The sequence below is a fragment of the Polynucleobacter sp. MG-6-Vaara-E2 genome, assembly GCF_018687695.1.
GTDB lineage: Bacteria > Pseudomonadota > Gammaproteobacteria > Burkholderiales > Burkholderiaceae > Polynucleobacter.
In genome coordinates this window covers 1-57671 of record NZ_CP061303.1, presented here as the reverse complement: position 1 = coordinate 57671, position 57671 = coordinate 1, and the positions used below count along the sequence as shown (strand labels likewise).

General features: G+C 46.3%; 46 protein-coding genes, 7 tRNA genes, 3 rRNA genes and 4 pseudogenes. 6 read left to right on the top strand and 54 right to left on the bottom strand.

Going from position 1 to position 57671, the window contains the following annotated elements:
• Positions 1 to 70 precede the first annotated feature (70 nt).
• The 23 genes and pseudogenes from rpsJ to ICV38_RS00190 form a co-directional block, all read right to left on the bottom strand.
• On the bottom strand, positions 71 to 382 hold the full coding sequence (rpsJ, locus tag ICV38_RS00300; RefSeq protein ID WP_011901899.1) for a 30S ribosomal protein S10: 312 nt from the start codon (positions 380 to 382) through the stop codon (positions 71 to 73).
• 123 nt (positions 383 to 505) lie between these two features.
• Positions 506 to 1696 (bottom strand): elongation factor Tu, encoded by a 1191-nt coding sequence (tuf, locus tag ICV38_RS00295; RefSeq protein ID WP_215381665.1) that lies wholly within the window; start codon positions 1694 to 1696, stop codon positions 506 to 508.
• 50 nt (positions 1697 to 1746) lie between these two features.
• Complete coding sequence (fusA, locus tag ICV38_RS00290; RefSeq protein WP_215381674.1) at positions 1747 to 3849, bottom strand: elongation factor G; 2103 nt, start codon at positions 3847 to 3849, stop codon at positions 1747 to 1749.
• A 27-nt stretch (positions 3850 to 3876) separates the two neighbouring features.
• A complete protein-coding gene (gene rpsG, locus ICV38_RS00285) occupies positions 3877 to 4347 on the bottom strand; it encodes a 30S ribosomal protein S7 (protein ID WP_068320103.1) in 471 nt (156 codons plus the stop codon).
• Between the two features lie 170 nt (positions 4348 to 4517).
• Complete coding sequence (rpsL, locus tag ICV38_RS00280) at positions 4518 to 4898, bottom strand: 30S ribosomal protein S12 (RefSeq protein WP_068947691.1); 381 nt, start codon at positions 4896 to 4898, stop codon at positions 4518 to 4520.
• 177 nt (positions 4899 to 5075) lie between these two features.
• Complete coding sequence (rpoC, locus tag ICV38_RS00275; RefSeq protein ID WP_215381672.1) at positions 5076 to 9338, bottom strand: DNA-directed RNA polymerase subunit beta'; 4263 nt, start codon at positions 9336 to 9338, stop codon at positions 5076 to 5078.
• 1 nt (position 9339) lies between these two features.
• Positions 9340 to 13440, bottom strand: a complete 4101-nt coding sequence (rpoB, locus tag ICV38_RS00270) for a DNA-directed RNA polymerase subunit beta (protein ID WP_215381671.1) — start codon at positions 13438 to 13440, stop codon at positions 9340 to 9342.
• A 227-nt stretch (positions 13441 to 13667) separates the two neighbouring features.
• Positions 13668 to 14045, bottom strand: a complete 378-nt coding sequence (gene rplL / locus ICV38_RS00265; RefSeq protein ID WP_173954847.1) for a 50S ribosomal protein L7/L12 — start codon at positions 14043 to 14045, stop codon at positions 13668 to 13670.
• A 159-nt stretch (positions 14046 to 14204) separates the two neighbouring features.
• Positions 14205 to 14729 (bottom strand): annotated as a pseudogene (rplJ, locus tag ICV38_RS00260) (50S ribosomal protein L10); the annotation flags it as partial.
• A 239-nt stretch (positions 14730 to 14968) separates the two neighbouring features.
• Entirely contained in the window at positions 14969 to 15670 is a 702-nt protein-coding gene (gene rplA / locus ICV38_RS00255; RefSeq protein WP_215381667.1) for a 50S ribosomal protein L1, read from the bottom strand.
• Positions 15671 to 15672: 2 nt separating this feature from the next.
• Positions 15673 to 16104, bottom strand: a complete 432-nt coding sequence (gene rplK, locus ICV38_RS00250) for a 50S ribosomal protein L11 (protein WP_011901890.1) — start codon at positions 16102 to 16104, stop codon at positions 15673 to 15675.
• A gap of 154 nt (positions 16105 to 16258) precedes the next feature.
• Positions 16259 to 16831 (bottom strand): transcription termination/antitermination protein NusG, encoded by a 573-nt coding sequence (gene nusG, locus ICV38_RS00245; protein ID WP_068947685.1) that lies wholly within the window; start codon positions 16829 to 16831, stop codon positions 16259 to 16261.
• 7 nt (positions 16832 to 16838) lie between these two features.
• Positions 16839 to 17216 (bottom strand): preprotein translocase subunit SecE, encoded by a 378-nt coding sequence (secE, locus tag ICV38_RS00240; protein WP_068947684.1) that lies wholly within the window; start codon positions 17214 to 17216, stop codon positions 16839 to 16841.
• 20 nt (positions 17217 to 17236) lie between these two features.
• Positions 17237 to 17312: transfer RNA gene (locus tag ICV38_RS00235), tRNA-Trp, on the bottom strand.
• A gap of 13 nt (positions 17313 to 17325) precedes the next feature.
• Complete coding sequence (gene tuf, locus ICV38_RS00230) at positions 17326 to 18516, bottom strand: elongation factor Tu (RefSeq protein ID WP_215381665.1); 1191 nt, start codon at positions 18514 to 18516, stop codon at positions 17326 to 17328.
• A gap of 64 nt (positions 18517 to 18580) precedes the next feature.
• A tRNA-Thr gene (locus ICV38_RS00225) sits at positions 18581 to 18655 on the bottom strand.
• Positions 18656 to 18675: 20 nt separating this feature from the next.
• Positions 18676 to 18749 (bottom strand) — tRNA-Gly (locus tag ICV38_RS00220).
• A 5-nt stretch (positions 18750 to 18754) separates the two neighbouring features.
• A tRNA-Tyr gene (locus tag ICV38_RS00215) sits at positions 18755 to 18839 on the bottom strand.
• Positions 18840 to 18943: 104 nt separating this feature from the next.
• A 5S ribosomal RNA gene (rrf, locus tag ICV38_RS00210) occupies positions 18944 to 19057 on the bottom strand.
• Positions 19058 to 19163: 106 nt separating this feature from the next.
• Positions 19164 to 22037: ribosomal RNA gene (locus ICV38_RS00205) — 23S ribosomal RNA — on the bottom strand.
• Between the two features lie 269 nt (positions 22038 to 22306).
• Positions 22307 to 22382, bottom strand: a tRNA-Ala gene (locus tag ICV38_RS00200).
• A gap of 32 nt (positions 22383 to 22414) precedes the next feature.
• Positions 22415 to 22491: transfer RNA gene (locus ICV38_RS00195), tRNA-Ile, on the bottom strand.
• A gap of 59 nt (positions 22492 to 22550) precedes the next feature.
• Positions 22551 to 24083 (bottom strand): 16S ribosomal RNA (locus tag ICV38_RS00190).
• The 16S, 23S and 5S rRNA genes sit together here with 5 tRNA genes alongside, the layout of an rRNA operon.
• A gap of 473 nt (positions 24084 to 24556) precedes the next feature.
• Between ICV38_RS00190 and ICV38_RS00185 the strand changes: the two genes are divergently transcribed.
• Positions 24557 to 25213 carry a GNAT family N-acetyltransferase gene (locus ICV38_RS00185; RefSeq protein WP_215381663.1) on the top strand — a complete coding sequence of 219 codons (657 nt, stop codon included), beginning with the start codon at positions 24557 to 24559 and terminating at the stop codon, positions 25211 to 25213.
• A 19-nt stretch (positions 25214 to 25232) separates the two neighbouring features.
• Here ICV38_RS00185 and ICV38_RS00180 read toward each other — a convergent pair whose 3' ends face one another.
• From ICV38_RS00180 to ICV38_RS00170, 3 genes are read right to left on the bottom strand one after another with little or no spacing between them, the layout of a single operon-like run.
• Positions 25233 to 25580 (bottom strand): c-type cytochrome, encoded by a 348-nt coding sequence (locus ICV38_RS00180; RefSeq protein ID WP_251368158.1) that lies wholly within the window; start codon positions 25578 to 25580, stop codon positions 25233 to 25235.
• Positions 25581 to 25604: 24 nt separating this feature from the next.
• Positions 25605 to 26255, bottom strand: a complete 651-nt coding sequence (locus tag ICV38_RS00175; protein WP_215381659.1) for a BON domain-containing protein — start codon at positions 26253 to 26255, stop codon at positions 25605 to 25607.
• A 27-nt stretch (positions 26256 to 26282) separates the two neighbouring features.
• Positions 26283 to 26885 carry a phosphoheptose isomerase gene (locus tag ICV38_RS00170; protein ID WP_215381656.1) on the bottom strand — a complete coding sequence of 201 codons (603 nt, stop codon included), beginning with the start codon at positions 26883 to 26885 and terminating at the stop codon, positions 26283 to 26285.
• Between the two features lie 106 nt (positions 26886 to 26991).
• Here ICV38_RS00170 and rsmI point away from each other — a divergent pair, with 106 nt between their 5' ends.
• Positions 26992 to 27897 (top strand): 16S rRNA (cytidine(1402)-2'-O)-methyltransferase, encoded by a 906-nt coding sequence (gene rsmI, locus ICV38_RS00165; RefSeq protein WP_215381654.1) that lies wholly within the window; start codon positions 26992 to 26994, stop codon positions 27895 to 27897.
• A gap of 56 nt (positions 27898 to 27953) precedes the next feature.
• On the opposite strand, the gene ICV38_RS00160 is transcribed toward rsmI, so the two are convergent.
• Positions 27954 to 28178, bottom strand: coding sequence for a hypothetical protein (locus tag ICV38_RS00160; protein ID WP_251368157.1), 225 nt, complete (start codon positions 28176 to 28178; stop codon positions 27954 to 27956).
• A gap of 101 nt (positions 28179 to 28279) precedes the next feature.
• On the opposite strand from ICV38_RS00160, the gene ICV38_RS00155 reads away from it, so the two are divergent.
• From ICV38_RS00155 to ICV38_RS00145, 3 genes and pseudogenes are all read left to right on the top strand, one after another.
• Positions 28280 to 28355, top strand: a tRNA-Arg gene (locus ICV38_RS00155).
• 73 nt (positions 28356 to 28428) lie between these two features.
• Positions 28429 to 29580 (top strand): annotated as a pseudogene (locus ICV38_RS00150) (fatty acid desaturase).
• A gap of 41 nt (positions 29581 to 29621) precedes the next feature.
• Entirely contained in the window at positions 29622 to 29807 is a 186-nt protein-coding gene (locus ICV38_RS00145) for a hypothetical protein (protein ID WP_143070006.1), read from the top strand.
• An 18-nt stretch (positions 29808 to 29825) separates the two neighbouring features.
• On the opposite strand, the pseudogene ICV38_RS00140 reads toward ICV38_RS00145, so the two are convergent.
• Positions 29826 to 30464, bottom strand: a pseudogene (locus ICV38_RS00140) (MBL fold metallo-hydrolase).
• 71 nt (positions 30465 to 30535) lie between these two features.
• Between ICV38_RS00140 and gcvH the strand changes: the two are divergent.
• Positions 30536 to 30928 (top strand): annotated as a pseudogene (gene gcvH / locus ICV38_RS00135) (glycine cleavage system protein GcvH).
• Between the two features lie 4 nt (positions 30929 to 30932).
• Here gcvH and priA read toward each other — a convergent pair.
• The 26 genes from priA to dnaA all read right to left on the bottom strand — a co-directional run bounded on the left by priA (position 30933) and on the right by dnaA (position 57671).
• A complete protein-coding gene (priA, locus tag ICV38_RS00130; RefSeq protein WP_215381651.1) occupies positions 30933 to 33071 on the bottom strand; it encodes a primosomal protein N' in 2139 nt (712 codons plus the stop codon).
• Positions 33072 to 33338: 267 nt separating this feature from the next.
• Complete coding sequence (gene hemE, locus ICV38_RS00125) at positions 33339 to 34457, bottom strand: uroporphyrinogen decarboxylase (RefSeq protein WP_215382655.1); 1119 nt, start codon at positions 34455 to 34457, stop codon at positions 33339 to 33341.
• A gap of 9 nt (positions 34458 to 34466) precedes the next feature.
• The gene (locus ICV38_RS00120) at positions 34467 to 34883 is read right to left on the bottom strand and encodes a F0F1 ATP synthase subunit epsilon (protein WP_215381642.1); all 417 of its coding nucleotides are present in this window, start codon (positions 34881 to 34883) and stop codon (positions 34467 to 34469) included.
• Between the two features lie 21 nt (positions 34884 to 34904).
• Positions 34905 to 36305 (bottom strand): F0F1 ATP synthase subunit beta, encoded by a 1401-nt coding sequence (gene atpD / locus ICV38_RS00115; RefSeq protein ID WP_215381639.1) that lies wholly within the window; start codon positions 36303 to 36305, stop codon positions 34905 to 34907.
• Positions 36306 to 36360: 55 nt separating this feature from the next.
• Positions 36361 to 37230, bottom strand: coding sequence for a F0F1 ATP synthase subunit gamma (gene atpG / locus ICV38_RS00110; RefSeq protein ID WP_215381637.1), 870 nt, complete (start codon positions 37228 to 37230; stop codon positions 36361 to 36363).
• Between the two features lie 15 nt (positions 37231 to 37245).
• Positions 37246 to 38787 carry a F0F1 ATP synthase subunit alpha gene (atpA, locus tag ICV38_RS00105; RefSeq protein ID WP_215381634.1) on the bottom strand — a complete coding sequence of 514 codons (1542 nt, stop codon included), beginning with the start codon at positions 38785 to 38787 and terminating at the stop codon, positions 37246 to 37248.
• Between the two features lie 45 nt (positions 38788 to 38832).
• Positions 38833 to 39369, bottom strand: coding sequence for a F0F1 ATP synthase subunit delta (locus ICV38_RS00100; RefSeq protein WP_215381631.1), 537 nt, complete (start codon positions 39367 to 39369; stop codon positions 38833 to 38835).
• A 1-nt stretch (position 39370) separates the two neighbouring features.
• Positions 39371 to 39841 carry a F0F1 ATP synthase subunit B gene (locus ICV38_RS00095; protein ID WP_215381630.1) on the bottom strand — a complete coding sequence of 157 codons (471 nt, stop codon included), beginning with the start codon at positions 39839 to 39841 and terminating at the stop codon, positions 39371 to 39373.
• Positions 39842 to 39904: 63 nt separating this feature from the next.
• Entirely contained in the window at positions 39905 to 40171 is a 267-nt protein-coding gene (gene atpE / locus ICV38_RS00090; protein WP_011901869.1) for a F0F1 ATP synthase subunit C, read from the bottom strand.
• A 45-nt stretch (positions 40172 to 40216) separates the two neighbouring features.
• Positions 40217 to 41092, bottom strand: coding sequence for a F0F1 ATP synthase subunit A (gene atpB / locus ICV38_RS00085; protein WP_215381628.1), 876 nt, complete (start codon positions 41090 to 41092; stop codon positions 40217 to 40219).
• A gap of 40 nt (positions 41093 to 41132) precedes the next feature.
• Positions 41133 to 41633, bottom strand: a complete 501-nt coding sequence (locus ICV38_RS00080) for an ATP synthase subunit I (RefSeq protein WP_251368156.1) — start codon at positions 41631 to 41633, stop codon at positions 41133 to 41135.
• A gap of 60 nt (positions 41634 to 41693) precedes the next feature.
• Positions 41694 to 42584, bottom strand: a complete 891-nt coding sequence (locus ICV38_RS00075) for a ParB/RepB/Spo0J family partition protein (protein ID WP_215381626.1) — start codon at positions 42582 to 42584, stop codon at positions 41694 to 41696.
• Between the two features lie 25 nt (positions 42585 to 42609).
• Positions 42610 to 43380 carry a ParA family protein gene (locus tag ICV38_RS00070; RefSeq protein ID WP_215381623.1) on the bottom strand — a complete coding sequence of 257 codons (771 nt, stop codon included), beginning with the start codon at positions 43378 to 43380 and terminating at the stop codon, positions 42610 to 42612.
• Between the two features lie 18 nt (positions 43381 to 43398).
• Complete coding sequence (gene rsmG / locus ICV38_RS00065; RefSeq protein ID WP_215381620.1) at positions 43399 to 44067, bottom strand: 16S rRNA (guanine(527)-N(7))-methyltransferase RsmG; 669 nt, start codon at positions 44065 to 44067, stop codon at positions 43399 to 43401.
• On the bottom strand, positions 44060 to 45982 hold the full coding sequence (mnmG, locus tag ICV38_RS00060; RefSeq protein WP_215381615.1) for a tRNA uridine-5-carboxymethylaminomethyl(34) synthesis enzyme MnmG: 1923 nt from the start codon (positions 45980 to 45982) through the stop codon (positions 44060 to 44062). Before mnmG ends, rsmG begins: the two co-directional genes overlap by 8 nt.
• A 106-nt stretch (positions 45983 to 46088) precedes the next feature.
• A complete protein-coding gene (locus tag ICV38_RS00055; RefSeq protein WP_215381613.1) occupies positions 46089 to 46826 on the bottom strand; it encodes a TSUP family transporter in 738 nt (245 codons plus the stop codon).
• A gap of 115 nt (positions 46827 to 46941) precedes the next feature.
• Positions 46942 to 47871, bottom strand: a complete 930-nt coding sequence (locus ICV38_RS00050) for a branched-chain amino acid ABC transporter permease (RefSeq protein WP_215381600.1) — start codon at positions 47869 to 47871, stop codon at positions 46942 to 46944.
• 2 nt (positions 47872 to 47873) lie between these two features.
• On the bottom strand, positions 47874 to 48794 hold the full coding sequence (locus ICV38_RS00045) for a branched-chain amino acid ABC transporter permease (protein ID WP_215381596.1): 921 nt from the start codon (positions 48792 to 48794) through the stop codon (positions 47874 to 47876).
• A gap of 17 nt (positions 48795 to 48811) precedes the next feature.
• Positions 48812 to 50035: an ABC transporter substrate-binding protein gene (locus tag ICV38_RS00040; protein ID WP_215381593.1), complete on the bottom strand. Its 1224-nt coding sequence runs from the start codon at positions 50033 to 50035 to the stop codon at positions 48812 to 48814.
• 22 nt (positions 50036 to 50057) lie between these two features.
• Entirely contained in the window at positions 50058 to 50762 is a 705-nt protein-coding gene (locus tag ICV38_RS00035; protein WP_215382653.1) for an ABC transporter ATP-binding protein, read from the bottom strand.
• The gene (locus tag ICV38_RS00030; protein WP_215382652.1) at positions 50756 to 51523 is read right to left on the bottom strand and encodes an ABC transporter ATP-binding protein; all 768 of its coding nucleotides are present in this window, start codon (positions 51521 to 51523) and stop codon (positions 50756 to 50758) included. Before ICV38_RS00030 ends, ICV38_RS00035 begins: the two co-directional genes overlap by 7 nt.
• A gap of 93 nt (positions 51524 to 51616) precedes the next feature.
• Positions 51617 to 51841, bottom strand: coding sequence for a DUF3717 domain-containing protein (locus tag ICV38_RS00025; RefSeq protein WP_215381585.1), 225 nt, complete (start codon positions 51839 to 51841; stop codon positions 51617 to 51619).
• A gap of 17 nt (positions 51842 to 51858) precedes the next feature.
• A complete protein-coding gene (locus ICV38_RS00020) occupies positions 51859 to 52350 on the bottom strand; it encodes an SET domain-containing protein (protein WP_215381583.1) in 492 nt (163 codons plus the stop codon).
• Between the two features lies 1 nt (position 52351).
• Complete coding sequence (gene gyrB / locus ICV38_RS00015) at positions 52352 to 54850, bottom strand: DNA topoisomerase (ATP-hydrolyzing) subunit B (RefSeq protein WP_215381581.1); 2499 nt, start codon at positions 54848 to 54850, stop codon at positions 52352 to 52354.
• Between the two features lie 11 nt (positions 54851 to 54861).
• Positions 54862 to 55977: a DNA polymerase III subunit beta gene (dnaN, locus tag ICV38_RS00010; protein ID WP_215381578.1), complete on the bottom strand. Its 1116-nt coding sequence runs from the start codon at positions 55975 to 55977 to the stop codon at positions 54862 to 54864.
• Between the two features lie 263 nt (positions 55978 to 56240).
• The gene (dnaA, locus tag ICV38_RS00005; protein ID WP_215381570.1) at positions 56241 to 57671 is read right to left on the bottom strand and encodes a chromosomal replication initiator protein DnaA; all 1431 of its coding nucleotides are present in this window, start codon (positions 57669 to 57671) and stop codon (positions 56241 to 56243) included.

Sequence of the window (57671 nt, the reverse complement as noted above, 5' to 3'; positions counted from 1 at the left end):
AATTGAGCGAAGCCTTTGATTCTATCCCGAAATACCGATCTTGACAAGCAAAAAGACCGGAAACAACAAATTACTGCAACTTAATTTCGACGTCCACACCTGCTGGGAGGTCTAATTTCATCAAAGCATCTACAGTTTTCTCTGTAGGATCAACGATATCCATCAAACGGAGATGGGTACGGATCTCTAACTGATCACGGGATGTCTTGTTCACGTGTGGTGAACGCAAGATATCAAAACGCTCGATACGAGTTGGTAAAGGTACTGGACCCTTCACAACTGCACCAGTACGCTTAGCTGTATCAACGATTTCAGCCGCAGACTGGTCGATCAAACGGTAATCAAATGCTTTAAGGCGAATACGAATTTTTTGGTTTTGCATATTAATTCCAAAGAGCGGTGTGGTGCTGCCACGTTATACATCTAAAGAGCACGGTGACATCAGCAGCACTGATGTCACCGGTTAGCAAACCGCTAAATATTTGTTACTAGTAAAACCTAAAACTTAAGCCAAAATCTTTGCAACCACACCGGCGCCAACAGTACGGCCACCTTCACGGATCGCAAAACGTAAACCTTCTTCCATCGCGATTGGCGCGATGAGTTTTACGGTAATCGTGACGTTATCACCAGGCATGACCATTTCTTTGTCTTTTGGCAACTCGATTGAACCAGTCACGTCCGTTGTACGGAAGTAGAACTGTGGACGATAGTTGTTAAAGAATGGAGTGTGACGACCACCTTCATCTTTACCCAAGATGTAAACCTCGGCTGTAAAGTGGGTATGTGGGGTGATTGAACCTGGCTTAGCCAATACTTGGCCGCGCTCAACTTCTTCACGTTTTGTACCGCGTAACAAGATACCAACGTTATCGCCTGCTTGACCTTGGTCGAGCAATTTACGGAACATTTCAACACCAGTACAAGTGGTTTTGAGAGTTGGTTTGATACCAACGATTTCAATCTCTTCACCAACCTTGATGATGCCGCGCTCGATACGACCAGTTACTACAGTACCGCGACCGGAGATAGAGAACACGTCTTCTACTGGCATCAAGAACGCGCCATCAATTGCACGCTCTGGAGTTGGGATGTAAGTATCTAATGCTTCAGCCAACTTCATGATGGCTTCTTTACCCAATGGGCCTTCATCGCCTTCAAGCGCTAACTTAGCAGAACCTTGAACGATTGGAGTGTCATCGCCTGGGAAGTCGTATTTAGAGAGAAGTTCACGAACTTCCATTTCAACGAGCTCTAACAATTCAGCGTCATCAACCATGTCGCACTTGTTCAGGAACACAACGATGTAAGGAACACCAACTTGGCGTGCCAAGAGGATGTGCTCACGAGTTTGTGGCATTGGGCCGTCAGCTGCAGAGCAAACCAAGATTGCGCCGTCCATCTGAGCAGCACCAGTAATCATGTTCTTAACGTAGTCAGCATGTCCTGGGCAGTCAACGTGAGCGTAGTGACGATTGGCTGTCTCATACTCAACGTGTGCAGTATTAATCGTAATACCACGGGCTTTTTCTTCTGGAGCAGCATCGATCTGATCGTATGCTTTCGCTTCGCCACCGAATGCCTTTGAGAGCACGGTTGCGATTGCTGCTGTCAAGGTCGTTTTACCGTGGTCAACGTGACCGATGGTGCCTACGTTTACGTGCGGTTTTGTCCGCTCGAATTTTTCTTTTGCCATTTTTGTCTGCCTTCTTTAGCTAGTCAATATTCAAAATTAATGTGGATAAATTACTTCGCTTTAGCAGCCATAACTGCTTCAGCAACGTTCTTAGGTGCTTCGGAATAATGCTTAAATTCCATGGTGTAGGTAGCGCGACCTTGGGTCAACGAGCGCAAGCCAGTTGAGTAACCAAACATCTCTGCCAATGGCACTTCAGCACGAACGATCTTACCGCCGCCTGGAATGTCATCCATACCTTGCAAAATACCGCGACGTGATGAGAGGTCACCCATTACGTTACCCATGAAATCTTCTGGTGTTTCAACTTCAACAGCCATCATTGGCTCAAGCAATACTGGTGATGCTTTACGCATACCATCCTTGAACGCCATTGAGCCTGCCATCTTAAATGCGTTTTCGTTGGAGTCAACGTCATGGTATGAACCGAAGAACAATGTTGCCTTGATATCTACAACTGGATAGCCAGCCAAGATACCGGAGTTCAATGTTTCGATAATGCCTTTTTCTACCGCAGGGATGTATTCACGTGGAACCACGCCGCCCTTAATAGCGTCAACGAATTCAAAACCTTTGCCTGGTTCTTGTGGCTCAAGCTTCAAGACCACGTGACCGTATTGACCACGACCACCAGATTGCTTAACGAATTTACCTTCGATCTCTTCGCAAACCTTACGAATCGTTTCACGGTATGCAACCTGCGGCTTACCAACTGTCGCTTCAACACCGAATTCACGCTTCATACGGTCAACCAAAATTTCCAAGTGAAGCTCGCCCATACCGGAAATAATGGTTTGACCTGATTCTTCATCAGTCTTCACGCGGAAAGAAGGATCTTCTTGTGCCAAACGATTCAAAGCAAGGCCCATTTTTTCTTGGTCAGCTTTTGTCTTTGGCTCTACAGCTTGTGAGATCACTGGCTCTGGGAATACCATGCGCTCCAAAATCACAATGCTATCTGGATCACACAATGTTTCACCTGTAGTTGCGTCCTTTAGACCAACTGCAGCAGCGATATCGCCTGCATACACTTCTTTAATTTCTTCACGTTGATTTGCATGCATCTGCAACAAACGGCCAACACGCTCTTTCTTGCCCTTGATTGGGTTGTAAATCGTGTCACCAGACTTCATTACACCTGAATAAACGCGGAAGAAGATGAGCTGGCCAACGAATGGGTCAGTCATGATCTTAAATGCCAATGCGGAGAACTTCTCATCATCAGCAGCTTTACGCTCTGCAGGTGTGCCATCTTCCAATTCACATGGAACTGGTGGCACATCTAATGGAGATGGCAACAACTCAACAACCGCATCTAACATTGCCTGAACGCCTTTGTTCTTAAATGCTGTTCCGCACAGCATTGGAACGATCTCATTAGCGATAGTGCGTTGACGCAATGCTTTTTTGATTTCATCTTCGGTCAAACCTTCGCCGCCGAGATATTTCTCCATTAATTCTTCTGAGCTCTCTGCAGCAGCTTCGAGCATTTTCTCGCGCCACTCTTCAGCAGAAGCCTGTAACTCAGCAGGAATATCTTCATATGTGAACTTGGTACCTTGTGAAGCTTCATCCCAGATGATGGCTTTCATTTTTACCAAGTCGATAACGCCCTTGAAGTTTTCTTCAGCACCAATTGGAATTTGAATCAAGATTGGATTTGCTTTGAGACGTGTCTTCATCTGGTCGTAGACCTTGAAGAAGTTCGCACCAGTACGGTCCATCTTGTTTACGAATGCTAAACGTGGAACTTGATACTTGTTCGCTTGACGCCAAACAGTTTCAGATTGTGGCTGTACACCACCTACCGCACAGTAGACCATGCAAGCGCCATCCAAAACACGCATTGAACGCTCAACTTCAATGGTGAAGTCTACGTGTCCTGGGGTATCAATAATATTGATACGGTGCTCAGGCATATTGCCTGCCATACCCTTCCAGAAAGTGGTGGTAGCAGCAGAAGTAATCGTGATACCACGCTCTTGCTCTTGCTCCATCCAGTCCATGGTAGCTGCGCCATCATGAACTTCACCAATCTTGTGATTAACACCGGTGTAGAACAAAACGCGTTCTGTAGTTGTTGTCTTACCTGCGTCAATATGCGCAGAAATACCGATATTGCGGTATTTGTCGATAGGAGTTTTACGTGCCACTGTTGGTGCCTTTTCTTAACTATTGGATTAGAAGCGGAAATGTGAGAAAGCTTTGTTAGCTTCTGCCATACGGTGAACTTCTTCACGCTTCTTCATTGCGCCGCCACGACCTTCAGCAGCTTCTAATAATTCGTTGGCCAAACGTTGAGCCATAGATTTCTCGCCACGCTTCTTGGCGGCTTCGCGCAACCAGCGCATTGCCAAAGCGGAACGACGTGATGGGCGAACTTCAACAGGAACTTGATAGTTAGCGCCACCAACACGACGGCTCTTTACCTCAACCATTGGCTTAACGTTACCCATGGCTGTTGAAAAAATTTCAAGTGGTTCTTTATTTGCTTTTTTCTCGATATGATCAAAGGCACCGTAAACGATACGCTCTGCAACCGATTTCTTGCCGTCCAACATGAGGACGTTCATGAATTTAGCGACTTCTACATTACCGAATTTTGGATCCGGCAAAATTTCCCGCTTGGGAACTTCACGACGACGTGGCATAACTACTCCTTCAGTTCAGTTAGGGGTGATTCACATGATTCACCCGCTCCGGCTGCCCTACTATCTAAGAAATTTCTAGACGGAACAGCCACTTACTTGTCTTTTGAGTCTGACAAAAAATGACTTAATGCGAATGCCTTACTGCAAAACTACAACTGCTTAATTACAAATTAAGCAGCTTTCTTAGCGCGCTTAGCACCGTACTTAGAACGGGCTTGCTTGCGATCTTTAACGCCTTGTAAGTCCAAAGAGCCGCGAACGATGTGGTAACGCACACCTGGCAAGTCCTTCACACGACCACCGCGGATCAACACTACTGAGTGTTCCTGGAGGTTATGGCCTTCACCACCAATGTATGAAATCACTTCAAAACCATTGGTCAAGCGAACTTTCGCTACTTTACGAAGCGCAGAGTTAGGCTTTTTAGGAGTAGTGGTGTACACACGTGTACAAACACCACGGCGCTGCGGGCTGTTTTGCAGCGCAGGGCTCTTGCTTTTAACGGTAAGCCTTGTTCTTGGCTTGCGTAATAATTGATTAATTGTTGGCATAAAATAGCTCGGTTAGTACTTCTTTGTTGCTTTCTTCAAGAAAATCAATGACTTAGAGAATTTCTAGGTCAAAAAGACCCTCTTCTGAATCAGTAGAACTCAGCATTCTAGCCTGACCAGCCTTTTCCGTCAACCTAATGGGGAAAAAGCTGGCCATTTCTGGCCAGAATTACCAAATTAGCTCGGATCAGCCTCCCCAGCAGGAGCAATGACTTCAGCCTCGATTTCTACAGGGGCGTTAGCCAATGCTTCCTCTTCGGCGGCAATCATTTGAGCGCGATCGCGCTCAAATTGCTCTCTGACCTTGCGGGCACGGCGATAAGACAAGCCGGTACCAGCTGGGATCAGACGACCAATAATGACGTTTTCCTTGAGACCACGGAGGGTATCGGTCTTGCCCATAATTGCGGCTTCGGTCAATACACGGGTGGTTTCTTGGAAAGAAGCCGCTGAAATGAAGCTGTCGGTCGACAAGGATGCCTTCGTAATACCAAGCAATACGTTGTCAAACTGAGCTGGGTGCTTACCTTGGGCGATCACAGCATCGTTCGCGTCATACAACTTAGAACGCTCAACTTGCTCACCGGTGATGAAGGAAGTATCGCCTGGATCAGTTACCTGAACGCGACGCAACATCTGGCGCACGATGACCTCAATGTGCTTGTCATTGATCTTCACACCCTGGAGACGATAAACGTCTTGAACTTCGTCAACGATGTAGATTGCCAACTCTTCGATACCTTTGAGAGTCAAGATGTCGTGTGGATCGGCAGGGCCTTCCACAATCATCTCGCCCTTGTTCACAACTTGACCGTCGTGAACGAGAACCTGCTTCTCTTTAGGAATCAAGAATTCATTGGCTTCACCATCCATATCGGTAATCACCAAACGTTGTTTACCTTTGGTTTCTTTACCGAAGGAAACTGTTCCTGTAACTTTCGCCAAGACAGCCGCATCTTTTGGTGAGCGTGCTTCGAACAATTCTGCAACGCGTGGCAAACCACCAGTAATGTCGCGAGTCTTTTGGGATTCGATTGGAATACGCGCCAACACTTCACCAACTTCGACCTTCTGACCATCTTTAACAGTAATCAAAGCGCCTACCTGGAGGCCAATGTTTACTGGGTGATCAGTACCGGCGATCATGACATCATTGCCTTTGTCATCAATCAAGTTGATCACCGGGCGAACGCCCTTGCTTGCAGCAGAACGACGCTTACCGTCAATTACCACCAAAGTGGAAAGGCCGGTTACTTCGTCAACCTGCTTAGCAACAGTTACGCCCTCTTCAACGTTGTCAAAGCGAGCGATACCAGCATACTCAGAAATAATCGGGCGTGTTAACGGATCCCATGTTGCCAGGCTTGCACCAGCTTTCACTGCTGCATCTTCTTTCAACAAGAGAGTTGCACCGTAAGGCACCTTATGACGCTCGCGCTCACGACCATTCTCGTCAACGATCAAGGCTTCGCCAGAACGTGAAATCACGATCTGCTCGCCCTTCGCATTCTTCACAACACGCATCGTGCCAGAGAACTTCAAAGCACCGTTAGACTTGGCTTCGATATTGCTTGCAACTAAAGCACGTGACGCTGCACCGCCAATGTGGAAGGTACGCATAGTCAACTGTGTGCCTGGCTCACCGATGGACTGAGCAGCGATAACACCGACCGCTTCACCAACGTTTACCAATCCACCGCGACCTAGATCACGTCCGTAGCACTTTGCGCACAATCCGAAGCGGGTTAAGCAGGACAATACTGTGCGAACCTTAACTTCGTCGATCCCCAATGCAACGATCTGATCAACGTGATCTTCGTCGAGCAATGTGTCGTTCGGAACGATGACTTCATGTGTGTCAGGGTGAACGATGTCACCGATACATACACGACCCAAAATACGATCGCGCAATGCTTCGATAATTTCGCCGCCTTCAACAAGCGCCTTCATAGTTACGCCAGAAGTTGCGCCGCAATCCTCTTCAATCACCACGAGGTCTTGAGTAACGTCACACAAACGACGTGTCAAGTAACCAGAGTTCGCTGTCTTCAACGCTGTATCAGCTAGACCCTTACGGGCGCCGTGAGTTGAGATGAAGTACTGCAACACGTTCAAACCTTCGCGGAAGTTCGCAGTAATTGGGGTTTCAATAATGGAGCCATCAGGCTTAGCCATCAAACCACGCATACCAGCCAACTGACGAATCTGCGCTGCAGATCCACGGGCACCAGAATCCGCCATCATGTAGATGGAGTTAAAGGATTCTTGACGCACAGTCTTGCCGTTACGGTCAAGTACGTCAACGTGTGACAACTCATCCATCATCGCCTTGCCAACTTGGTCGCCAGCAGCACCCCAAATATCAACCACGTTGTTATAACGCTCTTGATTGGTTACGAGACCTGACATGAATTGCTTGTCATACTCTTTAACCTTGGAAGAAGCTTCAGTGATGATGCGGTCTTTAGATGTTGGGATCAACATGTCGTCAATCGCAACAGAGATACCAGCATTGGTTGCCAAGCGGAAGCCGGACTGCAAGAGACGGTCAGCAAAAATGACTGTCTCGCGCAAGCCGCACTTACGGAATGAAGTATTGATCAAACGTGAGATTTCTTTTTTCTTCAAAGGCTTGTTAATTTCCTCGAAAGACATGCCCTTAGGCAAAATCTCAGACAAGATGGCGCGGCCAACTGATGTGTGATAAATCTTGGTCTTCTCAGCAAAACGGGCATCGCCTTCTGCTTTCTTGTCCACGATCTCATACTCAGTAATACGCACAGCAACACGAGAAGCCAATTCAACTTGACCTGCTTCGTATGCACGCACTACTTCAGTAATGTTGGCGAAAACCATGCCTTCGCCTTTACCATTGATCTTGTCACGTGTAGCGTAGTACAGACCCAACACCACGTCCTGTGAAGGAACGATTGATGGCTCGCCGTTAGCTGGGAACAATACGTTGTTCGAAGCCAACATCAATGTACGCGCTTCCATTTGCGCTTCGAGCGACAAAGGAACGTGAACCGCCATTTGGTCACCGTCAAAGTCCGCGTTAAATGCCGCGCAGACTAATGGGTGCAGTTGTATTGCTTTGCCTTCAATCAGCATTGGCTCGAAAGCCTGAATACCGAGACGGTGCAATGTAGGTGCACGGTTGAGCATGATTGGATGTTCACGAATCACTTCTTCGAGAATGTCCCAAACGATTGGAGTCTGGCTCTCAACTTCTTTCTTCGCAGCCTTAATCGTAGTTGCGATTCCTAAAGTCTCAAGCTTGTTAAAAATGAATGGCTTGAACAATTCCAAGGCCATCAATTTTGGTAAGCCGCACTGATGCAATTTCAATGTAGGGCCAACCACGATGACTGAACGACCAGAGTAGTCAACGCGTTTACCCAACAAGTTTTGACGGAAACGACCGCTCTTACCTTTAATCATCTCAGCCAAGGACTTGAGCGGACGCTTGTTAGCGCCAGTCATTGCCTTACCGCGACGACCGTTGTCGAGCAATGAGTCAACCGCTTCTTGCAACATACGTTTTTCGTTGCGAACGATGATCTCTGGTGCGCGCAACTCTAACAATCGCTTCAGACGGTTGTTACGGTTGATCACGCGACGGTAGAGGTCGTTCAAATCAGAAGTAGCAAAGCGACCGCCATCCAATGGCACCAATGGACGCAACTCTGGTGGCAATACTGGCAACACTTCCATGATCATCCAGTCAGGCTTAATGCCTGAAGTCTGGAACGCCTCGAGCACTTTTAAGCGCTTAGCGTATTTCTTGATCTTGGCATCGCTACCAGTCGCTTTCAATTCGGCACGAATCGTCTCTACTTCACGATCGATATCAATCGAACGCAAGAGATCACGAATGCCTTCCGCGCCCATGATGGCCGTAAATGCACCATCACCATACTCTTCAGTCTTAGCAATGTACTCATCTTCAGACATGATCTGACCACGCTTCATCGCGCCTTCAGGAGTCATGCCAGGATCAACCACTACATATGCCTCAAAGTAGAGAACGCGCTCGATATCACGCAATGTCATATCGAGAACCATACCCAAGCGGGATGGCAAGGACTTCAAGAACCAAATGTGCGCAACAGGGGCTGCCAACTCGATGTGGCCCATGCGCTCACGACGTACCTTAGCGAGGGTTACTTCAACACCGCACTTCTCGCAAATAACGCCACGGAACTTTAAGCGCTTGTACTTGCCGCATAAGCACTCATAGTCTTTGGTTGGTCCAAAAATCTTGGCGCAAAACAAACCATCACGCTCGGGCTTAAAAGTCCGGTAGTTGATAGTTTCTGGTTTGCGTACTTCACCAAAAGACCATGAGCGAATTTTCTCAGGAGATGCAAGGCCAATCTTGATGACATCAAACTGCTCATCACCCTGCGTTTGCTTAAATAAATCGAGCAATGCTTTCATATCAGTTGCGCTCCATGTCAATGTCAATACCCAACGAACGGATTTCTTTTACCAGCACGTTGAAGGATTCGGGCATGCCAGCATCAATCGTGTGCTCGCCCTTGACGATGTTTTCGTAAACCTTGGTTCGGCCTGCGACGTCATCGGACTTCACTGTCAGCATTTCCTGCAAGACATATGAAGCACCGTATGCTTCGAGGGCCCAGACTTCCATCTCACCAAAGCGCTGACCACCGAACTGAGCTTTACCGCCCAATGGCTGTTGCGTTACTAAAGAGTAAGGTCCGGTTGAACGAGCATGCATCTTGTCATCGACCAAGTGGTGGAGTTTCAAGACGTGCATTACGCCAACAGTTACTGGACGCTCGAACTGATCACCAGTACGACCGTCGAATAAAACCATTTGCTGACGTGATGGAGTCATCCTCAAAGATGCCGCAACATCCTCTGGATATGCCAACTCGAGCATGCGACCGATTTCAGCCTCAGTAGCACCGTCAAACACTGGGGTTGCAAATGGCAAGCCTTGGCGGAGATTTTCAGCCAATACATTGATTTGCTCATCAGTGAAATTGTCGATGTCTTCTTGACGACCAGTTTCGTTATAAAGCTGCTTGAAGAACTTACGCAGTTCTGCTTGCTTAGCATGCTGACGAACCATCTCATCGATACGCTTACCAATACCTTGAGCCGCCCAACCTAAGTGGGTTTCCAAGATTTGACCAACGTTCATACGAGAAGGAACGCCCAATGGGTTCAAGACGATGTCAACAGGGCGTCCGTCAGCCATAAATGGCATATCTTCCGCAGGGGCGATTTTAGAAACCACGCCCTTGTTACCGTGACGACCGGCCATCTTGTCACCAGGCTGTAAGCGACGCTTCACTGCCAAGTAAACCTTAACCATCTTTGTTACGCCAGGTTGCAAATCATCGCCCTGGGTAAGTTTGGTGCGCTTCTCTTCAAAAGCCTCATCAAACTGCTTACGTTTCGCTTCGATAGAAGATTTGATCGCTTCAACTTGTGAGGCGACTTCATCATCTGCCGGACGAATGTCGAACCAATGGTATTTGTCCAAATCAGCAAGGTAATCCTTGTCGATCTTGGTGCCTTTAGCTAACTTCTTAGGGCCGCCGTTGGCAACTTTGCCAACCAACAACTTCTCTAAACGCATAAAGGCATCGCCTTCAACAATACGCAACTGATCGTTTAAGTCCAAACGATAGCGTTGTAATTCTTCTTGAATAATGGACTGTGCACGAGCATCGCGCTCAATACCTTCACGGGTGAAGACTTGAACATCGATAACCGTACCAACCATGCCGGAAGGAACACGCAAAGAAGTATCTTTAACGTCAGATGCTTTTTCACCGAAGATCGCACGGAGGAGCTTCTCTTCTGGGGTGAGAGTTGTCTCTCCCTTTGGAGTTACCTTACCAACCAATACGTCACCCGCTTCAACTTCAGCACCGATGTACACAATACCGCTCTCGTCCAAACGGGAGAGTTGTGACTCAGCCAAATTGGAGATATCACGTGTAATTTCTTCTGAACCAAGCTTGGTATCACGCGCAACCACTGACAACTCTTCAATGTGAATAGAGGTGTAACGGTCATCAGCAACAACGCGCTCGGAGATCAAAATTGAATCTTCGAAGTTGTAACCGTTCCATGGCATAAATGCCACAGTCATGTTTTGACCCAAAGCCAATTCACCCAAATCGGTAGATGCGCCGTCAGCAACAACGTCGCCGCGTGCAACACGATCACCAACCTTCACGATTGGACGTTGATTGATATTGGTGTTTTGGTTTGAACGGGTGTATTTGATGAGGTTATAAATATCTACACCAACTTCACCAGCTGCAGTTTCATCATCGTTAACACGAATCACCACACGGTTTGCATCAACGTAATCCACGATACCACCGCGGTTAGCCAATACAACAGTGCCGGAGTCAACCGCAACAATGCGCTCCAAACCTGTTCCAACCAATGGCTTATCAGGACGCAAGCAAGGAACTGCTTGACGCTGCATGTTCGCACCCATCAACGCACGGTTCGCATCATCGTGCTCTAGGAATGGAACGAGTGAAGCAGCAGCAGAAACGATCTGGCTTGGAGCAACGTCGATGAAATCGATGCGCTCTGGGCTAACCATCATGGTCTCACCAGCTTGACGAGCAGAAACTAATTCGTCAGCTAACTTACCGTTTTTGTCGATCGTCGCATTTGCTTGAGCAATCACATACTTAGCTTCTTCAATCGCAGAGAGATAAACCACTTCATCGCTTACCTTGCTATTGGAAACCTTACGGTATGGAGTCTCTAAGAAGCCATGCTCATTCAAGCGTGCAAACAACGCTAGTGAGTTGATCAAACCAATGTTTGGTCCTTCTGGAGTTTCAATTGGGCAAACACGTCCATAGTGGGTTGGGTGCACGTCGCGCACTTCAAAACCTGCACGCTCGCGGGTCAAACCACCGGGTCCCAATGCAGAAATACGACGCTTGTGCGTGATCTCTGAAAGTGGGTTGGTTTGGTCCATAAACTGGGACAACTGTGAAGAACCAAAGAACTCACGAATTGCAGAAGAGATTGGCTTGCTGTTAATCAAGTCATGTGGCATGAGGTTTTCTGTTTCGGCCTGGCCTAAACGCTCTTTCACCGCACGCTCCACGCGTGACAAACCAGCACGGAATTGGTTTTCAGCCAATTCACCAACGCAACGTACACGACGATTACCTAAGTGATCGATATCGTCTACTTCACCCTTGCCGTTACGCAAATCTACGAGAGACTTAATAGTGTCGAGAATATCTTCGTTTGACAGCACCATTGGGCCTTCCATTTCTGGACGGTTCAAACGGCTATTGACCTTCATACGACCAACACGAGATAAATCGTAGGTATCTTCGCTATAGAACAAGCGCTGGAACAAGGCTTCAACAGCATCTTCTGTTGGAGGCTCGCCAGGACGCATCATGCGGTAGATAGCGATGCGGGCTGCTGTTTGATCAGCAGTTTCATCAGTACGCAATGTCTGAGAAATGTACGCACCAGAATCCAAATCATTGGTGTAAATAGTTTCTAATTGCTTGATGCCAGCATCGCGTAATGTCGCCAACAACTCTTCAGTGATTTCATCATTAGCGTAAGCCAAGATTTCACCAGAATCTGGATCAACGATATTGCGTGCAACTACGCGACCAACTAAGTAGTCGTCTGGTACAGCAATTGTCTTTGTCTTAGCAGCTTCGAGTTCACGAATGTGCTTAGCATTGATACGCTTGTCTTTTTGAATGACCACAACGCCATTCTTATCAAGCACATCAAAGCTAGCCAACTGGCCACGCAAACGCTCAGGAACAAATTCCATTGAACCGCCATTAGCAGTCAAAGAGAAATGATCAAAGTTGAAGAAGTTCGCAAGAATCTGTTCATTGTTTAAACCAATTGCCTTGAGCAAAATAGTGACAGGCATCTTACGACGGCGGTCAACGCGGAAATAGAGAATATCTTTTGGATCAAACTCGAAATCGAGCCATGAACCACGGTAAGGAATGATGCGTGCTGAGAACAGCAACTTACCTGAGCTATGTGTCTTGCCCTTGTCGTGCTCGAAAAACACGCCTGGGGAACGGTGTAACTGAGAAACGATAACGCGCTCAGTACCGTTGATCACAAAAGAGCCGTTTTCTGTCATGAGCGGAATTTCACCCATGTAGACTTCGCTCTCTTTTACCTCTTTAACCTTAGTAGGCGCTTCGCGATCATAAATAATCAAGCGAACTTTTGCGCGTAAGGCAGAGTGGTATGTGTAACCACGTTGCTGACATTCTTTAACGTCAAATGGTGGCTGTGATAACTGGTAAGACACGTATTCCATACGTGCATAGCCATTGTTGGACACAATTGGGAATGCTGATGTAAAGGCAGCCTGAAGTCCCTCAGTAAGACGAGACATTGCCGGCTTATCAGCCTGTAAAAATTTAGCGTAGGATTCCAGCTGCGTTGCGATCAGGTACGGAACCTGGTGGTTATTTACTCGCTTAGCAAAGCTTTTACGGACTCGCTTGCGTTCGGTGAAGCTGTAGTTCATTTCATCTCCGAATTCAGCGACTGTACAAAGATTTGGCGATTGGCCACTACCAATCACTGGCGGACAACACTAAACCGTTTAGATTTAGTGTCCGACCAAACTTGCATTCTGCAGTCGTATCAGAAGGCAAACCCGATTTCAATCAGAAATGAAATCGGGTTTGACCTCTAGAGGTCAAACCCAATATAGCTAACGCCCCTTTGTGAGAGGCGCCAGCAGTATTTGTATTACTTGAGTTCTGCTTTAGCGCCAGCTTCTTCAAGCTTCTTCTTAGCTTCTTCAGCAGTCTTCTTGTCGACGCCTTCTTTGATTGGCTTCGGCGCACCGTCAACCAAATCTTTAGCTTCTTTCAAACCAAGGCCAGTAATCTCGCGAACCGCTTTAATTACTGAAACTTTGTTTGCGCCAGCTTCAACGAGGTTCACTGTAAATTCAGTTTGCTCTGCACCACCAGCATCACCACCGCCAGCACCTGCAGGACCAGCAACAGCCATCGCTGCAGCTGATACACCAAACTTCTCTTCAAACGCTTTAACCAAGTCGTTCAAATCCATAACGGACATGCTACCTACTGCTTCAATGATTTCTTCTTTAGTAATCGCCATTTTTAGCTCCTAATACTTAAATAGTTAATCTGTCGCTTATTCAGCGGCAGGGGTTTCGTTTGCTTCTGTTCCAGCTTCTGGGGCTGCGGCTGCAGGCTCAGCGGCTGCCTCTGGAGCTGCGGCTTCAGCAACTACTTCTGCTGGGGCTGCTGCTTCTACTGCAGGTGCTGCGGCCTCGGCTACAGGAGCGGGTGCTCCAGCTGCCTTTTGTGCTGCTACTGCGCCCAATACGCGAGCCATCGCAGAAACTGGGGCCAACATCACACCCAACAACTGAGATAACAACTCTTCGCGGCTTGGAATTGTTGCGAGGGCTTTTACGCCTGCAACGTCTAACAACTTGCCGTTATATAAGCCAGCTTTAATGACTAGCAAATCTTGAGTCTTAGCAAAGCCCTGCAATACTTTTGCCGAAGCAATCGGATCAGCAGAAATGCCGTAAATCAAGGGGCCAACCATCGAATCAGCAAGAGGCTCAAACTGTGTACCTTGTGCAGCACGGCGTGCCAGTGTGTTCTTCAAAACGCGAAGATATACACCTTGGTCACGTGCGCTAGCACGTAGCTTTGTCAACTGCTCTACTGGAATACCGCGGTATTCAGCGAGCACGACGGTTTGGGCTCCAGCCAATTGAGCGCCGACATCAGCAACAATCGCTTTTTTGTCTTGTACATTCAAAGGCACGGTTTAACTCCATAAAAACCAACTAATAAAAGTTGGGGTTACACACCAGCGTCTGATCATTTGTTCACAAAGATGCTTGTGAAAATCTTTTCAGGGTCGCCATCTGCGCTGGCCATTACTTTCGTAACAATTAAGAATTAACTTCTTTACAAGCAAACCAATTCACCAACGGTCTTTGATGTTCGACTCTCACTCAAAGAGCGGGAGTCGACCCAAAGTTCTTTTTTGCTACAGGCTAATTAAGCTGCCACCTGTAACGATGCTTGGTCTACACGTACGCCTGCACCCATAGTGCTGCTTACGGCAACCTTCTTTAAATAAACGCCCTTAGATGCAGGAGGTTTTGCTTTATTCAAAGCCTCAAGCAATGCGAGCAAGTTCGATTTCAATGCAGCTGGCTCGAATGAACGACGACCAATGCTTGCATGCACGATACCGGCTTTGTCCACGCGGAATTGCACTTGACCAGCTTTTGCATTTTTAACTGCAGTCGCTACGTCAGGAGTAACAGTTCCAACTTTTGGATTTGGCATCAAACCACGTGGGCCCAATACTTGACCTAAAGTACCAACGATTTTCATGGTGTCTGGAGATGCGATCAAAACGTCAAAATCAATTTTGCCGCCTTTAATTTGATCAGCGAGATCTTCCATGCCAACGATTTCTGCACCAGCAGCTTTAGCTTGTTCAGCCTTCTCGCCTTGTGCAAAAACAGCAACACGAACATGCTTACCTGTACCAGCAGGGAGCACTACTGCGCCACGCACAACTTGGTCAGATTTTTTAGCATCAATACCCAACTGAACAGCAACGTCGATAGACTCATCAAACTTTGCAGTTGCACACTCTTTAACGAGGTTCAATGCATCCTCTAATGGGTAGAACTTATTGCGATCAACTTTAGATTGAATTGCTTTAACGCGTTTAGATAACTTAGTCATGATTAGAGACCTTCCACAGTGATGCCCATGGAACGGGCGCTACCAGCGATTGTTCTAACAGCTGCGTCCATATCGGCTGCTGTCAAATCTGGCATTTTTGCTTTAGCGATTTCTTCCGCTTGAGCACGAGTAATTTTTCCTACCTTATCGGTATGAGGACGTGGTGATCCTTTTTCGATCTTCGCAGCCTTCTTAATCATGATGGTTGCTGGAGGAGTCTTCATGATGAATGTGAAGCTCTTATCAGCGAACGCTGTAATCACGACTGGAATTGGTAGGCCAGGTTCCATGCTCTGAGTTTGAGCATTAAACGCCTTACAAAATTCCATAATGTTCAGGCCGCGTTGACCCAATGCTGGACCTACGGGTGGTGATGGATTTGCTTTACCTGCAGGGATCTGCAGCTTAATAAAGCCAATAATCTTCTTTGCCATATGTGCTCCTTAAAGCGCGCCTAGCCTTATTAGGAAAGACCGCTGTTGAGTAAACGCTTCGCTAGTTTTTGGCTTTCTAGCTCCGCTCCTCGGTTATTGCTAACCACTAAAACTTCAAACTACTGCACTGCAAAACAGGACTAAGTCCTTGTTTTTACATCTTTTCTACTTGGCCGAACTCCAGCTCGACTGGGGTACCGCGGCCAAAAATTGTAACAGAAACTCGCAATCTTGACTTCTCGTAGTTCACTTCCTCAACGTTTCCGTTGAAATCAGTAAACGGACCTTCTTTAACGCGAACCATCTCACCCACTTCAAACAGGGTCTTAGGCTTAGGTTTATCCACCCCAGCCTGCATTTGATCCATGATTTTGGTGACTTCTGCTGTAGAAATCGGGCTTGGGCGGTTACGAACACCACCAACGAATCCAGTCACTTTTGGCGTATTTTTCACCAAATGCCAGCTTTCGTCCGTCATTTCCATCTCAATCAGGACATATCCCGGGAAGAAACGACGCTCGGTAACGGATTTTGCGCCAGACTTAATCTCCACAACCTCTTCGGAGGGGACCAAAATGCGGCCAAATTTCTCAGGCATGCCAGAACGTGCAATACGCTCCTCAAGACCTTTTTTGACGCTTTTTTCCATACCGGAATAAGCGTGGATAACATACCAGCGCATATTGCCGGTAGCTTGTGGGTTTGCCGCTACTTCGGAATCAATCATTTTTTACTCACTTCCAGCCTAAAAAGACTGAAAAAACTAGCCATTCAATCAATTTGTCTGCAATCCATAAAAACAGGGACATGATCAGAACAAAGCCAAATACGACTAGAGTCATTTGGGTGGTCTCTTTACGAGTCGGCCAAACAACCTTTTTTACTTCATACCAAGAATCTTTAGCGTAGGCGATAAAACGACGCCCATCCGGTGAAATCGCCACAATCAGAACCGCAGCTGCAATGCCACCAAACAAAACTGCTAAGCGCACCAATAAAGATTGGTCGATGAGCGTGTAGTAAAGAACTAACGCAGCAACGACGATTAAAGCAGCGAGTCCGGAGACCCAGCTGCTCTTTTCTTCAGAGTGACTTACTGTTTGTTGAGACATATAACTTTCAGATCAAATCGTGGCAGGGGCGGAGGGCATCGAACCCCCAACCTTTGGTTTTGGAGACCAACGCTCTGCCAATTGAGCTACACCCCTTTATAAAAAACTATTAAGCCAAAATCTTTGCAACCACACCGGCGCCAACAGTACGGCCACCTTCACGGATCGCAAAACGTAAACCTTCTTCCATCGCGATTGGCGCGATGAGTTTTACGGTAATCGTGACGTTATCACCAGGCATGACCATTTCTTTGTCTTTTGGCAACTCGATTGAACCAGTCACGTCCGTTGTACGGAAGTAGAACTGTGGACGATAGTTGTTAAAGAATGGAGTGTGACGACCACCTTCATCTTTACCCAAGATGTAAACCTCGGCTGTAAAGTGGGTATGTGGGGTGATTGAACCTGGCTTAGCCAATACTTGGCCGCGCTCAACTTCTTCACGTTTTGTACCGCGTAACAAGATACCAACGTTATCGCCTGCTTGACCTTGGTCGAGCAATTTACGGAACATTTCAACACCAGTACAAGTGGTTTTGAGAGTTGGTTTGATACCAACGATTTCAATCTCTTCACCAACCTTGATGATGCCGCGCTCGATACGACCAGTTACTACAGTACCGCGACCGGAGATAGAGAACACGTCTTCTACTGGCATCAAGAACGCGCCATCAATTGCACGCTCTGGAGTTGGGATGTAAGTATCTAATGCTTCAGCCAACTTCATGATGGCTTCTTTACCCAATGGGCCTTCATCGCCTTCAAGCGCTAACTTAGCAGAACCTTGAACGATTGGAGTGTCATCGCCTGGGAAGTCGTATTTAGAGAGAAGTTCACGAACTTCCATTTCAACGAGCTCTAACAATTCAGCGTCATCAACCATGTCGCACTTGTTCAGGAACACAACGATGTAAGGAACACCAACTTGGCGTGCCAAGAGGATGTGCTCACGAGTTTGTGGCATTGGGCCGTCAGCTGCAGAGCAAACCAAGATTGCGCCGTCCATCTGAGCAGCACCAGTAATCATGTTCTTAACGTAGTCAGCATGTCCTGGGCAGTCAACGTGAGCGTAGTGACGATTGGCTGTCTCATACTCAACGTGTGCAGTATTAATCGTAATACCACGGGCTTTTTCTTCTGGAGCAGCATCGATCTGATCGTATGCTTTCGCTTCGCCACCGAATGCCTTTGAGAGCACGGTTGCGATTGCTGCTGTCAAGGTCGTTTTACCGTGGTCAACGTGACCGATGGTGCCTACGTTTACGTGCGGTTTTGTCCGCTCGAATTTTTCTTTTGCCATTTTTAATCTGCCTTTAGTTAACTCTTAAACCAAACACGAAATACATAATTAATAAAACCAAACATGGTGCCCATGGGCAGGATCGAACTGCCGACCTCTCCCTTACCAAGGGAGTGCTCTACCACTGAGCCACATGGGCGAAAACTAATACAACAAATCTGGAGCGGGATAAGAGAATCGAACTCTTGACCGAAGATTGGAAATCTGCTGTTTTACCATTAAACTAATCCCGCACATCTGGTGGAGGGGGTAGGATTCGAACCTACGTAGGCGTAGCCAACAGATTTACAGTCTGCCTCCTTTAGCCGCTCGGACACCCCTCCGCGAACCCAATATTCTGACTCCAAATGGAGTTTCTGTCAATCTCTCAAACGCTTTGCACAAGTAAAAACGCCCAGACCTAAAAGGGTCTGGGCGTCGCATTGGTGCCCGGCAGTTACCTACTTTCACACGGGTAATCCGCACTATCATCGGCGTAGAATCGTTTCACTGTCCTGTTCGGGATGGGAAGGAGTGGTTCCAATTCGCTATGGTCACCGGGCGTAGAGGGTTGAGCTGCTGAATAAATCAACAGCTCTATTTGAGTAAGCATGTAATAAGGATGCAGATTAAATCTGGCAAACATCCAACACAATAGTGCTGGTTATAGGATCAAGCCTAACGGGCAATTAGTATCGGTTAGCTTAACGCATTACTGCGCTTCCACACCCGACCTATCAACGTTGTGGTCTTCAACGACCCTTTATGTAGGTTAAACCTACGGGAGATCTCATCTTCAGGCAAGTTTCCCGCTTAGATGCTTTCAGCGGTTATCTCTTCCGTACATAGCTACCCTGCGATGCTTCTGGCGAAACAACAGGTACACCAGCGGTACGTCCACTCCGGTCCTCTCGTACTAGGAGCAGCCCCCGTCAAATCTCCAACGCCCATGGCAGATAGGGACCAAACTGTCTCACGACGTTTTAAACCCAGCTCACGTACCTCTTTAAATGGCGAACAGCCATACCCTTGGGACCGGCTACAGCCCCAGGATGAGATGAGCCGACATCGAGGTGCCAAACACCGCCGTCGATATGAACTCTTGGGCGGTATCAGCCTGTTATCCCCAGAGTACCTTTTATCCGTTGAGCGATGGCCCTTCCATACAGAACCACCGGATCACTATGACCTGCTTTCGCACCTGCTCGACTTGTCGGTCTCGCAGTTAAGCACGCTTTTGCCATTGCACTTTAGGTACGATGTCCGACCGTACCAAGCGTACCTTCGTACTCCTCCGTTACACTTTGGGAGGAGACCGCCCCAGTCAAACTGCCTACCATGCACTGTTCCCGACCCGGATAACGGGCCAAGGTTAGAACCTCAAATAAATCAGGGTGGTATTTCAAGGTTGGCTCCAACAGAACTAGCATCCTGTTATCAACGCCTCCCACCTATCCTACACAGACCGATTCAAAGTCCAATGCAAAGCTACAGTAAAGGTTCATGGGGTCTTTCCGTCTAGCCACGGGTAGATTGCATCATCACAAACATTTCAACTTCGCTGAGTCTCAGGAGGAGACAGTGTGGCCATCGTTACGCCATTCGTGCAGGTCGGAACTTACCCGACAAGGAATTTCGCTACCTTAGGACCGTTATAGTTACGGCCGCCGTTTACTGGGACTTCAATCAAGAGCTTGCACCCCATCATTTAATCTTCCAGCACCGGGCAGGCGTCACACCCTATACGTCCACTTTCGTGTTTGCAGAGTGCTGTGTTTTTATTAAACAGTCGCAGCCACCTTTTTATTGCAACCCTTTCGTCCTTCCGTTGTTCACGGTCAAACTACAAGGGCGCACCTTATCCCGAAGTTACGGTGCAAATTTGCCGAGTTCCTTCTCCTGAGTTCTCTCAAGCGCCTTAGAATACTCATCTCGCCCACCTGTGTCGGTTTGCGGTACGGTCTTGTTAGACTGAAGCTTAGAGGCTTTTCTTGGAACCACTTCCAATTGCTTCGCGAATAAATTCGCTCGTCTCACGCCCTTGAATTACGCTACCGGATTTACCTAATAGCCATCTCCAACGCAAGAACCGGGACTTCCAACACCCGGACAACTTTCCGCGATCCGTCCCCCCATCGCATCTAACAATGGTCAAGGAATATTAACCTTGTTCCCATCAGCTACGCATCTCTGCCTCGCCTTAGGGGCCGACTCACCCTGTTCCGATGAACGTTGAACAGGAAACCTTGGGCTTACGGCGAGGGGGCTTTTCACCCCCTTTATCGCTACTCATGTCAGCATTCGCACTTCTGATACCTCCAGCATCCTTTACAAGACACCTTCACAGGCTTACAGAACGCTCTCCTACCATCACATTGCTGTGATCCGCAGCTTCGGTTATATGCTTAGCCCCGTTACATCTTCCGCGCAGGACGACTCGATCAGTGAGCTATTACGCTTTCTTTAAAGGATGGCTGCTTCTAAGCCAACCTCCTGACTGTTTTAGCCTTCCCACTTCGTTTCCCACTTAGCATATATTAGGGACCTTAGCTGGCGGTCTGGGTTGTTTCCCTCTTGACACCGGACGTTAGCACCCGATGTCTGTCTCCCGTGCTTGCACTTGTAGGTATTCGGAGTTTGCTATGGCGCAGTAATCCGCAATGGACCCCACTACCATGACAGTGCTCTACCCCCTACAGTGATACACGAGGCACTACCTAAATAGTTTTCGGAGAGAACCAGCTATTTCCAGTTTTGTTTAGCCTTTCACCCCTATCCACAGCTCATCCCCTAACTTTTCAACGTTAGTGGGTTCGGTCCTCCAGTACGTGTTACCGCACCTTCAACCTGGCCATGGATAGATCAACTGGTTTCGGGTCTACACCCAGCAACTAGCGCCCTATTCGGACTCGCTTTCGCTACGCCTTCCCTATTCGGTTAAGCTTGCTACTGAATGTAAGTCGCTGACCCATTATACAAAAGGTACGCAGTCACCCCTTACGAGGCTCCTACTGTTTGTATGCACACAATTTCAGGATCTATTTCACTCCCCTCCCGGGGTTCTTTTCGCCTTTCCCTCACGGTACTTGTTCACTATCGGTCGATTACGAGTATTTAGCCTTGGAGGATGGTCCCCCCATATTCAGACAGGATTTCTCGTGTCCCGCCCTACTTGTCTCTAGCCTAGTACCACTCAATAATTTTCACATACGGGACTATCACCCTTTATTGTTGGACTTTCCATTCCATTCTGTTAATTACTGAGCTATCACTAGAAGGCTCTTCCCATTTCGCTCGCCACTACTTTGGGAATCTCGGTTGATGTCTTTTCCTCTTGCTACTTAGATGTTTCAGTTCACAAGGTTCGCTTCTCATACCCTATGTATTCAGGTATGGATACCACAAAAGTGGTGGGTTTCCCCATTCAGAAATCCCCGGATCAAAGCTTATTTACCAGCTCCCCGGGGCTTATCGCAGGTTATAACGTCTTTCGTCGCCTGTAATCGCCAAGGCATCCATCATGTGCACTTATTCACTTGATCCTATAACGAGCACCATTGCTAGTAACCGTTATAGGTTTTTACTTCTACTTCTGACATGTTTGCCGTAATCCAAACTGTAAGTACTTGTTAAGAACTTTGTAAAACTCGTTTGATATTACTGATTGATGATTCAATCTTTACCCTTATTACATTGTCAAATGTCCTCTCAAAGAAACATTTGACACTTTGCTTACTCAAATTTTTAAAGAACAGCCATAAATGGCAAAACTAAACAATCGTTAAATCGCTTAGTTTTGACATTTAGATGTTGGTGGAGGATGACGGGATCGAACCGACGACCCCCTGCTTGCAAAGCAGGTGCTCTCCCAGCTGAGCTAATCCCCCAACGTCCACTAAGTCCATATCACTGCTGCTGATGGTGGGTCTGGTAGGACTTGAACCTACGACCCCTGCGTTATCAACACAGTGCTCTAACCAGCTGAGCTACAGACCCGTGGCTTTTATTGTCAACCGATAAGTGTGGGCACTATAGCTCCAGCATCTTTTCTCTAGAAAGGAGGTGATCCAGCCGCACCTTCCGATACGGCTACCTTGTTACGACTTTACCCCAGTCATGAACCCTGCCGTGGCAGTCGCCCCCCTTGCGGTTAGGCTAACGGCTTCTGGCAAAACCCACTCCCATGGTATGACGGGCGGTGTGTACAAGACCCGGGAACGTATTCACCGCGACATTCTGATCCGCGATTACTAGCGATTCCAGCTTCACGTAGTCGAGTTGCAGACTACGATCCGGACTACGATGCATTTTCTGAGATTAGCTCCCCCTCGCGGGTTGGCAACCCTCTGTATGCACCATTGTATGACGTGTGAAGCCCTACCCATAAGGGCCATGAGGACTTGACGTCATCCCCACCTTCCTCCGGTTTGTCACCGGCAGTCTCTTTAGAGTGCTCTTGCGTAGCAACTAAAGACAAGGGTTGCGCTCGTTGCGGGACTTAACCCAACATCTCACGACACGAGCTGACGACAGCCATGCAGCACCTGTGTTCACTTTCTCTTACGAGCACCTAATGTATCTCTACTTCGTTAGTGACATGTCAAGGGTAGGTAAGGTTTTTCGCGTTGCATCGAATTAATCCACATCATCCACCGCTTGTGCGGGTCCCCGTCAATTCCTTTGAGTTTTAATCTTGCGACCGTACTCCCCAGGCGGCTGACTTCACGCGTTAGCTACGTTACTCAGGATGTAAATCCCGAACAACTAGTCAGCATCGTTTAGGGCGTGGACTACCAGGGTATCTAATCCTGTTTGCTCCCCACGCTTTCGTGCATGAGCGTCAGTGTTATCCCAGGGGGCTGCCTTCGCCATTGGTATTCCTCCACATATCTACGCATTTCACTGCTACACGTGGAATTCTACCCCCCTCTGACACACTCTAGCTATACAGTCACAGGCGCCATTCCCAGGTTAAGCCCGGGGATTTCACGCCTGTCTTGTATAACCGCCTGCGCACGCTTTACGCCCAGTAATTCCGATTAACGCTCGCACCCTACGTATTACCGCGGCTGCTGGCACGTAGTTAGCCGGTGCTTATTCTTCAGGTACCGTCATTCCCGGACTGTGTTAGAGCCGGTGTTTCTTCCCTGACAAAAGAGCTTTACAACCCGAAGGCCTTCTTCACTCACGCGGCATTGCTGGATCAGGGTTGCCCCCATTGTCCAAAATTCCCCACTGCTGCCTCCCGTAGGAGTCTGGGCCGTGTCTCAGTCCCAGTGTGGCTGATCGTCCTCTCAGACCAGCTACTGATCGTCGCCTTGGTGGGCTTTTACCCCACCAACAAGCTAATCAGGCATCGGCCGCTCTAATCGCGCGAGGTCTTTCGATCCCCCGCTTTCCCCCTCAGGGCGTATGCGGTATTAGCACAGCTTTCGCTGCGTTATCCCCCACGATAAGGTACGTTCCGATGTATTACTCACCCGTTCGCCACTCGCCACCAGGTGCAAGCACCCGTGCTGCCGTTCGACTTGCATGTGTAAGGCATGCCGCCAGCGTTCAATCTGAGCCAGGATCAAACTCTTCAGTTCAATTCCTGTGATCCTTGCGGATCGTCGCACTCATTCAAGAAATCGACTTGGTAAAAAAACCAAATCTTTACTGTCTATGAGTACTATTTATTTACATCTGTCCCGAAGGACTGGATGCTTTCACTTAGTACCCACAATTATCGGTTGACTAATTTTTAAAGAGGGCTGAATCGTTTTTCAAAAACATTCAGCGAAGAAGCGAGACTATGACATACCCGAATAGGGTTGTCAACACCTTTCCCACTCTTTTTCCTAAATTATGTGAAGATTTTTCTGACTTTAAAAATTAGTTCAATGAAATCATAGACATAAAAGTCGAAAAAAAATTTAATTTTTTTGAAAATTTTCTTGATTTGGCGCTTTTTTTGGAAAGGTGGCGTGACTAGATCTGCATTTTTGATGCTTTATTTGCATATTCGCCACACCCTAGGGAAAACCCTGAAATTTTCCTTGTATTCTGTTAAAATATTGCTATGCACAATAAAAGAGCGAACAATCACTCACCTTCCAAGCCCTATTTGGCTGGGCATGCTGTTCCTGTGCGCGAACTTCATTCGGGACATAGGTCAGAAATTCTGAACCACCTATTGCAACTTGGCGAAGAGGATCGTCGCCTACGCTTTGGCACCCAAACTCCTGATGAAGTCATTCATCATTACGTTGAAGGCCTTGATTTCAATAGAGATACCGTATTTGGCGTATTTGACGCCGACTTAAAACTCATTGGCGTAGCGCATTTAGCTTATTTGCCAGAAATCAATGGTCAGGCGCGTGCTGCTGAGTTTGGTGTGTCTGTGTTACCTAAGGGTAGGGCGCAGGGCCTTGGCACTGCGCTGCTACAGCGTTCTGCAGTGCATTCACGCAATAGCAACATTCAAACGCTTTATGTTCACTGTCTTGCCAACAACAAGGCCATGATGCATTTGGCACAAAAAGCAGGTATGACGGTTGAATACGCCTATGGCGATGCTGATGCATATCTCAAATTACCTCCAGCAAACCCCAGCAGCATTGTTGCTGAAGCTGCAAATGAGCAATGGGCAGATTTTGATTACGCGCTGAAAGAAAACTTGAAGCTTGCTAATCAAGCTTGGTGGTGGTTTCTGGGAAGGCCTGGTCACGCACGTTAATGTGCGCAACATTTCTTTTTTAGTTTTGCTGCGGAGCTCCGCGCAGTATCCAACTTGTAAGTAGCGTTAAATCGGTCGCGCTTAATTTTGCGTTTGCAGGCATTGGAACAACGCCCCATGAGCCTGCACCGCCCTTAGCAATTTTATTTTTCAAAAATGCTTGCGCATTTGAATCGCTTTTATATTTTTGCGCAATCATTTGAAAGCTTGGGCCAACAATTTTTTTATCTATAGCATGACACCCTAAGCATGCATTTTGCTTAGCAAGCGCAAATGCTTTTTGATCCTCTTCGTTTGCTTGTGCAGCTGGAATGAAATATGCAAGCACTGTAAATAAAAAAATTATTTTTGCAATTGCTCGCCTCATGCACATCACAAACTTAGAAAAAATTTATTGGAATTTTGGAGGCGAACTTGGCTGCGTTTGATCAGCCTTGCCTTGTTTTTCTAGACGATTTTTTTCTTGTTCTGAAATGATGTCAAAGTAAACATAAACATCTTTCACGCCATTAGTATTGCTGGCAACTTTCTTGGCCAGATCCGCTTCATTCTGCGTCAAGATACCCATGAGGTATATGCTAGTTCCCTCTGCAACAATTGTCATTGAATTAGATGGCAACTTATCTGTAAAAATCATTTGTGTTTTTATCTTTGACTCAAGATAGGAATCATTGGCGCGTGCAGTGTATGTGCTGTTTGGGCCAATTACCAATTCATTGAATACGCTACGCGCATTCTTCATGGCCTTTACATATGCCCCGGCCTCACCCTTAATATCAGCATCTTTCACTTCGCCAGTTAACAAAACTTTTTGATTGAAAGACGTGACATTGATGTGGGCGCTATCGCCAAACTTTTTCGCAAGGGCAGCATTTGCCTCTAATTCAATTCCGTTGTCGATAGCTTGTACGCCTGGCGTACGTCTATCGGCCATGATGCTCGCACCAGCTGCGACTCCGCCCACCGCAAGGACTCCACAAGCTGATAGTTGTGTCGCAATAACCAAAGCAATGACTAATTTACCGAAGAATTGAATTTGCATTTAAGTATCTTTACTGTTGGATAAACATTAATCGAGTAATACGTGATCAACACCATCACATAAACCATGTAATAGAACTAAATGGGTTTCTTGAATGCGAGCAGTGCGTGTTGAAGGGGCGCACAAGTGAATATCGTCTTTATCCAAAAGGCTCGCAATCTTACCGCCACCATTTCCAGTGAGCGCAATAATTTTGATGCCGATCTTTTTTGCCGCTTCAATTGCTTTGATGACATTCTTTGAATTGCCAGAAGTAGAGATGCCTAACAGAATGTCACCTTTTTTACCTAGGCCACGCACCTGCTTGCTAAACACTTCGTCATAACTGTAATCGTTACCAACAGCAGTCAAGATCGAGCTGTCTGTGGTTAATGCAATAGCGGCCAGCTCTTGCCGCTCTCGCTCAAAACGCCCAATTAATTCTGCGGCGAAATGTTGTGCATCTGCTGCAGAACCACCATTGCCGCAGGCCATGACCTTACCGCCAGACTTTAAACAATCCACCATTGCCAGTACGCCTTGTGCAACTGATTCAGGGAGAACCTTTTCAGCCTCTTGCTTAACTGCAATGCTGTCTAAAAAGTGTTGAGATGCGCGTTTACGCAAACGTTCAAGAGTATCTTTATCCATAGCAATATTATGCGCCAAAGAAGGTCTAAATTCCGATGCGATCAGCTTAACTCAAAAGCAACGTATTCTCTTGCTTATTGATAAACCTTCAGCAGACAATATCCTCATGGAACTAGGCTCATTAGACTTTTTAAAGCAACAAGATTTGCCTGCTGGTGCCCTGTATATGGTTGCCACACCTATTGGTAATTTGGGTGATATCACCTTACGCGCACTACACGTACTCAACGCGATGGATGGCATTGCCTGCGAAGATACGCGGCACAGCGCCGCACTATTGCAACAATTTGGTATTCATAAAAAATGTATGGCCTTACATGCGCACAACGAGCTTGGTAGTGCGCAAACAGTCATTCAGCATTTGGCAAACAATGAACGTTGGGCGTATATCTCCGATGCCGGCACACCCGGCGTATCAGACCCAGGCGCTCGCCTAGTAGATGAAGTGCAAAAAGCAGGTATGCGAGTGATTCCGGTCCCCGGTGCTAGCTCTGTATCGTGCGCGGTCTCAGTTGCTGGATCCGTCATGCTTAACTCTGATGGGCAATTTCAATTTCTAGGATTCTGGCCACACAAAAGCAAAGAGCGTGATGCCCTCTTGCAAGATATAGGTAGCAGTAAAAAAACCAGCATTTTTTTTGAGTCGCCACACAATATTCGCGAGACACTGCTCTTGCTCTCTAATGCCTTAGAAAATGATCGGCAAGTTTTCATCTGTCGCGAACTGACTAAAAAATTCGAACAACTTGTTTCCATTCAAGCGCAGAATATTCCCGCTTGGCTTGAAAATACTGAAAGCCTTAAGGGCGAATTTGTTATTCTCATCGCTGGGCGCCAAGCCAGTGCTAATGAGGCCCCAGAGCATGCCTCCCTGATTCGCTGGGCCAATGCACTAAGCCCATACTTAGGTAGCAAAGAAATCGCCACTGTACTTGCACAAGTGTTAGGCCTAGCAAAAAAAGATGCCTACCAAATTGCCTTGGATGCAAAAGAGGACGAAACAGGAAAATAAAAAAGCTGGCGTAAAGCCAGCTTTAATCATTTGCAACTGCTAGGAGCAATTCAGACTTACTTACTCTCCTGAGTATTTTTTGATGTGTTTGCATCTTGAAGATTTAACTTTGCCACCGGCTTAATGATTTGCTCTGCAGAAGCTGCAGCATCGGTGCGCTTCCCATTGTTTACAAATACCATCAATAGCAAAATGATGATCAAGGGCACAAAAAAGCTTGCAAACACCATGATGATGAGTTGTTTTGGGGACTTAATCAGATTTCCGTGCTCGTTGCTCATAAGAATTTATCGTTTGACGGGTTTTAGGGTTGTTTTGCAGCGATTATAACTAGAGAGTAGGGGTATAGGCACTTACAATAGGGCGGTTACCAGTTTTCCCGGCGCCCGTAGCTCAGTGGATAGAGTATTGGCCTCCGAAGCCAAGGGTCGCAGGTTCGATTCCTGCCGGGCGCGCCAAAACAGAGGGGGTTTTTGACCTAAATCATGCAAAAAATCACGAAAACCGCTATCATTTGCATCTAACTTATTGATTCTTATCGTGTCTACACATCTAAATTCAGCCCTTTCAGAGCCTTCTCTGATAAATCCTTTGCCTCCAGAGGCGCCATTACCGCACCGCAAAATTATTCGCAGCTGGCTAATCCCAATGGCACAAGGCGAAACAGGCCGCGCAATTTTATTGCTCATCATTGACTCCCTTTTGTGGCTGGGCTGCATTGCCGGCACAGTATTTGTTGAGAGCATTCTGCTTAAAGTCGTTTTTGGAGTCGTTGCAGGATTTGTAACTGGTCGTATTTTTATTTTGGGTCACGATGCCTGCCATCAAAGTTTCACCCCAAATCGTGAACTCAATAAAGTACTAGGAAGAATTGCATTCTTGCCTTCACTTACTCCATACAGCTTGTGGGATGTTGGTCATAACGTCGTTCACCATGGCCAAACAAATTTAAAAGGTTTCGACTTTGTTTGGGCACCACTCTCAAAATCTGAGTACGACGCGCTATCCCCATTTCGTAAGACTTTAGAGCGCCTCTATCGTAGCGGCTGGGGTCCTGTTTTCTACTACTTAATTGAAATTTGGTGGAGACGTGAGTACTTCCCAAATGCCCAAAACAAGCCGGGTGATCGTCCGATCTTCTTAAAAGACAATTTGCTCGTTACTGCATTTGCAATTATTTGGATTGGTTGCCTTATTGCTGGTGCCATCGCCACCGGTCAATCAATTTGGGTAGGTTTAATCACTGGCTTTGCGGTGCCATTCCTATTTTGGAACGGCATGATTGGATTTGTGGTCTATGTTCACCACACTCACCCATCAGTGTCTTGGTACGACAAAAAATCGGAATGGTTACGCGACCAACCTTTTGTATAAACTACGGTTCACCTGACTTTTAACTGGATTTGGGGCGCCCTAATGCACCACATCATGGAGCATACTGCTCACCACGTCGACATGAGCGTACCTCTCTATCGCCTTCCAGAGGCCCAAAAAACCCTCGAAACCATCCTTCCAGAGCGCATTTTTATTCAAAAGTTCTCTTGGTCCTGGTATTTCGACACTGCACGAAAGTGCAAGCTCTATGATTTTGAGAATAAGGCTTGGTTGGACTTTGATGGCAATAAAACGGCTGATTCTGTCCGAGTTGTCTTAACCCCAATCCCAGCAGGACAAAACGGTTAAAATAGATCTCTGTACAAAGTTTTGCCTTACCCGGATTGCCCATGACCACTTCAACTCCAGCCGCTACCCAAGACAGCTCTCAGAGCCTCAAATTTTGCTCTTCCTGCAGCCGTGAAAAACGACTTGAGGGCGGCACATGGATTCCAACAAGTAATCGCAAGCAACGCTGGATTTGCGCTAGCTGCCTATACAACCGTACACACCGTACCGGTTCTGCAAAAACCTAAAACTTTAGCTTTACTGTTTTAAGCGCCATCCCCAACATAGGGATTGGTCTTGCGTTCCTTTCCGAACGTTGACATTGGTCCGTGACCAGGCACAAACTGCACATCGTCACCTAATGGCCAAAGCTTCGTTTTAATCGCATTGATTAAATCTGCATGATTGCCTCGAGGGAAATCTGTTCGACCAATTGAGCCTGCAAACAAAACATCGCCCACTATCGCTAAGCGATCATCTTTATCAAAAAAGATAACGTGTCCCGGCGTGTGACCTGGGCAATGGAACACCTCCAGATCAACCTTGCCAACTTGAACATGATCACCATCATTTAATCAACGATTGTGCTCAAATGTTTTGGCATGACCAAAACCAAAGCGCACAGTTTGCTCGGGCAGCTGATCAATCCAAAAGCGCTCATCCTCTTGCGGCCCCTCAATCGGAATGTTCAACTGGTCAGCTAAATCTTTGGCAGCCGCACAATGGTCTAGGTGCCCATGTGTCAGCAAAATCTTTTTTACATTCCCGCCCATTTGCTTAACGCCATCAAGGATCTTGTCGATATCGCCGCCAGGGTCAACGATGGCAGCGTCCCCAGTTTCTTGGCAAACCAAAATTGAGCAGTTTTGCTCAAAAGGCGTTACGGGAACAATTCCTAATTTAATCGGCATGTATAAGTAATGTATAAAAACCTAGTTCAGGGGACTCAGCATAAAATATTCTCAAAGGATAAACAATGAATACCCAAGATACATTTAAATTTGCAGAAACCCATGAATAGGCCGACCTAGAAAGTGATGGCTTAGTTTGGGTTGGTATAAGTAATCATGCTCAAGAAGCATTGGGTGACGTGATGCTCTTTCAAGCGCCTAAGCTTGGTCAACAAGTCAAACAGGGTGAAGCGATTGCAGTGATCGAGTCCGTCAAGGCAGCAAGCGATATTCATGCACCAGTGAGTGGTGAAATTGTGGCACTCAACGCAGAGATAGATGCTTCACCAGAATTGGTAAACGAAAAGCCTTATAGTGTTTGGTTGTTCAAAATTAAACCTGAATCGGATAGCAGTCTTAATGCAGATCTCGAACAACTCATGAATCTAGAGCAGTACGAGTCTGGGCCAGGGGCTTAAAGCGTTAAATGGAAATAGGATCGCGTTCAATCAACCAACGAACTTTCTCGTTCTTGCTAATTCGTCCCTGTGAGCTTTCACGCATATCTCGATCAATAGCTTCAAGCACATCCTGTAACCGCCTACGATCATCGGACTCAAGCACGAGCTGAGCTCTCTCTACACCTGCAACCCGCACCATGCTTTTGGGGACTGGGTCATAGACGCGCAACCCCTTATAAATAAGGCCTTGAGACTTTAAGCGTCCCTTGAGAGCATTGAGAAAATGAATCGCTTTATCCAAACTCTTTGCTTCTGCATGCACCATGCCTTGGTAAGAAAAGGGGGGTAATTTAGCCTCATCTCTTTCATTGGCAATGTGAGATAAAAAGCCATCGACATCATGGCGCAGTAGATATTGAAATACCGCTGCCTCAGGAAATTGAGTCTCGATATAAATATCGCCACTTTGCTCGCCATCCTTACTCGACCTTCCAGCTCGACCTGCAACCTGCACCAACTGTGCAAACAGTCTTTCTGCCGCCCGAAAGTCTTGCGAGAACAGGCGACTATCAGCATCTAAAACTGCAACCAAACCGATATTTTGATAGTCATGCCCCTTGGCAATCATTTGCGTACCAACAACAATATCTACATTTCCCTCATGAATTTCTTTAAAAAGATCTTCTGCGCCTCTGCTCTTTCGGCTGGAATCCGTATCTACACGAAGAACTCTTGCGCTCGGCCAAACCTCTTCAATAGAGTCTTCTAGTTTTTGGGTGCCTTGCCCGAGAGTTTTTAAATCTGCATTACCGCAATCGGGACAATGAGTCGGGATAGGCTTGACCAAACCGCAATGATGGCACCTTAATACAGGCTTGCGACCCAATGCGCCGGCCTTATGCATCACCATGTATGAGCTACATTGCTGACATTTTGATAGCCATAAGCATGCGCTGCAACTGAGTACTGGTGCATATCCCCTTCGATTAATTAATACTAGACATTGCTTACTGTTTTGCAGATTCTTGTTAATAGCATTGACAAGGGGCTTACTTAATGAAATCTTTGCTACGGGCTTATCTGCATCACCAGGGCTAAATAGATTTTGCGGATCTCGCGTATTGATTAAATGCACTTTCGGCAAGCTCGCTCCTTGCGCGCGCTGATCTAATCGGAGATATTGGTAACGCCCTGATGTAGCTGCTATCCAAGTTTCTAGAGAGGGGGTTGCCGATGAAAGCAGTATTGGAATTTTCAAATCATGAGCTCTCCATACCGCAAGATCTCTAGCCGAGTAACGAATGCCGTCTTGTTGTTTGTAAGAAGGGTCATGCTCTTCATCAACCACAATAACCCGAAGATTGGGCATTGGCGTTAAGGCTGCCAATCGTGTTCCCAAAACAATTTGTGCTTTTCCAGTGATAGCTTCATACCAAGCAAGCCCACGTTTTTTTTCACTAATGCCACTATGCAGCACAACCAAATTTTTATCTGGAAAATATGCCCGCACTCTACGCTCTAACTGTGGGGTTAGATTGATCTCTGGCACTAAAATAAGTGCCTGTGAATTCTCAACATCAAGAACTGTTCTAAGCCAGTTTAAAAATACTGCAGTCTTGCCGCTTCCGGTTTGTCCCTGAAGAAGAGAGACGTTAAACTCTTTTGCATCACTTCTAGCGCGTAAATTTTTTAGTGCTTGCTCTTGTGCCTCATTTAGCTGTTCTTCGCTGATATAGCCCTCGCTTTGCATGGGCCCTTCATCTTTCTTTTTCTTTATTTTTTTGAGCTCAGTAGAATTCCGTTTTTCCTCAATTTTTTCCCAACTTGACGGCTTTTTCCACATTTGTGGAATCATCGGAATAATGGTTTCGCCAAGCCCATGAATGTAATACTGGCTTGCAAAATTTAGGAGTCTTAGCGCTGCAGAATCAATCGGCGGCAATGGGGCTAACTGCAATACAGGCTTTAACTTGTCGATATCGTAATATGAGTAAGTGCTTACTTTTATTACTATTCCTACAAGCGTTGAGCGGCCGAAAGGAACCTCAACAATCTGACCAATCTCAGGGTATACAAGCAACCTAGCCTGATCCCACAAATAGTCAAAACCCTGGGCCAAGGGCTTATCAACAACTACTTGAACCACGATAGGTGGGGCCATGATCTACTTCGTTTTTTCTATTTTGCTTGTGGATAAGTCTGTGGATATCATCCAAGAACTCTAATTTATAAGCTAATTTACCAGCAATCCACCCAAACACTATTTTTAAGTGATATTACTAAATAACTATATAAATCAATTATTTAAAACATTTTCCGAAAGTTAAAGTTCACCTTTAATCGGAATCTCACTGAATTTTCATTTTTAACCAAAACTGTGCATAACTTTTGCCTAAAATTTTCAGCGCAAGTTAGCAATCACTTAGTTTTATTGCTTTGATCTTATAGCCCTAGAGTGATTTATAACTGCTTCAGCTAATGCAGTGACGCTTTCTGGGGGGGTAAATTGAGAAATCCCATGGCCTAAATTAAATACATGCCCATCTAAAGGGTTTAAGCCAGGCTTTAAGGCGGGCGCACTCGCCAAATCATCCAGAAGCATGCTTGCCTGTTTGGCGATATCTGAAGGTTTTGAGAACAGAATTAATGGGTCTAAATTGCCTTGCAATGCCAAGGGCTTATTTAAGGCAAGTAGTTGTTTGCGAGCACGACTAAGCGACATAGTCCAGTCCATAGCAATGACATCTGCGCCAATTTGAGCCATATCGTTTAACCAAATTGCGCCGCCTTTAGTAAACATAATGACCGGAATTTTTCTACCTTCATGCTCTCGTGGCAATAAAGTAATCACTTTTTGCATTGAGGCTAAAGACATTTTTTGATACCAACCATCTGGAAGCATGCCACCCCAAGTATCAAAAATCATCAGAGCTTGAGCGCCCGCTTTTACCTGTTCTGTTAAGTAGGAAGCAACCGATTGGGCGTTAATATCCAAAATATGCTGCAACAAATCAGGGCGACTAAACATCATGGTTTTAGCATGGCGAAAATCGTCAGAACTTGAACCATCAATCATGTAGCAGGCTAATGTCCAAGGACTTCCAGAGAACCCGATCAGCGGTACTCGTTGCTTGCCATCCTGTATGAGCGCTTTACGAATTTCTGCGACCGCATCAAATACATATCTGAGTTCACCCATATCCGCAGGGCGCAATTTCTGAACAGCCGCCTCATCTCGAAGAGGGTGATCAAAACTTGGACCTTCGCCAGCAGTAAATTTCAAACCCAACCCCATGGCATCAGGGATGGTCAAAATATCCGAGAATAAGATAGCCGCGTCTAGTGGATAACGATCCAAGGGCTGAAGGGTTACTTCTGTAGCGTACGCAGGATTCTTTGCAAGACCCAAGAAGCTTCCAGCTTTAGCTCGGGTTGCGTTGTATTCAGGTAGATATCGGCCAGCTTGACGCATGAGCCAAAGCGGTGTTTGATCTACCGCTTCGCCTAGACAAGCTTTTAAAAACCGATCATTTAACAACAAGGAGATGACCGGCTTTTACTTTTTACGACGGAAACGTGCAATTGCCGCCAATTGTGCTGCAGCCATTGCGAACTCGGATTGAGCCAATGCCATATCAAAGTCAGTGCCACGATTTTGCATTGCTTCTTCGGCGCGTTTCTTTGCTTCAATTGCCTTAGCTTCATCTAGATCATGGCCACGAATTGCAGTATCTGCCAACACGGTGACATGATCAGGCTGAACTTCAATATAGCCACCCGCCACGAATACAAACTCTTCATCGCCATCAGACTTTTCAATACGAACTGAGCCTGGACGAATGCGTGTAATCAATGGAATGTGGCCAGGCAAGATACCGAGCTCACCACTCTCACCGGGAAGCGCAACAAATTTGGCTTCACCGCTGAAAATGTTGCGCTCAGCGCTTACTACGTCGACATGTATGCTTGACATAATTTCCCTAGATGAGTTCGATTAAAGCTTCTTAGCTTTCTCGATGGCTTCATCAATTGAACCCACCATGTAGAACGCTTGCTCGGGCAAGTGATCCAATTCACCGCTCACAATCATCTTGAAGCCGCGGATGGTTTCTTTCAATGGAACGTATTTACCTGGTGAACCAGTAAACACCTCAGCAACGTGGAAAGGCTGGGACAAGAAACGCTGAATCTTACGAGCACGAGCCACAGCCAACTTGTCTTCTGGAGACAATTCGTCCATACCCAAAATCGCAATAATATCGCGCAATTCTTTGTAACGTTGCAATGTCATCTGTACAGCACGAGCCACTTCATAGTGCTCTTGACCAACCACTTGTGGGTCAAGCTGACGGCTGGTTGAATCCAATGGATCAACCGCTGGGTAAATACCCAATGCAGCGATGTCACGTGACAACACAACTGTGGAGTCTAAGTGCAAGAAGGTGGTTGCCGGTGATGGATCGGTTAAGTCATCGGCAGGAACGTAAACGGCCTGAATAGAAGTAACAGAACCAGTCTTTGTAGAAGTAATACGCTCTTGCAACTTACCCATCTCTTCAGCCAAAGTAGGTTGGTAACCCACCGCAGAAGGCATACGACCGAGCAACGCAGACACTTCAGTACCTGCCAATGTGTAGCGGTAGATGTTGTCAACGAAGAACAAAATATCACGGCCTTCGTCACGGAATGCTTCAGCCATTGTCAAACCAGTCAACGCAACGCGCAAACGGTTGCCAGGAGGCTCATTCATCTGACCAAACACCATCGCTACTTTGTCGATAACGTTAGATTCTTTCATCTCGTGGTAGAAGTCATTACCTTCACGAGTACGCTCACCTACACCGGCGAACACAGACAAACCAGAGTGTTGCTTAGCGATGTTGTTAATCAATTCCATCATGTTCACGGTCTTACCAACACCCGCACCACCGAACAAGCCAACCTTACCGCCTTTAGCAAACGGACAAACTAAGTCAATAACCTTAATACCGGTTTCTAACAAGTCAACGGAAGGGGAGAGCTCGTCAAACTTTGGGGCTGGCTGGTGAATAGCGCGACGCTCTTCAGTAGCAATTGGACCTGCGTCGTCAATTGGGCGACCCAAAACGTCCATAATGCGGCCCAAAGTTGCTGGACCCACTGGAACCGAGATTGGTTTACCAGTAGATTTAACTTCCATGCCGCGACGTAAGCCATCGCTTGCGCCCATGGCAATCGCGCGAACTACACCGTCACCGATTTGTTGCTGAACTTCAAAGGTCAAACCTTTTTCAGCAAATGATTTTTCACCGCTTTCAACTAATGTCAACGCATCATAAATGTTTGGCATTTTGTCGCGTGGGAACTGAATGTCCACCACTGGACCGATACATTGCACGATATTTCCGTTACTCATCGCTTTCTCCGCTTTTAATTCCGTAAATTCTTTCGTATTCCTAAATGCTGACCGCTTAAACCGCAGCCGCTCCACCAACAATTTCTGACAACTCTTTGGTAATAGCAGCTTGTCGTGTCTTGTTGTAATCCAATTGCAATTCGCCGATCACATTCTTCGCGTTATCTGAGGCGGCCTTCATTGAGACCATACGTGCAGATTGCTCAGAAGCCATATTTTCAGCAACAGCTTGATAAATCATTGCTTCAACATAACGCTTTAACAAGCCATTCAAAATGGACTCAGCGTCTGGCTCGTAAATGTAGTCCCAAGATGGGCCTGATTTGTCTTCTGGAGTCAAAGCAGCTGGCTCTAAAGGCAAAAGCTTTTCTAAAACAGGCTCTTGTTTCATTGCATTTACAAAGCGGGTATATGCCAAATAAACCGCATCAATCTCGCCTTTTTCAAACGCTTCCAATTGGGCAGTAATAGCACCAATCAAAACATCCAAATGAGGCGTGTCGCCGATTTGAATTGTTTGAGAAATGAGTTTTGCTTTTGAACGATTCAAAAATTGCAGGCCTTTTGAACCAATTGCGGTGTACTCAATACCAATATTTTTTTCTTGCAAATCGCGCACTTGGTTAGCAATCAAACGTAGCACGTTGGTATTCAAACCACCGCACAAACCTTTGTCTGTCGTAACCAAGATGGTGCCAACTCTCTTCACTTCACGAGTAACCATGTAAGCAGGGCGGTACTCAGGATTTGCTTTAGAAAGATTGGCAACAATTTCACGAATTTTTTCAGCATATGGACGCGCATTACGCATGCGCTCCTGGGCGCGGCGCATCTTAGATGCGGCGACCATCTCCATTGCCTTCGTGATCTTGCGCGTGTTTTGCACGCTCTTGATCTTTGATCGTATCTCTTTTGTGCCGGCCATGATTTCTATGCGTCCTTAGAAGGCTGCTGAACGCTTGTAGTCCTCAATCGCAGCGCGCAAGGCGGCTTCGTCTTCTTTGCTCAAATCTTTGGTTTCTTCAATGCGGCCAACTAAGTCAGCATATTTAGATTTCAAATGATCTTGCAAGCCCTTTTCGAAGGCCAATACATTCTTCACTTCGAGGTCATCAAAGTAGCCGTTGTTAACAGCGTACAAAGATGCAGCCATTTCCCAAACTTGAAGTGGCTTGTATTGGGCTTGCTTACACAATTCAGTAACGCGGCGACCACGCTCGAGCTGCTTGCGGGTTGCTTCGTCAAGATCAGATGCAAACTGAGCAAACGCTGCCAATTCACGATATTGCGCCAAGTCGGTACGAATACCGCCGGACAATTTCTTAATCACTTTAGTTTGTGCAGCACCACCAACGCGGGAAACAGAAATACCAGCGTTAATCGCAGGACGCACACCAGCGTTGAACAGGTCAGTTTCTAAGAAGATCTGACCGTCAGTAATCGAAATCACGTTGGTTGGAACGAATGCAGAAACGTCACCGGCTTGAGTTTCAATTATTGGCAATGCTGTCAAAGAACCAGTCTTACCTTTTACTGCGCCGTTAGTGAACTTCTCAACATAGTCAGCATTTACACGGGCAGCGCGCTCGAGCAAGCGTGAGTGGAGGTAGAACACGTCGCCAGGATAAGCTTCACGGCCTGGTGGGCGGCGGAGCAACAAGGAGATTTGACGATAAGCAACCGCTTGCTTGGTCAAGTCATCGTAAACAATCAAAGCGTCTTCGCCGCGATCGCGGAAGTATTCACCCATAGTGCAACCAGCATATGCAGAAAGATACTGCATTGCTGCAGACTCTGAAGCACTCGCTGCAACAACTACGGTGTACTCCATCGCGCCCAATTCGGTGAGCTTGCGAACAACGTTAGCAATAGTAGAAGCCTTTTGACCGATCGCCACGTAAACGCAGTAAACGCCTTTACCTTTTTGGTTAATGATCGCGTCAACCGCAACTGCTGTCTTACCGGTTTGGCGGTCACCAATGATCAACTCACGCTGACCACGGCCAATTGGAACCATTGCATCAATCGCTTTCAAACCAGTTTGAACTGGCTGGCTAACAGATTGACGTGCGATAACGCCAGGAGCAACTTTTTCAATAAAGTCAGTTAACTTAGTGTTGATTGGGCCTTTGCCATCAATTGGTTGGCCAAGCGCGTTTACAACGCGGCCGAGCAACTCTGGGCCAACTGGAACTTCCAAAATGCGGCCAGTACATTTCACTGGGTCGCCTTCTTTAATGTGGGTGTACTCACCCAACACCACAGCACCAACAGAATCACGCTCGAGGTTCAAAGCGAGGCCGATAGTGTTGTTAGGAAACTCCAACATTTCGCCCTGCATCACACCAGACAAACCATGTACGCGGCAAATACCGTCGGTCACTGAAATTACAGTGCCTTCGTTACGAACTTGGGAGTCAACGCCCAATTCGCTAATTCGGCTTTTGATCAGTTCGCTGATCTCGGAAGGGTTGAGTTGCATTACTTACTCCTGGGTCTTATTTCGTATGTTCTTAATAGGGATAACTTATGCGCCAAGACTTGCTTGCATTTGAGCTAACTGTGCTTTTACAGAACTATCCATTACTTCATCGCCGACTTGAATGCGGACACCGCCAATCAACCCCGGATCAACTTGAATAGTTGGGCGCAATTCTTTACCCCCAAAGCGCTTCTTCAAACTTGACAACAAATCATTTAGTGCAGAGCCCTCTAAAGGGAATGCGCTGGTAATCATTACTTCTGCTGCACCTTCGCTCTGGTTCTTCATTGCCTCAAATTGATGTGCAATTTCAGGAACCGCAGCCAAGCGGTGGTTTTGATTCACGAGATTTAGAAAGCTAGCAACCTTAGGATCCAGCTTGGTTTTCACCATGCCAGAAAGCAGCTTGCTTAAATCATCCGCTGAAACTTTTGGATTATTTGATAAAGCAGCAACTTCAGGCAGGGCAGCAAGCTGTGCCAATTCATTTAACTGCTCCAAACAACCGGCTAGCTCAGCTGGTTTAGCGCTTTGAAAAAGCGCTTCAGCATAAGGACGTGCAATAGTGGCTAAATCAGCCATATCAAAGTTCTGCCTTTAATTGATCAAGTAATTGACTATGCGCTTTTGCATCAACTTCACGACGCAAAATTTGCTCAGCACCTTTAACAGCAAGAAGGGCAACTTCAGCACGCAATACTTCACGCGCACGTGTAACTTGTTGATCAGCATCTTGCTTCGCTTGAGAAATGATTCGAGCGGCTTCAGCTTGTGCGTTAGCGCGAATTTCTTCGGCTGACATTTGTGCACGTTTTTCTGCTTCAGCTACGCGTTGAACACCTTCTTGGCGCGCTTTAGTTAATTCTTCTTCGGCTGCATTGTTTGCTTGTGCAAGCGCTGCCTTGCCACGCTCAGCAGCTGCTAAGCCGTCAGCAATTTTGCTTGAACGCTCATCTAACGCCTTAACGAGTGGAGGCCACACAAAGCGTGCAACAACCCACCATAAAACGAAGAAAACGATCATTTGCGCGAATAGGGTCGCGTTCAGATTCACGATATTCCTTTCAGTATTGTTGAGAACAGTTGGATGACCCGTTGGTCATCCACGCCAAAACAATTACTTGATAACTGCGAGCAGTGGGTTTGCGAAAGCAAACAACATTGCAACACCAACGCCGATCAAGAACGCAGCGTCAATCAAACCAGCCAAAAGGAACATCTTAGTTTGGAGCGGCTCCATCAATTCTGGTTGACGTGCACAAGCTTCAATGTACTTACCGCCCATCAATGCGATACCCAAACAAGCACCAATCGCGCCGAGGCCGATGATGATGCCGATACAGATAGCTGTTGAACCTTGAATAGTTGCTAAAAATGCTTGCATGTTGCTGACTCCTGAAGTTAAAAGAGGTAGGTTAAAAATGAAATCTTAGTGATGGCTATGTGCTTGCCCGATGTAGACCAAGGTCAACATCATGAAAATAAAAGCTTGCAACAAAATTACCAAAATGTGGAAGATGGCCCAAGCTGATCCAGCAATAACGTGGCCCACCAATCCGAACAGGGATAAATCTAAATTAAAGGTCCATACGCTACCAAGCAAAGCGATCAACAAGAAGACCAGCTCACCAGCGTACATATTTCCAAAAAGTCGCATTCCTAAAGAAACGCCTTTTGCTAAATACTCAATGATGTTCAATGCAAGGTTAAATGGAGCCAAGTACCACTTTGCGCCAAATGGGGCAGAAATGAGCTCGTGCAAAAAACCACCCACACCTTTTACTTTGAAGCTGTAAAAGAAAACCAAAAGTAATACAGAAAGTGACATGCCCATGGTGGCATTCAAATCAGTTGTTGGAACCAATCTGTGGTGTGGGACATGCACACCAAAACCTTCGATGAAGTGATTAACGCCCAAAACCCAATCAACCGGAATTAAGTCGAGCGTATTTAAAAGGATGATCCAGAAAAATACGAAGAGCGCGAGTGGCGCAATAAATGTACGGTTGCCGTGAACAATGCTCTTCGCTTGAGTGTCAACCATCTCAACAATCATTTCTACTAAACATTGGAAGCGTCCTGGAACACCAGGGGTAGCACGTCGTGCTGCGATTAACAAAATAAATACAGCAATGAAGCCCATTAAAGAGGCCCAAAAAATAGTATCTAAATTAATAACGCTGAAATCAATAATGGATGTTTGATGCTCACCAGTGCTGGTGAGATTTTGTAAATGCTCAGAAATGTACGCGGTTGGCGTCATTTGTTCTGCTGCCTCATGGGCTTGTTTTACTTCGCTAGACATCTCTTAACTAGTCCTTTGTTTCAATCTCAATAGTTACTACTTAGTGCCACAGCCTCTCTAGCCATACACACTTCAAGGCAAGCAGGTAAGTCACCAACAAAGGGACCCAAAGCACGCCAGGGACGCAATACCCAATCCCTACAAACAACATCAATGTCACGGCGATTTTGATAAATTCACCAGAAACCAATGCCGCTAAAAATCTTCCTGGATTCAATCGTTGCGATTTTTTTGCTACCTCTAGTCTTGTAATAAATAAGGCTGAGGGCAAGACGCTAATTAAACCACCTAAAAAGGCCGACTGAGTATAAAGGCTTACCCCTACCGGCTCCCCAAAAATTGACCAAAACACCATGCTGATAGCCGTAATCAACACTTGGGCCAAAACAACTTTCCAAGGTGAAAGGGCGCGGTACTTTGTTGCATCGCTTTGCTGCAGCGCAACAATCTCTTCTTTGCTGTAGACCCGAATAACTTCTTCGGGCTTATCCCATTCATTTAACTCGGAAAAGTGATTTTTTTGAGGAATCAATTTAGCCACGAAAGTTTAATGTTTGCACTGCAATATGTCAAAGGATTTGGGTACATTTTTCTGCTTAACTTAAGACTCAATGCCCAACTTTTTAAATAGCGAATCAAGCTCATCAAATTGGCTAAAGCGGAGTATGAGCTCCCCACCCTTACCTTTGAGCTTAAATTGAGCACTTAAACCGATCAAATCTGCTATTTCTTGAGTCAAGCGCTGCATATCTGGATCTGGGCTTAGTGAAGAGCTACCGGGCTTACTTTTCGCTTTTTTATCGCCTATTTGACCGCCCGCAATCACTAAAGCGGCTGTCATACGCTCTGCCTCACGAACTGATAGTCCCTGCGCGGCGATTCTTTGGGCTAAAGCAACCTGGCTAGAGCCTGGCAGGGGCAAGAGCGCTCGGGCATGGCCCATATCTATGTCGCCAGCCAGAAGCATGGCCTGAACCGGCTTTGCTAGCTGAGCAAGACGCAATAAATTGGTAATAGCACTGCGAGATTTGCCTACCGCCTTTGCTGCTTGCTCATGCGTAAAACCAAACTCTTCAATCAATCTAGCTAAACCCTGTGACTCTTCAAGAGGGTTTAAATCCTCACGCTGCATGTTTTCTACTAAAGCCATTGCAGCGGCAGCTTGGTCATTGGCTCCAGAAACTAAAACAGGAACTTCTTTTAAGCCTGCAATCGTTGCCGCGCGAAAGCGTCTTTCACCCGCAATAATTTCATACTTGCCCGGCGAAACTAAACGCACCAACAAAGGCTGCATCACACCTTGTTCACGAATACTTTCTGCCAGCTCTTGGAGCGCACCCGCTTCCATTTTTTGACGCGGCTGATATTTTCCTGCTTGCAAAGCGGTTAGCGGCAAACGATTGATATCAGTAGAAGAGCTTGCTTGCTGAGTCTTTTCTCCAAGCAAGGCTTCAAGCCCTCTACCCAAACCTTTTTTCTTAATAGCAACCATGATCTTTATTTTTTCTTTCTGCGGATTACATATGTTTGATGCGCTCAACCATTTCGGCGCCAAACTCTAAATAGGCTTTTGCACCACGCGATGATTTATCGAAAGCTACGCCAGGAAGTCCGTAAGAAGGGGCTTCGGCGAGTCGAACATTGCGCGGAATAATCGTCTTAAATACTTTGTCACCAAAGTGCTCAAGGAGCTGATCCGATACTTGTTGTTGCAAGGTCATGCGCGCATCAAACATGACGCGCAATAAACCAATAATGACTAAATCTGGATTCAAATTCGCGTGCACTTGTTTAATAGTGTTCACCAAATCCGACAAACCCTCCAACGCAAAATATTCACATTGCATTGGAACAATCACACCGTTAGCCGCACACAATCCATTAAGTGTGAGCAATGACAATGCCGGCGGACAATCGATCAAAATAAAATCGTAGTTATTGGCGACTTGTGCAAGCGCATCTTTTAAGCGGGATTCACGCGCATCAATATCAACCAATTCAATTTCGGCACCAGCCAAATCACGATTAGCGGGTAGTACGTCATACCCAGAGCTTTCACAGCGCTGCGCACATTCTTTGACTGATGCCATACCAATTAATACTTGGTAAACACTCGTATTTAAGTCTGCTTTTTCTACGCCTGAACCCATAGTGGCATTACCCTGAGGGTCTAGATCAACCAACAAAACCCGCTGTTGCAGTCCAGCCAAGCCCGCGGCCAAATTAACAGCGGTCGTGGTCTTGCCAACGCCACCTTTTTGATTTGCGATACAGAATATTTTTGCCATAGCTACTTTTGGGTCTACTTAAGAGTTGAGGGTGGATTTTCTCACGGGGGATAACACCAAAAGGCGTCGCTCCACCGCTAAATTCGGAATATGCAGGGGCTCATCGGCGACTAAGCGCCAATCGTCCATGGAAACATCTTTCATTTCATCGTCTGCGCGCTTTGCTTTCATAGCAAATACCAAGCCATCGGGCTTTAAGAAGGGTAACGATAAGTCTAAGAAACGAGCGAGATTGGTAAATGCGCGAGAAATCACTGCATCAAATTGAGCTGGTTGCTGCACTGCAGCATCTTCAACTCGTTCACAGAGCACTTCAATATTTTTTAGTTTTAATTTTCCCCGCACATGCTGCAAGAATGCCGTCTTCTTACGAATGGCCTCAATCAGGGAAAGTTGCCATTCCGGCTGAACAATCGCAATCGGAATTGCCGGCAAGCCGCCACCCGAACCAAGATCTGCAATCTTGGGTGAGGGGCCCTTTAAAAACTGTCTTAATACCGGTAAAACCGCAATAGAATCAATCAGATGCAGCCTAATAGAATCTTTCTCTCCCTCAATTGCCGTGAGGTTATGGACCTGATTCCAGCGCCCCATTTCCTGCAAAAATAACTCCAGATCAGCAATATTGGTCGAGCTTAATTTGAGGCCAAGATCCTCAATTCCTAAAGCAAGGAGCCCTTCACTCATGCGTTTCTTGAGTGCGTCCCAAGCCCTTTTTTAGATGTACCAACAAAAGGGAAAGGGCTGCAGGAGTTACCCCTGAAATGCGACCAGCTTGACCTAATGTTTCTGGTTTATGCAGGTTAAGCTTTTGTTGTACTTCTTTGGACAAACCAACAACATGCGCATAATCGAGCGATTCGGGCAGTGGGAATGTCTCATTGTGTTCTTGACGAGCAATTTCTGTCGCCTGACGGTCAATATAACCCTGGTATTTGATCGAGATCTCAACCTGGTCACTGATTTGGGCCGCCAAACCAAGATCTTCATCCAAGGTTTCAGGGGCCCAGATTCCATTACCCAAAGCGGTGATTGCCTCGTAAGTAACGCCCGGACGCCTCAACAGCTCCGTTAAATTGCATTCGTGGGACAGGTCTTGTCCCAATAATTGGGAGACCAAGAGGGCTGCCTCGTGTTTGGGGCCAATCCAAATGTCCTGCAAACGAGATGTTTCACGTGAAACAGCATCTTGTTTTCTGCAAAACACTTCCCAACGATGGTCGTCCACCAGGCCAAGCTCCCGCCCAATCCCTGTTAAGCGCATATCCGCATTATCTTCACGCAGGCTCAGGCGATATTCAGCGCGACTTGTAAACATTCGATATGGCTCCTGAACCCCGCGAGTAATCAGATCATCTACCAAAACGCCGATATAAGATTCACTGCGCTTGGGCAGCCAAGGCTCTTTACCTTTAGCAGCCAATCCAGCGTTAATGCCGGCCAACATACCTTGTGCTGCAGCCTCTTCATAACCAGTGGTGCCATTAATCTGGCCAGCAAAGTACAGCCCAGCAATCACTCTTGTCTCAAGACTGTGGCGCAATTGGCGAGGATCAAAGAAGTCGTATTCAATTGCATAGCCCGGGCGAACAATCACTGCAGACTCCATTCCCCGGATGCTTCGAACCAAATCCCATTGAACATCAAAAGGCAAGCTAGTAGATATCCCGTTGGGATAAAACTCATTGGTAGTTAAGCCCTCCGGCTCTAAGAAGATCTGGTGACTGTTTCTAGAGGCAAAACGATGAATTTTGTCTTCAATAGAAGGGCAGTAGCGGGGGCCAACACCTTCAATAACCCCCGTATACATCGGAGAGCGGTCTAAACCACCCCGAATAATGTCGTGAGTTTTTTCATTTGTATGAGAGATCCAGCAGGGGACTTGCTTGGGGTGCTGCTCTGGACGACCCAAATAAGAGAACACTGGCACAGGATCTAAATCCCCCGGCTGCTCCAGCATGACGGAAAAATCAATAGTGCGGCCATCAATGCGGGGTGGGGTACCAGTCTTCAACCTTCCCTGCGGAAGCTTTAACTCTTTAAGTCTTGCGGATAAGGAAACAGCGGCGGGATCACCCGCGCGCCCGCCGGCGTAATTATTTAAACCAACATGAATCTTTCCATCTAAAAAAGTGCCTGCTGTTAGCACCACCTTTTTAGCCATAAATTCCAGACCCATTTGGGTAACCACACCCTGAACTTCATCGCCCACAACCAATAAGTCATCTACTGCCGCTTGAAAAAGGCTCAAATTAGGCTGATTTTCAAGGCGGCGGCGAATTGCCGCTTTATATAAAACCCTATCGCCCTGGGCGCGGGTCGCTCGTACAGCGGGGCCCTTGCTGGAATTAAGAATACGAAATTGAATGCCAGCCTCGTCGGAGGCAGCTGCCATGGCGCCGCCCATCGCATCAATTTCTTTTACTAGGTGACCCTTGCCAATTCCCCCGATTGAGGGATTGCAACTCATGGCACCAAGATTCTCAATGCTATGGGTAATTAATAGGGTGTCGCAACCCATGCGAGCAGATGCAAGAGCGGCCTCGGTCCCAGCGTGACCGCCGCCGACTACGATGACATCAAAACTTTTGGAATAACGCATGATTTGCCTCAGATAGGGCGATGATCATAGCATTTTGTTTGTTTCACGTGAAACAAAAACTAAGAAAATTCTTAGAAAAACGGGGTTTATTTTCTAAGATATTGATTTAATTGATGAAATAAGCATTCCAAGCCGACTTCAATATCAGAACACTAACAATAACCAAAAAAGCTTTTCTTACAAAGGCGCTGCCATGCTTAATCGCAAGCCGGCTACCGAACTGACTGCCTGCAATATTGGCAATCATCATTGCAAAACCAAGGGTCCAATTAATTTGCCCAAGACTTGCCAACATTAAGATGGCCGCTAGATTCGTGGCTACATTCACCAATTTTGTAGCAGCAGAGGCATGCAAGAAATCAAAACTAAAAAAGCGCACAAATCCAAATAGTAAAAAGCTACCAGTACCAGGGCCAAAGAAGCCGTCATAAAACCCAATTGTTAAACCAAGAAATGCGGCCTTTGCTTGTTGGAAGCGTCCGAGAATTTTTGGGGCGTGCGCCTCTCCAAGCGAAGGCTGAAACCAGGTGTAGAGCAACAGAAACAACAAAACAAATGGCAAAGCTTTACGCAAAGGCTCTGCCGGAAAATTGCTGACCGCATTTGCTCCAAGAAGAGAGCCAATAAAACCAGCAACGATTGCCGGCAAAACAATTGCCCACGGCAAAGATACGTGACGTAAATATTTTCTGGCTGCATTTAGGGTTCCGCCAACTGCAGAAACTTTATTTGTTGCAAGTAGTGTTGCTGGCTGGGTATCAGGATATGCAGCAAACAAAGCGGGCACCTGGATTAGGCCGCCGCCGCCAGCTACAGCATCCACCAAGCCAGCAAAGAAGGCCATTGCTAAAAGCAGTGGCCATATGAAAAATGAGAATTCGATGAGGATCTCTTTTAGTTAAGTGAGTGTGGCGCTTTTAGAAATTCGCGCCACACTAAAACCAAATAATAAAAGGAAATTAGTTTTTGCTTTTGAAGTGCGCAGCAATTTCACCAACAACGCCACGACGAAATGCTAAAACACAAACCACAAAAATAAATCCAGTTGCAATCGTGCTCCATGAACCAATATTCGCGAGATAGTTTTGCAAACCAACAACGATGCCGGCGCCAACTACTGGACCAAGAATGGTTCCCATGCCGCCAAGTAAAGTCATCAATACAACTTCGCCAGACATATGCCAATGAACATCGGTCAATGTTGCCAGCTGGAATACCAAAGACTTCATTGATCCTGCTAGACCAGATAGAGCAGCAGAAATCACAAAAGACATGAGCTTGAAACGATCAACGTCATATCCCAAAGAAATGGCGCGCGGTTCGTTTTCACGAATCGCTTTTAAGACTTGACCAAAAGGAGAGTGAACAGCGCGCATGATCAACGCGAAGCCAAATAAGAAAACGGTCAAGACAAAGTAGTACATCGCAACGTCATCTTTGAGGTCAATTAGACCAAATAATATTCCACGTGGTACACCCTGAATTCCATCTTCTCCCCCGGTATAGGGGAGTTGAACTGCCAAGAAATACACCATTTGAGAAAGGGCTAAAGTGACCATCGCAAAATAAATACCCTGCCTGCGAATCGCCAAAGAGCCAATTAAAAAACCTAGCACTCCGGAACCCACAACACCCAAGATAATTCCTAATTCGGGAGATAGACCAGCCTCCTTACAAAAATAAGCAGTAATATAGGCGGCGGTTCCAAAAAATGCCGCATGGCCAAACGAGAGCAGGCCTGTAAACCCAAGCAACAAGTTAAAGGCGCAAGCAAAAAGGGCAAAGCACAATACCTTCATTGCAAATACCAAGTAGATGAAATCTTGAAACGGTAACAGCAGCGCAATTAAAACTAAGATGCCATAAAGTAATTTTATTTTTGAACTCATGATTATTTTTCCCGTCCGAATAGTCCAGCAGGACGAAGCAACAAGACAATTGCCATGATCACAAAAATTACGACACCAGAAGCCTCTGGGTAAAAGACTTTAGTGAGGCCTTCAATGAGGCCCAAAGCCAAGCCGGTCAGAATGGCGCCCATGATTGAGCCCATGCCACCAATAACAACTACTGCAAAAACTACAATGATGAGGTTTGAACCCATCAGTGGATTTACTTGAAAAATTGGGGCAGCCAATACGCCAGCAAATCCAGCCAGGCCAACGCCATAGGCATAAGCTAAAGAAATCATCAGGGGAACATTGATTCCAAAAGCCTGAAGTAATTTGGGATTCTCTGTACCAGCGCGCAAGTATGCGCCTAACTTAGTTCTCTCAATAACGTACCAAGTTGAAAAGCAAACGGTTAACGAAATTGCGACAACCCATAAACGGTAGATTGGCAAAATAATTCCGATAGAGTCTAAGGGGATGGCACCCTGAAGCATTTCTGGGGCTGGATAGCTCTCACCAGAAATACCGTACCAGTGACGGAACATGCCTTCTATGATTAATGCCAGACCAAAAGTTAATAGAAGGCCATATAGATGGTCTAAGTGATAAAGCCTGCGCAACATCGTGCGCTCAAGAATTAATCCAAAACCAGCCAAGACAAACGGCACAATGATTAATGCAAACCAATAATTAATTGTGAGCTCTGGAAAGCCAAGCCATTGGCTAATCTGAGTCAATCCAATCCAAGCAATAAAAGCACCCATGGTGTATTGAGCACCATGAGCAAAATTAATGATGTTGAGAAGGCCAAAAATAATGGCCAATCCCAAACTCAATATGGCGTAAAACGAGCCATTAATAAGCCCCACCAAGAGCTGGGCCACCAGCCCTTGTGGGGTAATTCCGAGAAGTTCAAACATTCTGGATTTCTATTTACTTACTTGTTAACTAATTTGCACTTTGATTGTGAAAGCGGCAAAGTAGCTTCCGCCGCTGGGATCGTAGCGCGGACATAGTAGTAATCCCATGGGCTCTTCGAATCAGCAGGCTTCTTCACTTCAAGCAAGTACATGTCATGCTCAAACTTGCCATCAGCACGGATCTTGCCCTTGAAAAGACCGTCATCAATATTGGTGGATTTCAAAACCTTCATCACGGCTTGCGTGTCATCTGTGCCAGCTTTTTGAACTGCATTTAAGTATGCAAGAACGGATGAATAAACGCCGGCCTGAACCATAGTTGGCATGCGCTTGTGTTGCAAGATAAAGCGTTTAGAGAAGGCGCGTGTTTTGTCGTCTTTATCCCAGTAAAAGCCCTCTGTAAGGTACATGCCTTGTGCAGCAGGCAAACCTAAAGAATGCACATCGGAGATAAACATGAGCAATGGAACGACGGTTTGTTTTTTATTGATACCAAACTCGGAAGCTTGCTTAACAGTATTGATGGTGTCTTGACCAGCATTGGCAAGCGCAACTACATCAGCACCACTAGCTTGTGCCTTCAAGAGATATGAAGAAAAATCGCTATTTGGGAATGGGTGCTTACTGGTTCCCAAAACTTTACCGCCATTAGCCGTTACAACGGCTGTGGCATCTTTTTCAAGAGCTGCGCCAAACGCGTAGTCAGCAGTAATGAAGTACCAGTTCTTTTTGCCCTGCTTTACAACTGCCTTACCCGTTCCGTTTGACAGCGCATAAGTATCATAAGCCCAGTGAACGTTATTGGCGGTACATTTTTCGTTGGTAATGGGAAGTGAGCCGGCACCAGAAACCAAAGTGATTTTGTTCTTCTGTTCAGCAACTTCCATTACCGCTAAGGCAACGTTGGTAGAGACCAACTCAACAATGACATCTACGCCATCTTTGTCATACCATTCACGAGCCTTGTTTGCTGCAATATCTGCTTTATTCTGGTGGTCTGCGCTCACCAACTCAATTTTCTTTCCAATAACAGTGCCGTCTTTGGAAAAGTCGGCAATGGCCATCTTGGCAGCAATCACTGCACCAGGTCCAGCCAAATCTGAATACGTTGAGGATAAGTCAGTCAATACGCCAATCTTGACAACATCTCCACTCACTTTTGATCCTGCTTGCGCAAAAACTGGGTTTGACGCGAACATCGTTGCGGCAACCAGTGATGCGGTTATTTGCTTTAACTTCATTCTTATCTCCTAAAGAAAACCACTAAACACCTAGATACTCATTTAATAAGGCTGCCTTTTCTGCAAGCTCACTTTGTTGCACCACTTCAACAACATTTCCATGTTCGACTACATAATGCCGATCCGCCAAAGGTGCAGCGAAACGGAAGTTCTGCTCCACCAAAACAATGGTGAAGCCCTTGTTGCGCAAACTGGTCACAACCTCACCCAGTTTTTGCACAATCACTGGTGCCAGACCTTCGGTAATCTCATCCAATAACAGTAGTTTTGCACCCGTTCTCAGAATTCGAGCCATCGCCAACATTTGTTGCTCGCCCCCGGACAACCGGGTTCCAGGGCTGTTACGTCTTTCATATAAATTTGGGAACATCTCATAGATCTCATCCAAACCCATGCCGCCAGGAGCGATTTCTGGGAGCAACAATAAATTCTCTTCTGTGCTTAGGCTCGCAAAAATGCCCCGCTCTTCTGGACAAAAGCCCACCCCCAGGCGGGCAATTTTGTAGGTTGGTGTTGAAATGGTTTCGGTTCCATAGATTTGTACCGAACCAGTTCTTTTGCTAGTTAAACCTAGAATTGTTTTTAAGATCGTGCTTCGGCCTGCGCCGTTTCTACCCAAAAGCGTAACCACTTCGCCATCCCGAACGGCAAAATTCACCCCATGCAAAATGTGTGACTCGCCGTACCAAGACTCTAAATTCTTAACCTCGAGGGCCATGGTCATAATGCATCTCCCCCATGACTACCCATGTAGGCCTCAACAACCAGTGGGTTGTTTGAAACCTCATGATAGTTACCCTCTGCCAAGACCGATCCGCGCTGTAGGACGGTAATACGATCGGCAATAGATGAAACTACCTTCATATTGTGCTCAACCATCAAAATAGTGCGCCCCTTGGCGACTCGATCAATGAGCTCAGTAACGCGCTCGACATCCTCATGACCCATGCCCTGTGTTGGCTCATCAAGCAGCATTAACTCCGGCTCCATTGCCAGGGTGGTTGCTATTTCAAGGGCTCTTTTGCGTCCATAAGCCAGATTAAGGGTTTCTTCATCCGCAAAACCCTCAAGGCCGACCTCATGCAAAAGCTCTAAAGCGCGCTCGTTCAAAACATTTAACGAGTTGCCAGACCTCCAAAAATGGAACTCTGTGCCCAGACCTCGCTGCAGTGCAACGCGAACATTTTCCAAAACCGTCAAATGTGGAAAAACCGCAGAAATTTGAAAGGATCGAATAACACCACGCCTCGCAATTTGAGCTGGGGCCTCATTGGTAATATCAAAACCATTAAATAAAATTTGGCCGCTACTGGGCTCTAAAAATTTTGTGAGCAAATTGAAGCAGGTAGTTTTGCCAGCGCCATTTGGGCCAATTAAGGCATGAATGGTTCCTCTGGTCACATCAAGATTGACGTCAGTTACTGCCGAAAACCCTTTAAAGGATTTTCCGAGTCCGATTGTTTTTAAGATTGTTTCTTGCAAGCTTATACCCTCTACCCCCAACCGGGGCAAGACATTGAGAATAACCTAAGATGGTGTTGGTTTATATAGCAATAACCCTAAATTTAGCAGTCTTGCAGCTTAAGAATTTTGAGTATGTTCAAGATATTTTTGAATGGCTGTCCTTGCCGACACACCCAGGACGTCCAGCGGTATTCGTTGCGATCCCTGAACAATCATCAAAGCATAAGGTTTCGCGAGCTCAGAGGCTTCTGAGCACAAACGCAACTCATCTCCTTCTGCGGGTGATTGGCTGCGCCAATAATTAATTGCCGCCTCAAGCTCTTGAATTGTGATGTACAGCACAGGAATGTTTTGGTTTATTAATCGTCAAGCGCAAGCATGGTGCCGCGGCACTTTTTTGAACCACAACGACACTCATAATCTTTTTTCATCTGCTTGGTGATTTTTCCCTCAATGTCTAGCGAGTAGTCATAAAACAGCTCTTCACCAACCTTAAGATTGCGTTTTGCATAAATAAAAACACGGGGCTTGCCATTGTATGTGGCTTCGCGCGTTTCGCAGATAGGCTTGCAGGAGTGGTTTATCCAGCGCGCAGCATTGCCGCCGTACTTGGCATCAATCACGCGCCCATCATCCAGAGAGAAATAAAAAGTATGGTTTGGATCTTTTGGATCGTGTGGGTGGCGCTTCAGGGCAAGCTTCCAGCTAATGTGCTCGCCCTTGTACTCAATAATTGCTTGGCCTTTTTTGATTGGCTTGGCAACAAACACCCCCTTACCATGAATGGGTGAGTTTTTAACAACAATAGCGGAACGGTCTACCTTGGGGGGCTTTAATTTTTTGGATGCCATATTAAACGTCTAGGTTACGAGCAATCAGTGCGTTCTTTTCAATAAATGCGCGGCGCGGCTCAACCTCATCACCCATTAGTGTGGTGAAAACCTGATCGGCAGCAATGGCATCTTCAATTTTTACCTGGAGCAGGGTGCGTGAACTTGCATCCATTGTGGTTTCCCACAGTTGAGATGGATTCATCTCACCAAGACCCTTGTAGCGCTGACGACTTAGTACGCGCTCTGCCTCTGACAGGAGCCATGAGAACGCGCCCCTAAAGTCATGAATGGTTTGCTCTTTTTGATTTTTGTCTGGATCACCGCGTCGCACTTTTGTTCCCGGTAAAACTTTGCCCGATAAAACAGCCGCAGCGTTCGCAAGACTCTGGTAGTCATCGCCATGGACAAAATCAGAGTTAATGGTTGATAGCTTAAGGTTGCCATGAATCCGGCGTGACAACAACAAACGGAAGCGCTCTGTGCGATCTTCTTTTTGAACAATAATTTCCGGCGGTGCGGCAAGTGGATTTAGTGATTCTGCTAGTGCCCCTCTTAATCTATCGGCTGACTCATTGGCTAATTTTTCTGTATCCAAATTCAATTGTGTGCCGGATGCAATTGCACGAATGGCATCTTCATCAATGGTGCGCGATAAACGATCGACAATAGACTGAATTACTTGATAGTGCTTTGCGAGTTCATTTAAAGCTTCACCCTCGATCACCTCACCAGATGGAATTTGCAAAGAGGCAGTTTCAAGCGCAATCTTGAGCAACAACTGATTAAGCTCTGTGTCGTCCTTAATGTATTGCTCACTCTTGCCAAACTTCACCTTATAAAGTGGTGGTTGCGCAATATAAATGTGGCCGCGCTCAATTAGCTCTGGCATCTGTCTATAGAAGAAGGTTAGTAAGAGCGTGCGAATATGGCTTCCATCAACGTCCGCGTCCGTCATGATGATGATGCGGTGATAACGAAGCTTGTCAGCCTTGTACTCTTCAATACCGATGCCCGTTCCCAAAACGGTGATGAGAGTCACCACCTCTTGGCTCGCTAACATTTTGTCAAAGCGCGCTTTTTCAACGTTGAGAATTTTTCCTTTTAAAGGAAGAATTGCTTGGAAGCGACGATCGCGCCCCTGCTTTGCAGAGCCGCCGGCAGAGTCGCCCTCAACAATAAATAATTCGGATTTGGCGGGATCTTTTTCTTGGCAGTCCGCTAACTTTCCGGGAAGCCCCAAACCATCAAGAGCGCCCTTGCGCCTTGTCATGTCACGGGCTTTGCGTGCGGCTTCACGAGCACGGGCGGCATCTACGATTTTTCCGCAAAGGATTTTTGCGTCTGCTGGACGCTCTTGCAGATAAGCAGTTAGAGCCTCAGCAACAATTTCCTCTACAGGCCCACGGACTTCGCTAGAAACCAATTTGTCTTTGGTTTGGCTAGAAAATTTTGGTTCTGGAACCTTTACCGATAAGACACATGCCAAACCTTCACGCATATCGTCGCCAGAAATTTCTACCTTAGCCTTTTTAGCAACTTCATTTTCATCAATGTACTTATTGATTACGCGTGTCATTGCAGCACGCAGGCCGGTCAGATGGGTTCCACCGTCACGCTGAGGAATGTTGTTAGTAAAACAAAGAACTTGCTCACTAAAGCTGTCGTTCCATTGCATGGAAACTTCTGCGGTAATTTGACCGCCCAAGTCTGATGGGCGAATCCCTTCTGCGTAAAAAATATTGGGATGTAAAACATTTTTAGTTTGGTTGATGTATTCAACAAAGCCCTTAACGCCGCCTGAGAATGCAAAATCTTCTTCCTGGCCAGTGCGTTGGTCAATCAGTTTGATGTGTACCCCATTATTTAAAAACGAAAGTTCACGAATCCTCTTAACGAGAATTTCATAATGGAACTCAACGTTTCCAAAGATTTCTTCATCTGCCAAAAAGTGAACTTCAGTACCTGAAAGCTCGGTATCACCAATAACAGTAATTGGGGAAGTGGCAACGCCATTTTCTTCTTGAATATTGCGGTTTTGGATAACGCCGCGAGCAAACTCCATGTAGTGGGTTTTGCCATCACGACGAATGGTAAGTTTTAACCATTTAGAAAGAGCGTTTACACAGCTAACACCCACGCCATGTAAACCACCAGAAACCTTATAGCTATTTTGGTCAAACTTTCCACCAGCGTGCAACTCGGTCATCACAATTTCAGCTGCACTTCTTTTTGGCTCATGCTTGTCATCATACTTAATGCCGGTTGGAACGCCACGACCATTATCAACAATTGAAATGGAGTTGTCTGTTTGAATGACAACTGTAATTTCAGAGCAGTACCCTGCTAAGGCTTCATCGATAGAGTTATCTAAAACCTCAAACACCAGGTGATGAAGACCAGTGCCATCAGAGGTATCTCCGATGTACATGCCGGGGCGTTTACGAGCAGCTTCAAGACCCTCTAATATTTGAATCGATGCGGCACCATACTGCTCTACTACTTTTTTTTCTTCAGTCATTTTTTTCTATATCAAATGCGCATTGGCATTACAACGTACTTAAAGCTTTCTGATCCAGGTAGAGTGATTACGGCGCTACTGTTTGCGTCACCCAAACTAATTTGTATTTTTTCGTTCTTTAGGTTGGCCAATACATCCAATAAATAACTGACGTTAAACCCAATCTCAACAGCGTCACCACCATATTCAGTTTCAATCTCTTCTTGCGCTTCTTCTTGTTCAGCGTTTGTTGACTGAACAGTGATTCGATTGGGGGATAAGGAGAATCGAACGCCTTTAAATTTGTCTGTAGTCAAAATTGCAGCTCGCTGAAGTGCTGCTTGCAATACATCACGACCAACGGTGAGGGAGTTCTTATGTCCCTTTGGAATAACTCTTTGGAAGTCAGGGAATTTACCCTCTACCAATTTTGAGATTAACTCAATATCGCCAAAAGTAAACTTGACTTGATTGGCGCTGACACTAATCTCGAGAGGCTCATCGGAATCTTCTAATAAATGTTGGCACTCAAGAATAGTTTTGCGCGGGATAATAATTTCTTGTCGCTGACCAGATCCTGATGGCGCCTCTGCAAGGTCAACCTGAGAAAACGCTAGCCTATGACCATCCGTCGCAACTGCAACAACCTCTTTGCCCTCAACCACCAACAACATCCCATTTAAGTAATAACGGATGTCTTGTTGAGCCATGGAAAAATGAACCTGGCTGATGAGTTGACGAAAACTTTTTTGCGACATCTTCCAGTTGGCAGTCACCTCTCCAACATTTTGCATCACAGGAAACTCTGTTGCCGAGAGTGTTTGAAGAGAGAAGCGGCTTTTACCGCTTTGAACCACCATGCGATTGTCTTTTAAATTTAATGAAACCGGACCCTCTGGTAAGGCCCTCAAAATATCTAACAACTTTCTTGCTGCAACTGTCGTGGTGACATCCTCAGCACCAACACCAAAATTCGCATTGGTAGTGATTTGAATCTCTATATCCGTAGAAACAAAAGAAATCTTCTCACCATTTTTTTTAAACAAAAGATTGGCCAAAATTGGGAGTGTGTGTCTACGCTCAACAATCCCACTAACCACCTGAAGTGGTTTCAATAAACTATCGCGCGAGGTGTTAACTAGTTGCATTGCTTTTAAATCCTTGTATATATCTTAGTAGTAATAGTAATAAGGCTTTGTTTTTCCGTGGATAACTCAAAAACCTTAAACAAAACAACACATTAAACGCTTTAAAACCTGTGGAAAACTTCTGTATAAAGACTGCATAAAAACTGAATAACTTTATCTCAACACCCTATTTTTGCATGAAGCGCAGACTTTCCACAATTTATCCACACCCAGTCCCCAAACTTATCCCATGGGTTACCCACAAACTTATCCACAGCCAAAAATTAAGCCTTTAACGTTTGCTCAATAACGTGAATTTCGTGGTTGAGTTGGCTATCGTGTGCACGCTCATCAGCGATTTTTCTAACCGCATGCAAAACAGTGGTGTGGTCGCGACCACCAAACAATTCCCCAATCTCTGGCAAGCTTTTTTGAGTCAACTCTTTGGCCATAAACATTGCAATTTGGCGTGGTCGGGCGATATTTGCTGGGCGTTTTTTGGAGTACATGTCGGCAACCTTGATGCTGTAAAAATCAGCCACCGCTTTTTGAATATTTTCAACCGAAATCTGACGATTTTGGATTGAAAGCAGGTCTTTTAAGGCTGTTCTGGCAACCTCGATGGTGACCTCGCGACCGTGAAAGCGAACAAAAGCCAAAATCTTGCGCAATGCTCCCTCTAGTTCACGAACATTAGAACGTAGGTGTTTGGCCACAAAAAACGCGACATCCTCACTCATAGGAATACCCTCGTTGGCCGCCTTTTTCATCAAAATGGCAACGCGCATTTCTAATTCTGGGGGCTCGATTGCAACCGTTAACCCAGAGTCAAACCGAGAGATGAGGCGATCATCTATTCCTGCCATTTCCTTGGGATAGGTATCGCTCGTAATGATGACTTGTGATTTATTGCTTAATAGGGCCTCGAACGCATAAAAGAACTCTTCCTGCGTCCTAGATTTGCCGCTAAAGAACTGAATATCGTCGATTAACAAAAGGTCTAATGAGTGGTAGTACCGCTTAAAGCGGTCAAAAGCCTTTTGTTGGTATGCTCTCACCACATCCGAGACATACTGCTCGGCATGGATGTATCGAATTCGTGCGTTAGGCTTTTCTTTTAGTAGGTGGTTGCCAATCGCGTGGATTAAGTGAGTCTTCCCTAGCCCAACACCCCCATATAAGAACATTGGGTTGTATGACGTTCCGGGGTTGTGTGCAACCTGTATGGAGGCTGCCCTAGCAAGCTGATTTGCTTTGCCGGTAACAAAAGTCTCAAAGGTTAGGTTGGGGTTCAGTTTGGAGTGATCCTCAATCTCAAAAGATTGCTCTTCCACGGAAACGCTGGGCTCCAACTCCCTTGTTGTCGTTGCCTCAACAAGCTCAACATCCCGGCTTGTTTGGGCGGGGGCCGCTGGGGGTGTAGGGACCTCTAAGGCAAGCACAAAACTAACATTTGTTTGTTCACCAAAATATTGCGAAGCAAGCTCCTGGAAGCGGTCTGCAAAAGTTTTTTTGATCCAATCGAGCTTAAACCTGTTTGGTGCGCCAACAGTTAGTGTGCGCTCACTCTCGTCAAAAGACACAAGCGTTAGGGGTTGTATCCAGGTTTTAAATTGCTGGGGTGACAGCTCGCGGGATAGGGCGCCAAATGCGCTGTCCCAAAAACCCAAGGGGCTGATTGAATTCAAGGCGGGGGGATTTTGTAAGTTGCTCAT

Bases quoted from the DNA above. Each gene is read 5' to 3' on its own strand.
- rpsJ (WP_011901899.1), bottom strand. From the start codon at position 382: ATGCAAAACCAAAAAATTCGTATTCGCCTTAAAGCATTTGATTACCGT.
- tuf (WP_215381665.1), bottom strand. From the start codon at position 1,696: ATGGCAAAAGAAAAATTCGAGCGGACAAAACCGCACGTAAACGTAGGC.
- rpsG (WP_068320103.1), bottom strand. From the start codon at position 4,347: ATGCCACGTCGTCGTGAAGTTCCCAAGCGGGAAATTTTGCCGGATCCA.
- rpsL (WP_068947691.1), bottom strand. From the start codon at position 4,898: ATGCCAACAATTAATCAATTATTACGCAAGCCAAGAACAAGGCTTACC.
- rpoC (WP_215381672.1), bottom strand. From the start codon at position 9,338: ATGAAAGCATTGCTCGATTTATTTAAGCAAACGCAGGGTGATGAGCAG.
- rpoB (WP_215381671.1), bottom strand. From the start codon at position 13,440: ATGAACTACAGCTTCACCGAACGCAAGCGAGTCCGTAAAAGCTTTGCT.
- rplL (WP_173954847.1), bottom strand. From the start codon at position 14,045: ATGGCGATTACTAAAGAAGAAATCATTGAAGCAGTAGGTAGCATGTCC.
- rplA (WP_215381667.1), bottom strand. From the start codon at position 15,670: ATGACTAAGTTATCTAAACGCGTTAAAGCAATTCAATCTAAAGTTGAT.
- rplK (WP_011901890.1), bottom strand. From the start codon at position 16,104: ATGGCAAAGAAGATTATTGGCTTTATTAAGCTGCAGATCCCTGCAGGT.
- nusG (WP_068947685.1), bottom strand. From the start codon at position 16,831: ATGATTGATTCCGAAGTAGCGGCAAACCCACAAGCTACCGGCAATATG.
- secE (WP_068947684.1), bottom strand. From the start codon at position 17,216: ATGTCTCAACAAACAGTAAGTCACTCTGAAGAAAAGAGCAGCTGGGTC.
- tuf (WP_215381665.1), bottom strand. From the start codon at position 18,516: ATGGCAAAAGAAAAATTCGAGCGGACAAAACCGCACGTAAACGTAGGC.
- ICV38_RS00185 (WP_215381663.1), top strand. From the start codon at position 24,557: ATGCACAATAAAAGAGCGAACAATCACTCACCTTCCAAGCCCTATTTG.
- ICV38_RS00180 (WP_251368158.1), bottom strand. From the start codon at position 25,580: ATGAGGCGAGCAATTGCAAAAATAATTTTTTTATTTACAGTGCTTGCA.
- ICV38_RS00175 (WP_215381659.1), bottom strand. From the start codon at position 26,255: ATGCAAATTCAATTCTTCGGTAAATTAGTCATTGCTTTGGTTATTGCG.
- ICV38_RS00170 (WP_215381656.1), bottom strand. From the start codon at position 26,885: ATGGATAAAGATACTCTTGAACGTTTGCGTAAACGCGCATCTCAACAC.
- rsmI (WP_215381654.1), top strand. From the start codon at position 26,992: ATGGAACTAGGCTCATTAGACTTTTTAAAGCAACAAGATTTGCCTGCT.
- ICV38_RS00160 (WP_251368157.1), bottom strand. From the start codon at position 28,178: ATGAGCAACGAGCACGGAAATCTGATTAAGTCCCCAAAACAACTCATC.
- ICV38_RS00145 (WP_143070006.1), top strand. From the start codon at position 29,622: ATGACCACTTCAACTCCAGCCGCTACCCAAGACAGCTCTCAGAGCCTC.
- priA (WP_215381651.1), bottom strand. From the start codon at position 33,071: ATGGCCCCACCTATCGTGGTTCAAGTAGTTGTTGATAAGCCCTTGGCC.
- ICV38_RS00120 (WP_215381642.1), bottom strand. From the start codon at position 34,883: ATGTCAAGCATACATGTCGACGTAGTAAGCGCTGAGCGCAACATTTTC.
- atpD (WP_215381639.1), bottom strand. From the start codon at position 36,305: ATGAGTAACGGAAATATCGTGCAATGTATCGGTCCAGTGGTGGACATT.
- atpG (WP_215381637.1), bottom strand. From the start codon at position 37,230: ATGGCCGGCACAAAAGAGATACGATCAAAGATCAAGAGCGTGCAAAAC.
- atpA (WP_215381634.1), bottom strand. From the start codon at position 38,787: ATGCAACTCAACCCTTCCGAGATCAGCGAACTGATCAAAAGCCGAATT.
- ICV38_RS00100 (WP_215381631.1), bottom strand. From the start codon at position 39,369: ATGGCTGATTTAGCCACTATTGCACGTCCTTATGCTGAAGCGCTTTTT.
- atpE (WP_011901869.1), bottom strand. From the start codon at position 40,171: ATGCAAGCATTTTTAGCAACTATTCAAGGTTCAACAGCTATCTGTATC.
- atpB (WP_215381628.1), bottom strand. From the start codon at position 41,092: ATGTCTAGCGAAGTAAAACAAGCCCATGAGGCAGCAGAACAAATGACG.
- ICV38_RS00075 (WP_215381626.1), bottom strand. From the start codon at position 42,584: ATGGTTGCTATTAAGAAAAAAGGTTTGGGTAGAGGGCTTGAAGCCTTG.
- ICV38_RS00070 (WP_215381623.1), bottom strand. From the start codon at position 43,380: ATGGCAAAAATATTCTGTATCGCAAATCAAAAAGGTGGCGTTGGCAAG.
- rsmG (WP_215381620.1), bottom strand. From the start codon at position 44,067: ATGAGTGAAGGGCTCCTTGCTTTAGGAATTGAGGATCTTGGCCTCAAA.
- mnmG (WP_215381615.1), bottom strand. From the start codon at position 45,982: ATGCGTTATTCCAAAAGTTTTGATGTCATCGTAGTCGGCGGCGGTCAC.
- ICV38_RS00055 (WP_215381613.1), bottom strand. From the start codon at position 46,826: ATGGCCTTCTTTGCTGGCTTGGTGGATGCTGTAGCTGGCGGCGGCGGC.
- ICV38_RS00050 (WP_215381600.1), bottom strand. From the start codon at position 47,871: ATGAGTTCAAAAATAAAATTACTTTATGGCATCTTAGTTTTAATTGCG.
- ICV38_RS00045 (WP_215381596.1), bottom strand. From the start codon at position 48,794: ATGTTTGAACTTCTCGGAATTACCCCACAAGGGCTGGTGGCCCAGCTC.
- ICV38_RS00040 (WP_215381593.1), bottom strand. From the start codon at position 50,035: ATGAAGTTAAAGCAAATAACCGCATCACTGGTTGCCGCAACGATGTTC.
- ICV38_RS00020 (WP_215381583.1), bottom strand. From the start codon at position 52,350: ATGGCATCCAAAAAATTAAAGCCCCCCAAGGTAGACCGTTCCGCTATT.
- gyrB (WP_215381581.1), bottom strand. From the start codon at position 54,850: ATGACTGAAGAAAAAAAAGTAGTAGAGCAGTATGGTGCCGCATCGATT.
- dnaN (WP_215381578.1), bottom strand. From the start codon at position 55,977: ATGCAACTAGTTAACACCTCGCGCGATAGTTTATTGAAACCACTTCAG.
- dnaA (WP_215381570.1), bottom strand. From the start codon at position 57,671: ATGAGCAACTTACAAAATCCCCCCGCCTTGAATTCAATCAGCCCCTTG.